The 56439-nt window shown below is 73.2% G+C and carries 48 protein-coding genes, 1 tRNA gene and 4 pseudogenes (2 of these 53 only partly in view); 27 read left to right on the top strand and 26 right to left on the bottom strand.

The genetic code is table 11. The annotated features are described in order from the left end of the window. Window positions 1-384: the 3' portion of a crotonase/enoyl-CoA hydratase family protein gene (locus ABZ919_RS01025; protein WP_361240818.1), read on the top strand. 381 nt of this gene lie to the left of the window's left edge; only the last 384 of its 765 coding nucleotides appear in the window; its start codon lies beyond the left edge, outside the window; it ends in the stop codon at window positions 382-384. Window positions 385-487: 103 nt separating this feature from the next. On the opposite strand, the pseudogene ABZ919_RS01030 reads toward ABZ919_RS01025, so the two are convergent. The 4 genes and pseudogenes from ABZ919_RS01030 to ABZ919_RS01045 all read right to left on the bottom strand — a co-directional run. Next, window positions 488-1441 (bottom strand): annotated as a pseudogene (locus tag ABZ919_RS01030) (FAD-dependent oxidoreductase); the annotation flags it as partial. A 474-nt stretch (window positions 1442-1915) separates the two neighbouring features. Next, window positions 1916-2188: pseudogene (locus ABZ919_RS01035) on the bottom strand (FAD-binding protein); the annotation flags it as partial. 11 nt (window positions 2189-2199) lie between these two features. Further along, window positions 2200-3795 carry an FAD-dependent oxidoreductase gene (locus ABZ919_RS01040; protein WP_361240821.1) on the bottom strand — a complete coding sequence of 532 codons (1596 nt, stop codon included), beginning with the start codon at window positions 3793-3795 and terminating at the stop codon, window positions 2200-2202. Next, window positions 3792-5222 (bottom strand): FGGY family carbohydrate kinase, encoded by a 1431-nt coding sequence (locus ABZ919_RS01045; protein WP_361240824.1) that lies wholly within the window; start codon window positions 5220-5222, stop codon window positions 3792-3794. The genes ABZ919_RS01040 and ABZ919_RS01045 overlap by 4 nt, the downstream gene beginning before the upstream one ends. Before the next feature lie 250 nt (window positions 5223-5472). Between ABZ919_RS01045 and ABZ919_RS01050 the strand changes: the two genes are divergently transcribed. From ABZ919_RS01050 to ABZ919_RS01070, 5 genes are all read left to right on the top strand, one after another. Beyond that, window positions 5473-6459 carry a hypothetical protein gene (locus ABZ919_RS01050; protein ID WP_361240827.1) on the top strand — a complete coding sequence of 329 codons (987 nt, stop codon included), beginning with the start codon at window positions 5473-5475 and terminating at the stop codon, window positions 6457-6459. A gap of 79 nt (window positions 6460-6538) precedes the next feature. After that, window positions 6539-8071 carry an amino acid permease gene (locus ABZ919_RS01055; RefSeq protein ID WP_361240830.1) on the top strand — a complete coding sequence of 511 codons (1533 nt, stop codon included), beginning with the start codon at window positions 6539-6541 and terminating at the stop codon, window positions 8069-8071. Between the two features lie 194 nt (window positions 8072-8265). Further along, window positions 8266-9357, top strand: a complete 1092-nt coding sequence (locus tag ABZ919_RS01060) for a mechanosensitive ion channel family protein (protein WP_361240833.1) — start codon at window positions 8266-8268, stop codon at window positions 9355-9357. 155 nt (window positions 9358-9512) lie between these two features. Next, the gene (locus ABZ919_RS01065; protein WP_361240835.1) at window positions 9513-9740 is read left to right on the top strand and encodes a DUF5133 domain-containing protein; all 228 of its coding nucleotides are present in this window, start codon (window positions 9513-9515) and stop codon (window positions 9738-9740) included. A gap of 104 nt (window positions 9741-9844) precedes the next feature. After that, complete coding sequence (locus tag ABZ919_RS01070; RefSeq protein WP_361241769.1) at window positions 9845-10927, top strand: PP2C family protein-serine/threonine phosphatase; 1083 nt, start codon at window positions 9845-9847, stop codon at window positions 10925-10927. A 130-nt stretch (window positions 10928-11057) separates the two neighbouring features. Here ABZ919_RS01070 and ABZ919_RS01075 read toward each other — a convergent pair whose 3' ends face one another. From ABZ919_RS01075 to ABZ919_RS01085, 3 genes are all read right to left on the bottom strand, one after another. Further along, a complete protein-coding gene (locus ABZ919_RS01075) occupies window positions 11058-11489 on the bottom strand; it encodes a hypothetical protein (protein ID WP_361240838.1) in 432 nt (143 codons plus the stop codon). 30 nt (window positions 11490-11519) lie between these two features. Further along, window positions 11520-12005, bottom strand: a complete 486-nt coding sequence (locus ABZ919_RS01080) for an SHOCT domain-containing protein (protein WP_361240841.1) — start codon at window positions 12003-12005, stop codon at window positions 11520-11522. A 125-nt stretch (window positions 12006-12130) separates the two neighbouring features. Further along, entirely contained in the window at window positions 12131-12775 is a 645-nt protein-coding gene (locus ABZ919_RS01085) for a DUF308 domain-containing protein (RefSeq protein WP_361240844.1), read from the bottom strand. Between the two features lie 285 nt (window positions 12776-13060). Between ABZ919_RS01085 and ABZ919_RS01090 the strand changes: the two genes are divergently transcribed. Further along, complete coding sequence (locus tag ABZ919_RS01090) at window positions 13061-14470, top strand: DUF2252 domain-containing protein (protein WP_361240847.1); 1410 nt, start codon at window positions 13061-13063, stop codon at window positions 14468-14470. A 98-nt stretch (window positions 14471-14568) separates the two neighbouring features. On the opposite strand, the gene ABZ919_RS01095 is transcribed toward ABZ919_RS01090, so the two are convergent. The 6 genes from ABZ919_RS01095 to ABZ919_RS01120 all read right to left on the bottom strand — a co-directional run bounded on the left by ABZ919_RS01095 (window position 14569) and on the right by ABZ919_RS01120 (window position 22655). After that, window positions 14569-14766 (bottom strand): hypothetical protein, encoded by a 198-nt coding sequence (locus ABZ919_RS01095; protein ID WP_361240850.1) that lies wholly within the window; start codon window positions 14764-14766, stop codon window positions 14569-14571. A 101-nt stretch (window positions 14767-14867) separates the two neighbouring features. Next, window positions 14868-15407 carry a hypothetical protein gene (locus ABZ919_RS01100; RefSeq protein ID WP_361240853.1) on the bottom strand — a complete coding sequence of 180 codons (540 nt, stop codon included), beginning with the start codon at window positions 15405-15407 and terminating at the stop codon, window positions 14868-14870. 2 nt (window positions 15408-15409) lie between these two features. Continuing rightward, a complete protein-coding gene (locus ABZ919_RS01105) occupies window positions 15410-17038 on the bottom strand; it encodes an MFS transporter (RefSeq protein ID WP_361241772.1) in 1629 nt (542 codons plus the stop codon). A gap of 144 nt (window positions 17039-17182) precedes the next feature. After that, window positions 17183-19855, bottom strand: coding sequence for a LuxR C-terminal-related transcriptional regulator (locus ABZ919_RS01110; RefSeq protein WP_361240856.1), 2673 nt, complete (start codon window positions 19853-19855; stop codon window positions 17183-17185). 153 nt (window positions 19856-20008) lie between these two features. Next, entirely contained in the window at window positions 20009-21223 is a 1215-nt protein-coding gene (locus tag ABZ919_RS01115) for a hypothetical protein (RefSeq protein ID WP_361240859.1), read from the bottom strand. A 631-nt stretch (window positions 21224-21854) separates the two neighbouring features. Next, window positions 21855-22655 (bottom strand): YhjD/YihY/BrkB family envelope integrity protein, encoded by an 801-nt coding sequence (locus ABZ919_RS01120; RefSeq protein WP_361240862.1) that lies wholly within the window; start codon window positions 22653-22655, stop codon window positions 21855-21857. A gap of 398 nt (window positions 22656-23053) precedes the next feature. Here ABZ919_RS01120 and ABZ919_RS01125 point away from each other — a divergent pair, with 398 nt between their 5' ends. The 3 genes from ABZ919_RS01125 (at window position 23054) to ABZ919_RS01135 (ending at window position 24336) form a co-directional block, all read left to right on the top strand. Continuing rightward, window positions 23054-23494, top strand: a complete 441-nt coding sequence (locus tag ABZ919_RS01125; protein ID WP_361241775.1) for a DUF6325 family protein — start codon at window positions 23054-23056, stop codon at window positions 23492-23494. Between the two features lie 96 nt (window positions 23495-23590). Then, window positions 23591-23899 (top strand): SHOCT domain-containing protein, encoded by a 309-nt coding sequence (locus ABZ919_RS01130; RefSeq protein WP_361240865.1) that lies wholly within the window; start codon window positions 23591-23593, stop codon window positions 23897-23899. Window positions 23900-23931: 32 nt separating this feature from the next. Beyond that, the gene (locus ABZ919_RS01135) at window positions 23932-24336 is read left to right on the top strand and encodes a DUF4186 domain-containing protein (protein WP_361240868.1); all 405 of its coding nucleotides are present in this window, start codon (window positions 23932-23934) and stop codon (window positions 24334-24336) included. On the opposite strand, the pseudogene ABZ919_RS01140 reads toward ABZ919_RS01135, so the two are convergent. Beyond that, window positions 24337-25885, bottom strand: a pseudogene (locus ABZ919_RS01140) (M1 family metallopeptidase). It lies immediately after the preceding gene. Between the two features lie 216 nt (window positions 25886-26101). Between ABZ919_RS01140 and ABZ919_RS01145 the strand changes: the two are divergent. The 3 genes from ABZ919_RS01145 (at window position 26102) to ABZ919_RS01155 (ending at window position 30565) form a co-directional block, all read left to right on the top strand. Further along, window positions 26102-28321, top strand: a complete 2220-nt coding sequence (locus ABZ919_RS01145) for an NADP-dependent isocitrate dehydrogenase (RefSeq protein WP_361240871.1) — start codon at window positions 26102-26104, stop codon at window positions 28319-28321. 76 nt (window positions 28322-28397) lie between these two features. Beyond that, a complete protein-coding gene (locus ABZ919_RS01150) occupies window positions 28398-29189 on the top strand; it encodes an N-formylglutamate amidohydrolase (RefSeq protein ID WP_361241778.1) in 792 nt (263 codons plus the stop codon). Between the two features lie 152 nt (window positions 29190-29341). Continuing rightward, on the top strand, window positions 29342-30565 hold the full coding sequence (locus ABZ919_RS01155; RefSeq protein WP_361240874.1) for a cytochrome P450: 1224 nt from the start codon (window positions 29342-29344) through the stop codon (window positions 30563-30565). A gap of 14 nt (window positions 30566-30579) precedes the next feature. On the opposite strand, the gene ABZ919_RS01160 is transcribed toward ABZ919_RS01155, so the two are convergent. The 3 genes from ABZ919_RS01160 to ABZ919_RS01170 are packed head-to-tail and all read right to left on the bottom strand — an operon-like array spanning window position 30580 to window position 33118. After that, window positions 30580-30999 (bottom strand): hypothetical protein, encoded by a 420-nt coding sequence (locus tag ABZ919_RS01160; protein WP_361241781.1) that lies wholly within the window; start codon window positions 30997-30999, stop codon window positions 30580-30582. 59 nt (window positions 31000-31058) lie between these two features. Then, complete coding sequence (locus tag ABZ919_RS01165) at window positions 31059-31697, bottom strand: sigma-70 family RNA polymerase sigma factor (RefSeq protein WP_361240877.1); 639 nt, start codon at window positions 31695-31697, stop codon at window positions 31059-31061. Next, on the bottom strand, window positions 31694-33118 hold the full coding sequence (locus tag ABZ919_RS01170; protein ID WP_361240880.1) for a S8/S53 family peptidase: 1425 nt from the start codon (window positions 33116-33118) through the stop codon (window positions 31694-31696). The genes ABZ919_RS01165 and ABZ919_RS01170 overlap by 4 nt, the downstream gene beginning before the upstream one ends. Before the next feature lie 76 nt (window positions 33119-33194). Here ABZ919_RS01170 and ABZ919_RS01175 point away from each other — a divergent pair, with 76 nt between their 5' ends. Continuing rightward, window positions 33195-35807, top strand: a complete 2613-nt coding sequence (locus ABZ919_RS01175; RefSeq protein WP_361240883.1) for a CHAT domain-containing protein — start codon at window positions 33195-33197, stop codon at window positions 35805-35807. A 5-nt stretch (window positions 35808-35812) separates the two neighbouring features. Here the strand turns inward: ABZ919_RS01175 and ABZ919_RS01180 are convergent, their stop codons facing one another. Further along, a complete protein-coding gene (locus ABZ919_RS01180; RefSeq protein WP_361240886.1) occupies window positions 35813-37525 on the bottom strand; it encodes a LuxR C-terminal-related transcriptional regulator in 1713 nt (570 codons plus the stop codon). Window positions 37526-37619: 94 nt separating this feature from the next. Between ABZ919_RS01180 and ABZ919_RS01185 the strand changes: the two are divergent. Continuing rightward, window positions 37620-38220: pseudogene (locus tag ABZ919_RS01185) on the top strand (M12 family metallopeptidase); the annotation flags it as partial. A 365-nt stretch (window positions 38221-38585) separates the two neighbouring features. On the opposite strand, the gene ABZ919_RS01190 reads toward ABZ919_RS01185, so the two are convergent. Both ABZ919_RS01190 and ABZ919_RS01195 read right to left on the bottom strand, forming a co-directional pair. Then, complete coding sequence (locus ABZ919_RS01190) at window positions 38586-39473, bottom strand: glutathione S-transferase C-terminal domain-containing protein (protein WP_361240889.1); 888 nt, start codon at window positions 39471-39473, stop codon at window positions 38586-38588. A gap of 75 nt (window positions 39474-39548) precedes the next feature. After that, entirely contained in the window at window positions 39549-39671 is a 123-nt protein-coding gene (locus ABZ919_RS01195; protein WP_361240891.1) for a putative leader peptide, read from the bottom strand. A 236-nt stretch (window positions 39672-39907) separates the two neighbouring features. On the opposite strand from ABZ919_RS01195, the gene ABZ919_RS01200 reads away from it, so the two are divergent. The 7 genes from ABZ919_RS01200 (at window position 39908) to ABZ919_RS01230 (ending at window position 47085) form a co-directional block, all read left to right on the top strand. After that, on the top strand, window positions 39908-41074 hold the full coding sequence (locus ABZ919_RS01200) for an FAD-binding oxidoreductase (RefSeq protein ID WP_361240894.1): 1167 nt from the start codon (window positions 39908-39910) through the stop codon (window positions 41072-41074). Then, window positions 41071-41373 (top strand): (2Fe-2S)-binding protein, encoded by a 303-nt coding sequence (locus ABZ919_RS01205; protein ID WP_361240897.1) that lies wholly within the window; start codon window positions 41071-41073, stop codon window positions 41371-41373. The genes ABZ919_RS01200 and ABZ919_RS01205 overlap by 4 nt, the downstream gene beginning before the upstream one ends. Continuing rightward, window positions 41366-42754, top strand: a complete 1389-nt coding sequence (locus tag ABZ919_RS01210; RefSeq protein WP_361240900.1) for an NAD(P)/FAD-dependent oxidoreductase — start codon at window positions 41366-41368, stop codon at window positions 42752-42754. Before ABZ919_RS01205 ends, ABZ919_RS01210 begins: the two co-directional genes overlap by 8 nt. Before the next feature lie 76 nt (window positions 42755-42830). Next, window positions 42831-43739: a dihydrodipicolinate synthase family protein gene (locus tag ABZ919_RS01215; RefSeq protein ID WP_361240903.1), complete on the top strand. Its 909-nt coding sequence runs from the start codon at window positions 42831-42833 to the stop codon at window positions 43737-43739. 17 nt (window positions 43740-43756) lie between these two features. Continuing rightward, window positions 43757-44758, top strand: a complete 1002-nt coding sequence (locus ABZ919_RS01220; protein ID WP_361240906.1) for a proline racemase family protein — start codon at window positions 43757-43759, stop codon at window positions 44756-44758. A gap of 60 nt (window positions 44759-44818) precedes the next feature. Then, entirely contained in the window at window positions 44819-45493 is a 675-nt protein-coding gene (locus ABZ919_RS01225) for a GntR family transcriptional regulator (RefSeq protein ID WP_361240909.1), read from the top strand. Window positions 45494-45681: 188 nt separating this feature from the next. Beyond that, window positions 45682-47085 (top strand): amino acid permease, encoded by a 1404-nt coding sequence (locus ABZ919_RS01230; RefSeq protein ID WP_361240912.1) that lies wholly within the window; start codon window positions 45682-45684, stop codon window positions 47083-47085. Between the two features lie 30 nt (window positions 47086-47115). On the opposite strand, the gene ABZ919_RS01235 is transcribed toward ABZ919_RS01230, so the two are convergent. Then, complete coding sequence (locus ABZ919_RS01235) at window positions 47116-47805, bottom strand: response regulator (RefSeq protein WP_361240915.1); 690 nt, start codon at window positions 47803-47805, stop codon at window positions 47116-47118. Beyond that, the gene (locus ABZ919_RS01240) at window positions 47805-49469 is read right to left on the bottom strand and encodes a sensor histidine kinase (protein WP_361240918.1); all 1665 of its coding nucleotides are present in this window, start codon (window positions 49467-49469) and stop codon (window positions 47805-47807) included. Before ABZ919_RS01240 ends, ABZ919_RS01235 begins: the two co-directional genes overlap by 1 nt. Before the next feature lie 237 nt (window positions 49470-49706). Here ABZ919_RS01240 and ABZ919_RS01245 point away from each other — a divergent pair, with 237 nt between their 5' ends. Genes ABZ919_RS01245 through ABZ919_RS01255 form a run of 3 tightly spaced genes read left to right on the top strand, consistent with a single transcriptional unit; the run spans window position 49707 to window position 52587 of the window. Beyond that, window positions 49707-50567, top strand: a complete 861-nt coding sequence (locus tag ABZ919_RS01245) for an ABC transporter ATP-binding protein (RefSeq protein WP_361240921.1) — start codon at window positions 49707-49709, stop codon at window positions 50565-50567. Next, window positions 50564-51442 carry an ABC transporter permease gene (locus tag ABZ919_RS01250; RefSeq protein ID WP_361240924.1) on the top strand — a complete coding sequence of 293 codons (879 nt, stop codon included), beginning with the start codon at window positions 50564-50566 and terminating at the stop codon, window positions 51440-51442. Before ABZ919_RS01245 ends, ABZ919_RS01250 begins: the two co-directional genes overlap by 4 nt. A 59-nt stretch (window positions 51443-51501) precedes the next feature. Further along, window positions 51502-52587, top strand: coding sequence for an ABC transporter substrate-binding protein (locus tag ABZ919_RS01255; protein WP_361240927.1), 1086 nt, complete (start codon window positions 51502-51504; stop codon window positions 52585-52587). Between the two features lie 76 nt (window positions 52588-52663). Here the strand turns inward: ABZ919_RS01255 and ABZ919_RS01260 are convergent. Together ABZ919_RS01260 and ABZ919_RS01265 are read right to left on the bottom strand one after the other, a co-directional pair. Then, window positions 52664-52737, bottom strand: a tRNA-Pro gene (locus ABZ919_RS01260). Between the two features lie 45 nt (window positions 52738-52782). Beyond that, complete coding sequence (locus ABZ919_RS01265) at window positions 52783-54210, bottom strand: MFS transporter (RefSeq protein WP_361240930.1); 1428 nt, start codon at window positions 54208-54210, stop codon at window positions 52783-52785. A gap of 189 nt (window positions 54211-54399) precedes the next feature. Between ABZ919_RS01265 and ABZ919_RS01270 the strand changes: the two genes are divergently transcribed. After that, a complete protein-coding gene (locus tag ABZ919_RS01270) occupies window positions 54400-54978 on the top strand; it encodes a helix-turn-helix domain-containing protein (RefSeq protein ID WP_361240932.1) in 579 nt (192 codons plus the stop codon). A gap of 16 nt (window positions 54979-54994) precedes the next feature. Here the strand turns inward: ABZ919_RS01270 and ABZ919_RS01275 are convergent, their stop codons facing one another. Then, window positions 54995-55510: a hypothetical protein gene (locus ABZ919_RS01275; protein WP_361240935.1), complete on the bottom strand. Its 516-nt coding sequence runs from the start codon at window positions 55508-55510 to the stop codon at window positions 54995-54997. A gap of 129 nt (window positions 55511-55639) precedes the next feature. Here ABZ919_RS01275 and ABZ919_RS01280 point away from each other — a divergent pair, with 129 nt between their 5' ends. Beyond that, window positions 55640-55984, top strand: a complete 345-nt coding sequence (locus tag ABZ919_RS01280; RefSeq protein WP_361240938.1) for a cupin domain-containing protein — start codon at window positions 55640-55642, stop codon at window positions 55982-55984. On the opposite strand, the gene ABZ919_RS01285 is transcribed toward ABZ919_RS01280, so the two are convergent. Further along, window positions 55974-56439, bottom strand: partial view of a LacI family DNA-binding transcriptional regulator gene (locus tag ABZ919_RS01285; protein ID WP_361240941.1) — the final stretch only. 551 nt of this gene lie beyond the right edge of the window; only the last 466 of its 1017 coding nucleotides appear in the window; its start codon lies off the right edge, out of view; it ends in the stop codon at window positions 55974-55976. The two genes, ABZ919_RS01280 and ABZ919_RS01285, sit on opposite strands and share 11 nt — an antisense overlap.

Consider the following 56439-nt stretch of genomic DNA (forward strand, 5'->3'; position numbering starts at 1 on the left):
TGCCGCCGCTGGGGAGTGCCGCTGATCGACGGCGGCACGGTACGGCTGCCCCGGCTGATCGGCACCAGCCGGGCCATGGACATGATCCTCACCGGGCGGCCGGTGCCGGCCCCCGAGGCGTACGAGATGGGCCTGGCCAACCGTGTGGTGCCCACCGGACGTGCCCGCGCCGAGGCCGAGGCGCTGGCGGCGGAGATCGCCCGCCACCCGCAGGCCTGCCTGCGCAGCGACCGCGCCTCGGTCCTCGACCAGGAGGGACTGGACGAGGAGTCGGCGTTGCGCGGTGAACTCCGGTACGGCATGGCGGTGCTGCCGCAGAGCACGGAGGGCGCCGCCCGGTTCGCCTCCGGGGCCGGGCGGCACGGGTCGTTCACGGATCTGTGAACCGCCCCCGGCCCATGGCCGTCCGGCGGTCTGCGCGACCTTGGGCGGCTCCCGTCGGCGACGCCGTGCGCGGCACCGGCCAGGGAGCCCGCTCGGCCGAGGGTCAGCCCACGCTCACCCGCACCTCGCCGCCCTTCGGATCGACCCGTTCCGTCCAGCCGGCGCTCAGTGTCATCGTGCGGTTCGGCAGCGCGGTCGCCCGTCCCTGCCGCTCGTGGTGCAGAAGGCGGCCGTCCTGGTGGACGCGGAGGACCGGGCGGGCCAGCGGGGCGCCGGTGCGCAGCACGTATCGGCCGGGCGGATCGGCCGCGGTGAGGCGGTTCGGGGCGATCCAGCGCAGCGGCGCCTCGACGGCGAGCGGCACTCCGGGTTCCGGCCAGGGGGCACCCGCCAGGAAGCCGAGGACGGCACCGGCCGCCCGGGCGCCCTCGCCGGCCGCCGTGCCGGCGCGCTCGACCGCGTGCAGGACGTTCCCGGCGGCGAAGACTCCGGGGCGCGAGGTGTGCAGGGCGCCGTCGACGGCGGGGCCGCGCGTGCCGGGGTCCAGCGCGAGGGCGCCGCGGCGGGCGAGTTCGTGCTCGGGGACGAAGTCTCCGGTGAACACCACGGTGTCGCAGGCCAGGACCGCCGTACGGCCGTCGCGGTGGCGGACGCGGACGCCGGACAGGCGGCCGTGACCGAGGAGTTCGCTCACCGTGGTGTGCGTCAGCAGCGGAATGCCGTGAAGCAGCCGCGCCGACCGGGCGCGGGCCCGGCCGGTCTGGGCCCGCTCGTGTTCCGTGACCAGGGCGACGACCGCGGCGCCGGCGGCGCGCACGGTGGCGGCCGCCGCGTACGAGACGTCCTCGGCGCCGACGACGACCGCGCGCGTGCCGATGCGCTGTCCGAACAGGTGGACCACCTGCTGGAGTTCCCCGGTCGTGTAGACGCCGGCGGGTCGGGTGCCGGGAACCAGCCGGGCGGTGCGCGGACGCTCCCGGGCCCCGGTGGCCAGCACGACGGCCCGCGCCTGGATCACCTCGGGTCCCCCCGGGCCGACGGCGATGAGCACGGGCCCGACCCAGGGCCTCCCGGCATCGGGTCCCGAACCGCCACCGGGGCCGACAGGAACTGCGCTCGCCCACGCACCCAGACCTGACCCCGCCTCGAACACCGGACCGGCACCGGAGTCGGCAGAGCCAGGGCCCGGCAACCCGCCCGCCCCACCTCCGGCACCGAACTCCGGAACACCTCCCCAGCCGGCATCCGCCGGCCCACCCACATCTGACCCCGCCTCGAACACCGGACCGCCACCGGAGTCGTCCAGGCCCGTGCCCGGTGGCCCGGACGGCCCTGTTCGGGGCGGGGTCGGCCGCCCGGGCCGGGCGGTTCCCGTCGGTGCCGGGGGGAAGCTCCCCGCCCCGCCCCGATCCGGAACGTCCGGGCCCGCATCGGACGCCCCTGCCACCAGGGCCGCTCCACCCGTCCCCGCCTCGAAGACTTCCCCGGCCAACGGCCCCGACCCGCACCCGGTCGTCGGCGACCCGGTCCACGCCCAGTCCAGGACCGTCACCCGGGTGCGGATCACCGCGCCCGCCCGTTCGGCGGCCCCGATCAGCAGGTGGGCGTATCCGGGGCCGGTCAGCGGGCGCGGCCACGTGCCGAAGCCGCCGTGTGCGCAGTGCCGCGGGACTCCACCCGCCTCGGCCTCCCGCTCCAGCACCTCCACGCGCCCCGCACCGGCGGCGGCCAGCCGTGCGGCGGCCGCGAGTCCGGCGGGGCCGGCACCGACGACGAGGACGTCGACACGGCGCGGGTTGGCCATGGGCGGGTTCGTCATGGCCGGCCCTTTCCGAAGGGCCCCCGGCGCACCTGGTTCCCGGCACCGCTCTCCGGGCGCACCGCCTCCCCCGCATGCAGCTCTCCTGGCGCCGCCTCGCCCCTGGCCGGCTCCCCTCCAGCCGGCTCCCCAGCACGCGGCTCCCGGCCCGTCCGCTCCCCTGCGGCCGGCCCCCGGGGTGATGATTCGCCCTCCGCAAGGCTTCGTTCGAACAACTCCCGTACCGTCGCCCCGCAGTAGAACCCCTGGCACCGGCCCGCCCTAGCCCGGGTGCGGCGGCGCAGGCCCTCGAGGCTGCGGGGCGGGACGGTACCGGCGAGGGCGTCGCGGATCTCTCCTCGCGAGACGCGCTCGCAGTGGCAGACCAGGGTGCCGTACTCGGGGTCGGCGGCGATGAGTTCGGGCCGCTGGTAGGGGCGCGGGAGGGCCTCACCGAGGTTGGGCATGGTCACCGGCTCCGGCTCCCGCACCGGGCCGAGGTCGAGCCCGGTGCCGGCCAGCAGGCCGGTGACGTGCGCGGCGATGGCCATCGAGGCGGTCAGGCCGGTGGACCGGATGCCGCCGACGGTGACGTACGCCTGCTCGCGGTGGGCGGCGATGCGGTAGTCCTCCTGTCCGGTGGCCGCGCGGAGCCCGGCGTAGACGGCGGTGACCTCCTCGTCGAGGAGGGCGGGCAGGATACGGCCGCCCTTGTCCCTGAGTCCGGCGAGGCCATCGGCGGTGGAGCCGGTGGCCCGCTTGTCGTCCAGGTCCTCGGCGGTGGGCCCGAGCAGCACGTTGCCGTAGACGGTGGGCGCGACCAGGACGCCCTTGCCGAGCGCGGTCGGGACGGGCAGGAGGATGTGCCGGACGAGCGGTCGGGCGAGCTTGTCGTACACGAGGAGCTGGCCGCGGCGCGGGGTGACGGTGAAGTCCTCGTGGCCGAACAGCCGGTCGACGGTGTCGGCGTGCAGTCCGGCCGCGTTGACCAAGTGGCGGGCGCGCAGCGGGCCGCGCGAGGTGAGCAGCCGGTGACCGTCGCCGTGACTCGCCTGCCGCACCGCGGTGTTCAGGTGCAGGTCCACCCCCGCGCGGACCGCCTGGGTGGCGTACGCCAGGGTCGTCGTCCAGGGGCAGACGATGCTCTCGCCGGGCACATGCAGGGCGCCCAGAGCTCCGGGGCCGAGATGGGGCTCGCGGGCGTACAGCTCGGCGGCGCCGAGCAGGCGGGTCTCGTGGTAGCCGTTGCGCCCGGCCTTCTCCGCGAGCCGGGGCAGGGTGGCCCGTTGCTCCTCGTCCCAGGCGACCAGCAGGGCGCCGACGCGCTCGACGGGGATGCCGGACTCGGCCGCGTAGGCGCCGAGGCGCGCGTAGCCCTCGCGGACCAGCCGGGCCTCCAGGGTTCCCGGGGCCGCGTCGAAACCGGTGTGCAGGATCGCGGTGTTGGCCTTCGAGGTGCCCTGGCCGACGTCGTCCTGGGCCTCGACCAGAGCGACGCTCAGCCGGGGCCGGCGGGCGAGTTCGCGGGCGACAGCGCAGCCCACGACGCCGGCACCGACGATCACGACGTCGTACGTCCGGGTGGGCAGCGGGTCCTGGGCGGTGACGGTCATGCGCCGAGCAGGGCGGTCACGGCGGTACGGAAGCGGGCGCGGCGCTCAGCGGCCTGGTCGGCGGTGATGCGGGGTTCGTACACGGCGGCGGGCTTCCCGTCGGGCAGGGCCTGTTCGACGCCCAGGGTACGGTCCGCGCCGAGCCAGGCGAGGGCGGCGGCGCCGAGGGCGGTCGCGTCGGGCAGCGCGGACACCTCGACGGGCCGTTGCAGCAGGTCGGCCTGGGTCTGCATGAGCAGCGCCGAACGGGTCAGACCGCCGTCGACCCGGAGCCGGTCCAGCGGGGCCCCCAGGTCGGCGGCGGCCGCGTCGGCCAGTTCGGCGACCTGGGCGGCGATGCCCTCGCACAGGGCGCGCACCAGGTGGCCGGGGCCGGTGTCGAGGCCGAGTCCGGTGAGCGAGCCGCGCAGGTCGCCGCGCCACCAGGGTGCGGCGAGTCCGGCGAGGGCGGGCACGAAGGTGACGCCGCCGCTGTCGGGGACGGCGCCGCCGACCGGGTCGAGGTCGGCGGCGCAGGAGATGACCCCGAGGTCGCTGAGCCAGCGGACGGCGGAGGCGGCGGTGTAGACCTGCCCGTCCAGGCAGTAGCCGGTGGTTCCGGCGAGCCGCCAGGCCACACAGCTGACCAGGCCCGAGCCGCCGCGCCGGGGGCGGTCGCCGGTGTGCGCGAGCAGGAACGCGCCGGTGCCGTAGGTGCACTTGGCGGCGCCGGGGGCGGTGATGCGGTGGGCGAGCAGGGCGGCCTGCTGGTCGACGATCACTCCGGTGAGGGGGATCTCGCGGCCGAACACCGTGGTGGTGCCGACCGGTGCGGCCGCATCGGTCACCTCGGGGAGGCGTTCGCCGGCGAGGCCGTAGAGTTCGAGCGCGCGCGAGGACCACTCGACGCGGTCCAGGTCGAGGAGCTGGGTGCGGCCGGCGGTGGCGGCGTCGGTGGCGAAGGCGCCGGTGAGGCGGTGGACCAGCCATGCGTCGGAGGTGGTGACGACTCCCTCGTGGGTGAGGTTGCGGCGGATCCAGGCCATTTTGGGCGCGGCGAAGTACGGGTCGAGGGGCAGTCCGGTCAGATGCCGCAACTCCTCGGCGTGGCCGGTGAGTTCGGCGCACACGGTCTCGGCGCGGCGGTCCTGCCACACCAGCGCGTCGGTGAGCGGGCGGCCGTCGGCGGGGTCCCAGGCGAGGACGGTCTCGCCCTGGTTGGCCAGACCGAGGGCCACGACGTCCTCGCCCGCCTCGGCGAGCGCCTGCCGTCCCGCGTCGACCACGGAGCCGTAGATCTCGGCCGGGTCCGCCTCGACCTGCCCGCCGGACAGGTACCGGGGGCGGACCTCGGCGAACCCGGAGCCGAGCACGCCGCGTTCGGGGCACACCACCAGGGCCTTGGTGCCGGACGTGCCCTGGTCGACGGCGAGCACCGGATGCGTCATCGCGTCCTCTCCCGCTCCGCATCGAAGATCACCGCGCCAGCCTGCCGCCGCGACGGGACGGCGTCAAGGGCCGTCCGAGTTCAACTCCCCTGGTAGCTATTTGAGTTGGCAACAATGGCGAGGCGGAACCCACGCCTCTATAGTGACCGCCGACCAGCGCGCACCACCTCGATCGCTGCCCGACAGGAGGGCTGTTGTCACGCCACACCGCGAGCTCGCCCGTGCGCCGGCGGCCCGGGACCGACGGCTGATGGCCAGAGAAGGACCCCGTCCCTCCTACGACCCCGCCGGCCCCGACCTCGCCCTGCGCGGCGCGCTCCAGGATCTGCGTACCGGCCGCTGGATGGCCATGCGCGCGCTGCTCGCCGACACCACCGACGGGTGGCAGTGGACCCGGCGCACCCAGGTCCTCGCGGCGGCCGCCGCCGGAACCGACGTGGTGCGCGCCTGGCTCGCGGAGGAGCCGGACAGCGTGCACGCCGCGGTGATGCGGGCGAGGGTCGCGGTGGAGCGGGCGCTGCGGGCCCGGCGCGAGGGGCACCGCCGTACCCACGAGTTGTGGATCGAGGCGTGGGACGCCGCCCAGTCCGCCACCCGTCTCACCCCGGAGGACCCCGTGCCGTGGGTGTGCCTGCTGGCCCTGGCCCAGCTGGACCCGGAGCAGCGCTGGGAGGAGCACCGGTCGCCCGCGCCCGAGGCGATGCTGCCGCCGGGGCCCTGGGGGCTGCTGGCGGAGGCCGGCAAGCGTGACCCGTACAACCGTGAGGCCCACCACCGGATGCTGCAGTTCCTGTACGCGCGCGGCGGTTCGGGCCGGCTCGCCGAGGCCGCGGGCTATGCCCAGTGGGCGGCCGGGCAGGCCCCGCCCGGCTCCGCTCTGCATGTCCTGCCACTGTACGTGCGGGTCGAACGCTACCGGCGCGAGCGCGGACACGACGCGGCGCTCGACCTGCACTGGGTGGCGGAGGACGCGGCCCGCGAGGCACGGCGCGCCCTGCGCTCCTGGTTCGATCACACCCAGTGCGCCGAACGCTCGCTGCTGGACCTCAACCATCTGGCCCACGCCCTGTGGGGCTCGCTGCAGTTCCCCGACGCGGCACGGGTGTTCGACGCCATCGGCCCGTACTTCACACCCCCGCCCTGGATGTACCGCACCCCCGACCGCGACCGCGCCGTGGAGGTCTTCAGCCAGGCCCGCGAGCGCTCCCGGACGGCCGCGCACGACTCCCGCACCTGACCGTCCCCTGTCCGCCCCCGACCCGCCGGCCCCCGCGCGTCCCTGTCCTCGCCCCTCTTGACCCGGAGGTTCCCCCCGCATGTCCCCCACTCCCGATCCCGCACCCTCGCCCGGACTGCCCCAGCAGGACGAGGAGCAGCGGCTGCGCGAACTCGGCTACCGGCCGGTGCTGGCCCGGCGCATGGGCGGCTTCGGCAACTTCGCGATCAGCTTCTCGGTGATCTCGGTCCTGTCCGGCTGCATGACCCTGTACGGCTTCGGCCTGAGCACCGGCGGCCCCGCCGTGATGCTGTGGGGCTGGGCGGGCGTCGGCCTGTTCGTGCTGTGCGTCGGCCTCGCGCTCGCGGAGGTCACCAGCGCCTACCCCACCTCGGGCGCCCTGTACTACATGGCGGACCGGCTCGGTGGGCGGCGCTGGGGCTGGTACACCGGCTGGCTGAATCTGCTCGGCCTGCTCGGCGCGATCGCCGGCATCGACTACGGCGCGGCCCTGTTCACCGGTGCCTTCGCCAACCTGCAGTGGGGCTTCGAGCCGACGCCCGGCAGGACCATGCTGATCTTCTGCGCCGTCCTGCTGCTCCACGCGGTGCTGAACCTGTTCGGCGTCCGCCTGGTCAGCCTGCTCAACTCGGTCAGCGTGTGGTGGCATCTGGCCGGCGTGGCCCTCATCGTCGGGGCGCTGGCGATCGTCCCGGAGCACCACGAGTCGGCGTCCTTCGTGTTCACCAAGTTCGTCGACGACACCGGCTGGCACAACCCGCTGTACGTGGCGGCGATCGGGCTGCTGCTCGCCCAGTACACGTTCTCCGGCTACGACGCCTCCGCCCATCTGTCCGAGGAGACGTCGCAGGCCTCGGTGTCGGCGGCGCGCGGCATCGTGCGGTCCATCTGGGTGTCCTGGATCGCCGGCTTCGTCCTGCTCGCCGGGCTGACCTTCGCCATCCAGGACTACGACGCCACGCGCACCACCGCCACCGGGGTGCCGCCCGCGCAGATCCTGCTCGACGGCCTCGGCACCGGCGGCGCCGGCGCGCTGCTCCTGGTCGTGATCATCGCGCAGTTGTTCTGCGGCAACGCCGAGGTCGCCGCGGCCAGCCGGATGGTGTTCGCGTTCAGCCGCGACGGGGCGCTGCCCGGTTCGCACCTGTGGCGCAAGGTGAGCGGCCGTACCCAGACACCGGTGGCCGCCGTGTGGCTGGCGGTGGTCGTCGCGGGCCTGCTCGCCCTGCCGTCGCTGTACTCGACGACGGCGTACAACGCGGTGACCGCCATCAATGTCATCGGCATCACCCCCGCGTACGCCATCCCCGTGCTGCTGCGGCTGCGCGCGGGCGACCGTTTCCGGCCGGGGCCGTGGCATCTGGGCCGCTGGAGCCGGCCGATCGGCTGGATCGCGGTGGTCTGGGTGGCCTGTGTGACCGTGCTCTTCTGCCTCCCGCAGGCCTCGCCGGTCACCGTCGACACGATGAACTACGCCTCGGTGGCGCTCGCCGCCGTGCTCGTCCTCGCGACCATCTGGTGGTACATCGCCCGCCGCTCGTACGGCACGCCCAGCGCCGCGGCGTACGGCAGCGACCGCGACCAGGCCGAACTGGCGGAGGGCATCGTCTGAGCATCTCGCCCCGGGCGCCGGCTCGGGGCCCCGGTCCGGGTGCGAACTGGCGTTCCGGATACGGCAGGATGAACGATCGCGCCGGTCACCGGAGTTCCTCCGGCCGGCGCGATCGCACTTCCCGCACATCGAGCAGGTGACAACGTGACGAGACTTCGCAACTCCGCAGCAGGCGCGTGCTCCGGAGGTGACCGGTGAACCGGGCACTGACCCTGGACGACCTCGTGCTCGCCGGCATCTCCCTCGCCGCGGGCCTGCTGCTCGCCTTCTTCTCGCGCACCCTGCTGCGCTGGCTCGCCAAGCACGCCAAGCGGACCCGCTGGAGCGGCGACGACGTCATCGTGGACGCGCTGCGCTCGGTCGTCCCCTGGGCGGCGATCGCGGGCGGTGCATCGGCGGGGGCGGCGGTGCTGCCGCTGACCCGGACCGTCCAGCACCACGTCGACCAGGCCCTCGAGGTGTGGCTGATCTTCGTGGTGACGCTGTCCGCGGCCCGGGTGATCGCCGGCCTCGTCCGCACGGTGACCCAGTCCCGCTCGGGCGTGGCGGGCTCGGCGACCATCTTCGTCAACATCACCCGCGTCCTGGTCCTGGCCATCGGCTTCCTGGTGGTCCTGCAGACCCTCGGCATCTCCATCGCGCCCCTGCTGACCGCCCTGGGCGTCGGCGGTCTGGCGGTCGCCCTCGCCCTCCAGGACACCCTCGCCAACCTCTTCGCGGGCATCCACATCCTCGCCTCCAAGACGGTCCAGCCGGGCGACTACATCCGCCTCAGCAGCGGGGAGGAGGGCTACGTCGTCGACATCAACTGGCGTCAGACGACGGTCCGCCAACTGTCCAACAACCTGGTGGTCATCCCCAACGGCCAGCTCGCCAAGGCCAACATGACCAACTACACGCACCCCGAGCAACGGCTGACGGTGCTGGTGCAGGCCGCCGTCGGCTACGACTGCGACCTGGAGCACGTGGAGCGGGTGACGGCGCAGGTCGTGACGGAGGTCATGCAGGAGGTCGAGGGCGCCCTCCCGGACCACGAGCCCGCCGTCCGCTTCCACACCTTCGGCGACTCCCGCATCGGCTTCACGGTGATCCTCGGGGTCGGCGAGTTCAGCGACCAGTACCGCATCAAGCACGAGTTCATCAAACGCCTCCACCGCCGCTACCGCGCGGAGGGCATCAGCATCCCGGCCCCCACCCGCACGGTGACGCTGCAGCAGGGATCGGTGGTCATTCCGCAGCAGCGCAGCGGGGACGAGTGGGCGCCGGGGGCCTCCCGGGGTGACTAGTGCTGTGACCGGAAAGGTTTGCCGGTGAACCTTTCCGGTCACGGCACCGGCGCCGCCGTGGGCGCGTGGGCCGACCGGGGGGAATGGTCTGGGGACGACGGGGCACATGGGCCGGTGTACAACGCATGTGAACGGTGACCACAAGGAGGCCTGTGATGCTCATGGCACACCCCGCCGTGCTGAAGAACCTGATCGAGCAGTACGAGACGCTGCGGGTCCTGCACGCGGACGAGGGTCATGAGGAGGTGCGCCAGCGCATGGACGACATCGCCTACACGCTGTGCGTGGCGACCGGTACCGCCGATGTCGACGCCGCCCTCATCGCGGCCCGGCACCGCCTGCCCGGTGCCCGCGTGGAGGACGACTCCCTCCTGGCCACCTGACCGCTCCCCCGGCCGGTCACCGACATGAAGTGGAGCAGGCGTGCCATAAGTCACTTTGCCCGGCATATGCCGTTATGCTGTCTTTCGTGCCCCGGACTGGGTGGATGTGGCCTCGTCGTCCGCTCCGCAGGCGGTGGAATGTCGCCCTGCTCTCGCCACTGATTCTGACTGTGGTCATCACGAGCCTGGCGTTCTCCACTCCTAGAAATTTCGCTTTCAGCCGTCTTCTGACCGCTGTGCCCGCTCTCGCGGCGTCCGTCTGGCCTGTGCTGCCGACGGTCCTGCTGGGTGTGGCATGCGTGGCGATCATGGTCGGACTGAGCCTTGTCTACCCCGATCTGGGCACCTGGTTCACGGTGGGCGCCATCGGCGCGGTCACGGTGGCGGCCGCGTACGCGTGTCAGGTCCGCATCCAGCGGGAGCAGGCGTTCTTCCAGCTCCGCCTCGTCGCCGACGCGGCACAGAAAGTGCTCCTGCGGCCCCTGCCTCGCCGGGTCGGCCGCATCGAGATCGAGTCGATGTACCTCGCGGCCGCCGCGCAGGCCCGCATCGGCGGGGACTTCTACGAAGCCGTCGTCACGCCCTTCGGCGTGCGCCTGATCATCGGCGATGTCCGTGGCAAGGGACTACCCGCCGTGGGAGCGGCCGCGGCAGTGGTCAACTGCTTCCGGGAGGCGGCGTACGACGAGCCGACGCTGGAGGAGATCGTCACCCGCCTGGAGGCCAGCAGCACCCGGCACAGCTGTACGCTCGCGGCCGAGGACCTGCTGGAGCAGTTCACCACCGTGGTGCTCGCCGAGTTCCCGCACCAAGGCGACTGCATCAGGGTCCTGAACTGCGGGCATCCTCCCCCACTGCTCCTGCATCAGGGCAAGCTCCACGTCGTGGAGCCCACATCCGCCTCGCCGATGCTCAACCTCGCGGCACTCATCGGCACCCGCTACACCATCGACACGATCGACTGCGCCCCCGGTGACCAGCTGCTTTTCTACACCGACGGGGTCATCGAGAGCCGCAACAGCGAGGGAGAGTTCTTTCCCCTGCAGGACTGGATGAGCCGCCAGACGACCTCAGCCGGGCCCGGGGCGCTGCTCGACACGCTCCACCGGGACCTCCTCCACCACAGCGGCGGCGGCCTCAACGACGACGTCGCAGCCCTCGCCGTCCGCGTCCGCGACAGCTCATAGGGGCCGGGCCCCGAGGGCACCGGATGCGGGACGCCCGCCGTGGTCGTCGACGGGTGTCCCGCTGCGAGGCGGCAGTGCCCACCGCGTTCTCCGTGTCCCCACCGCGTTCCCCGTGTCCGCCTGGACCGCCCTAGGGGTTCTTCATGGGTTCGTTCCCCTGGACGACGCACAGGGCCCAGATGATGAACCCGGACAGCGCGATCATCACCACGGACCACACCGGGTAGTACGGCAGGGAGAGGAAGTTGGCGATGATCACCAGCCCGGCGATGGCCACGCCGGCGACGCGGGCCCACATCGACGGCGTGAACAGGCCGAAGCTGACGATCACGGCGATCGCCCCCAGGATCAGGTGGATCCAGCCCCACCCGGTGAGGTTGAACTTGAAGACGTAGTTGGGCGTCGTCACGAAGACGTTGTCCTGGGCGATCGCCATGATGCCGCGGAACACGCCGAGCAGACCGGCGATCATCAGCATGACGCCGGCGAAGGAGGTCAGGCCGCCCGCCCATGCCTGCCTGGTGCTGCGGGTCTGGGCGTGAGTGGAGGGCGTCGTGGACATAGGTGGCCTCGATTCGTCTCGTGGGCGCGCTCAGCGCCCGGTGGAGGTGGGCACGGTGCCGGAACGCCGGGTGTCCGCCGCGCTCCTGGCCTGCCCGGTCTCGCTGAGGACCAGCTCCTTCGCCCTGCGGAACTCGTCGTCGGTGATCTCACCGCGCGAGCGCATGGCGGAGAGCTTGGCGAGCTCGTCGGCGCTGCTGGTGCCGGTCGTGCCCTGCGCGGTCTGCCGGACGTAGGAGTCGAAGGCCTCCTGCTGGGCGCGCGCCTGGTCCATCTCGCGCTGTCCCATGCCCTTGCCGCGGGCGATCAGGTAGACGAAGACGCCCAGGAAGGGCAGCACGACCACGAAGACCGTCCAGCCGGCCTTGCCCCAGCCGCTCAGGCCGTCGTCGCGGAAGATGTCGACGATGACCCGGAACAGCAGGACGAACCACATGATCCACAGGAAGAACACCAGCATGCTCCAGAAGACACCCAGCACCGGGTAGTCGTACGCGAGGTAGGTCTGCGCGCTCATGTCTCTCCTCCGTCCGCGGCGCCGGCCCCGCCGGGGTGACCGAGCCGGTCTTGGCCGTTCTCACCATGCACACGGTGAGCCAGGAGCGTCCTCACCCGAGACGGGTGATCGTGTGCCCGCCGCGATCAGTCCGTGGGGCCGGGTGCGCCCGGCACCGTGCCGCTCCGGCGCAGCGCGGCCCGCCAGGTGAAGGCGGCCGCCAGCTCGGCCAGACCCAGCAGCACGAGCCACAGCCCGAGCAGCCGGGTCAGCGCCAGCGCCGATTGCGCGGGCAGCACCAGCACCACGATCCCGGCGACGACGCCGAGCAGCGCGGCGCCCACGAGGACACCGCGATGCGGCAGGTCCCGGGCGGCGATCGCCGTGAACAGAGTGAGGACGCCGGACACCAGCCAGACGAGCCCGACGACCAGCGACAGCGCGGTGATGGTCTGCAGCGGATGGCGCAGGCAGAGCACGCCGGCCAGGATGTACAGCACCGCGATCAGCACGTCGGCGAGCCGTTCGCCGTGGTCCCGGGCGAATGCCGTCACGAACCGGATCGCGCCGGTGACCAGCAGGTAGAGGCCGATGACGACGGCCAGGACGTGCAGCGTCTCGTCCGGCCAGACGAGGATCAGGACGCCCGCCACGAGCGTCACGATCGCCGAACCCAGGATCCAGGTCCAGGAACGGGCCAGCGCCGTCATGGCGTCTGCGGGGCCCGTGGCCACCCCGCCGGGCGCATACGACGCTCCGGTCCGCGGCGCCTGTCCACGCGGTTCGGTCATGGCTCCTCCTCGCGTGATCGGAACAGGCCGCTCACCGGGCCCCCGGCGGGGCGGCCCGCGACCCCTCGCGTCCACAGCCTCCCCGGACAGCCACCGGGCCGGATCACCCGCCGCGGGTGATCCCTCCGCCCGGGCCGGACGGTGGGCTGGGGGGACCGGTGGACGGCCCGTGCTCCCCGGCCCCGCAGCTGCCCCGGCCCCGCAGCTCCCCGGCCCGCTGCTCGCGGCCCCTGACAGCGCCGGACCGGGCGGCGCGGGCGGGCCGCAGGACCAGGAAGGTGGATCATGAGCGCACCGCGTGCCGTCACCGTCACTTCGTCCCTGGCCGACCGCGCGGCCCACGGCCGGAACGCCCGTCGTCGCGCTCCCCGCTCGGGCCACGGCGAGTTCGCGGCCGGACCGGACCGGCCCGACGTGGTCGATGTGCTGGAGCGTCAGTCGGCCGGCCGCCTGCCGGAGTTGGTCCCGATCCGCTACGGCCGCATGCTGGGATCCCCCTTCCGCTTCTACCGTGGCGCGGCGGCGGTCATGGCGACGGACCTGGGGGCGCTGCCCGAGACCGGACTGCGGGTCCAGTTGTGCGGGGACGCCCATCTGCTGAACTTCGGGCTGCTGGGTTCGCCGGAACGGCATCTGGTCTTCGACATCAACGACTTCGACGAGACGTTCCCGGGCCCGTTCGAATGGGACGTCAAGCGGCTGGCGGCCAGCTTCGCCGTCGCGGGACGTGCCAACGGCTTCACGGAGAAGGAGCAGAACGACGCGGTGCGCACCTGCGTGCGGGCCTACCGGGAGCGGATGCGGCAGTTCGCCGGCATGCGCACCCTCGACATCTGGTACGCCCGGGAGGGCGCCGACCGGATGCGCGAACTGCTGGCCTCCGCGACGAACCGGGAGGCCGGGCGCCGTACCGCGAAGGCGGCCACGCGCGCCCGGGCCCGGACGCACATGCGGGCCTTCGCCGAGCTCACCCGGCTCACGCCCGAGGGCCGGCGGATCGCGGCGGATCCGCCGCTGATCACCCCGCTGCGGGACCTGCGCGGCGGGCCCGCCCGCGAGGAGGAGGACAAGGAGCTCCCCACGCTGCTGGAGGCCTACGCGCGCACCCTGTCCGCGGACCGCCGGCACCTGCTGCGCCGCTTCCGGCTGGTGGACGTCGCCCGGAAGGTGGTCGGGATCGGCAGCGTCGGCACCCGGTGCTGGATCCTGCTCCTGCTCGGCCGGGACGACGACGATCCGCTGCTGCTGCAGGCCAAGGAGGCGCGGGAGTCGGTGCTCGCACCGCACACGGGCGGTGAACGGTACGACAACCAGGGCCGCAGGGTGGTGGCCGGGCAGCGGCTCATGCAGGCGGCCGGCGACATCTTCCTGGGGTGGACGCACCTCGTGGGCCTCGACGGGCGCGGACGGGACTTCTACGTACGGCAGTTGTGGGACTGGAAGGGCACCGTCCGGCCGGAGACCTGGGACCCGGATCTGCTGCGGCTGTCCGGCCAGGTGTGCGGGACGTCCCTGGCGCGGGCCCACGCCCGCTCCGGCGATCCCGTCGCCATCTCCGCCTACCTCGGGGGCGGGGACCGCTTCGACCGGGCGCTGACCCGGTTCGCGCAGGCCTACGCCGACCGCAACGAGCGGGACTTCGAGGCGCTGGGCGAGGCCGCGCGCTCGGGCCGGATCGTGGCGGCCGGTCTGTGAGTGAGGTGCTGTGCGGACTGCGGGTGCCACCCCGCCCGCCGGTGCCGTGCGTTGGATGCCGTGGCTGCCGGTGCCGCACCCTCAGGCTTCCGCTCCGGTCACTCCGGCAGCTGCCGCATCTCCACGACTCGCAGGCCCAGCGACTGGCAGCGGTGCAGCAGCCCGTACAGGTGCGCCTCGTCGATGACACGGCCGAACAGCACCGTCTGACCGGACATCCTGACGTGATCCAGCTCCGGGAAGGCCTTCGTGAGGGTCTCCGACATGTGTCCATCGACGCGGATCTCATAGCGCATGGGCCGTCTCCCGGCGCGGGCCTGCTGCGGTCTTCCCTGCGATCCTGCTCCACCCGTCCGCCCGGGGCCTCACCCGGCACAGGTGAACCGGTGGCCGCCGCTCAGTGGGCCAGGGCGATCTTGAAGGAGATGATCGCCAGGCCGAGCAGCAGATTGACCGCCGCCGTGCCCGCCACCAGCCGCCGCGACGCCCCGGCCTGCCGGGCTCCGGCCGCGGACCAGCCCACCTGGCCGGCCACGGCGACGGCGACGGCGACCGCGAGCCAGATCGCGCCGCCGACGTCCAGGCCGAGCAACGGGCTGACGGCGACGGCGAGGGCCGGCGGGACGGCCGCCTCGACGATCGGCCACTCCTCGCGGCACAGCCGCAGCACGGTCGGCCGGTCCGGGGCCCGCTGCGCGAGACGGGCTCCGAACAGCTGGGCGTGGACGTGCCCGACCCAGAAGACGAGGCCGGTGAGCACGAGCAGCAGCACCAGTTCCAGCCGGGGGAACTCCCCCAGGCCGCCGGCGCCGATCACCACCGACGCCGCCAGCATCGATCCGTACACGGCCCCCGTGTAGTCGGCGTGGGCGCGGCGCTCGGCACGGCGTTCGCGTGCAGGGGCGCCGCCGGCCGAGAACACGGACACGGCCTTCACGCTCACTCCAGGGCGCCGGCCATGCCGGCCGGTGTGCCGCCCTGCGACGGTTGCGGGCGGCGGGCCGGCGCGGTCGGCAGGTGCCGGGTGACGAGGAGGCTCGCAAGGGTGATGCCGCCGGTGGCGAGGATCGCCGCCTTCAGGCCGTCGAGCTGTGCCGAGGCGTACGAGTCCGTGAGGGCGTCGGCCTCGGACGGCGGCAGCCCGGCCTGCTGGGCGGCCGTACGCACCTGATCGGTGGGCACGAAGCTGACCCCCGCCTGCAGCCGGACGCTGGTCTGCTGCCGGGCCCGGTCCGACAGCTGGGGGTGGCTCTCGACGTCCGCGGTGAAGGCGTGTACCAGTGCGCCGATGAGGATCGAGCCGATGAGCGCCGTGCCCAGCGCCGAGCCGAGGTTCTGCGCCGTGAACTGCAGGCCGCCGACCTCACTGCGTTCCGCCTCGCCGACGCTGGACTGGACGACGTTGCCCAGCTGGGAGGCGAGCAGCCCCATGCCGATGCCGAGCACCGCCATGGCGCCGGCGAACTGGGCATCGTCGATCCGCGGCTCGATGGTGGCGAGCAGCCACACGATGGCCGCGGCCAGCGTCAGCAGGCCCAGCCGGACGACCCGGCGCGGCCCCAGGGTGCGGCCGAGCCGGGTGGCACCGAGGGAGGTGACGAGCATCGTGACGGACACCGGCAGCAGCCGCAGCCCCGTCTGGAAGGCGTCGAAGCCCTGTACCACCTGCAGGTACAGCGGAATGGTGAAGAACAGTCCCAGCAAGATCAGGTTCTGGCTCAGCAGGGTGAGCAGACCGCAGCGCAGCGGCGGCAGGCCGAACAGGGAGAGGTGCACCAGGGGGTCGGCGCCGGCTTCCTCACGCCTGCGGTCCCAGCGCACGAAGAGGGCCAACACGGCGATCCCCGCGCCGATGACGAAGAGGGTGGGTGCGAAGCCGAAGACGGTGAAGGGCGGATTGCGCGGTTGTACCCAGCCCCAGGTGCTGCTCTGCAGCACGCCGAGCACGCCCAGACCCAGTCCGGCCGCCGACAGGACCGCACCGACCACGTCCAGCCGGGGCGGCGGTCCGGTCCGCGCGGCCTCCTTGACCACCCGGTGGCACAGCAGGATGACGACGACGACCACGACCTCGCCCGCGAAGACGAGCCGCCAGGTCAGATAGGTCGTCACCCAGCCGCCCAGGAGCGGGCCCACCGCGATGCCGGCCCCCGCGAGCCCGCCGATCACGCCGTAGGCGACGGCCCGTTCCCTGCCGTGGTAGGACTCGGCGACCAGGGCCGCCATGGCGGGCAGCACCATCGCGGCACCGAGCCCCTCGATCACCGACCAGCCCAGGGCGAGCACCCACAGGGTGGGCGCCAGGGCGGTGAGGGCCGAACCGGTGCCGTAGACGATCAGTCCGAGCAGGAACAGACGGCGGCGGCCGTGGATGTCGCCGAGCCTGCCACCGATGATCATGAATGCGGCCATGACCAGCGCATACAGCGTGATGACCGCCTGGATGGCGGTGACCTCGGTGTGGAAGTCCTCGACCAGTCGGCTGATGGAGACGTTCATGACCGACGTGTCCAGGACCATCAGGAACTGGGCCGTCCCGAGCACCATCAGAGTGCGCCAGTGTCCCACGGTGTCCACCACCCAGCCGAGTCTTCCCGGGCGCTCGCGCCGCCCCGTGGGCGGCGGCCGCGCTCCGGCCGCCGCCACCCTCATCGGAGCGCCGGGCGCCAGGTGCGCGCCTCACCCGTCATGGGCGAACCGCCCGGCGGGGTGTCAGATCAGCCCGTGCTCGCGGGCCCTGCGCACCGCCTGCGCACGGCCGTTCACACCGAGTTTGCGGTAGGCGCTCTTGAGGTGGGTCTTCACCGTGTTGACGGAAACGTACAGGTCGGTGGCGATCTCCTCGGTGGACATCATCTCGGCCAGCTTGCCCACGATCTCGCGCTCGCGTGCACTGAGCTCGTCGACGACCAGGGACGGGGGGACGTCGGCCGCGTCCGGGGCGCCGTTCGAGACGCCGCCGCCCGGCCTGAGCCAGCCCGCGGCCAGACCCTGCAGGGGCGGTGTCTCCAGCAGGCGCCGGATACGCGGTCCGGCTTCGAGGAACGGCCGCCTGAGCCGCTCCCGCCGGGCCTCCAGCAGGGCGCGGGCGAGCAGCTTGCGAGCGGCGGCGACGTCGGTCTCCTGGGCGGCCGCGGCGCGCACCAGGGCGGCTCTGACGGTCGCCCGCGGGCCGCTGCGGCCCCCGTTCGGCATGTGGTCGAGCAGGTCGATCGCCGCTTCCCGGTTCCCGGCGGCGAACCGGGCCCAGGCCGTCTCCGCCGCGCACGCGGGCTCACCGTCGCACGGGACGTCGTCCAGCACCTTCAGGGCGCTGTCGGCGCGGCCCTCGGCCAGATGGGCCGCGGAGACGACGAGCGCCGTCTGGGTCTCGGCCCACGGAGAGGACACGAGGGCCGGTACGTCTAGGCCGGCCGCCGCCTCGGCGGCGGCTCGTGGCTCACCCCGTGACAGCAGCAGTCCCGCCGTGGCGAGGGAGCGTCCGGCCGCCGTCACCGGATCGCGTACGGCTCCCAGGCCGGCCGCCCCGTCCAACAGGGCCTCGGCCTCCCGGAGTTCGCCGCGGTCGACCGCGACGGCCGCCAGCACCAGCTGCCCGAGGACCGAGCCGCAGGAGCGGGGACCGCCCAGGCCGAACCTCTCCGTCTCCCGCAGGGCCGCCAGCGCCTTGCGTTCCGCCCGGCAGAGCCAGCCGTTCAGGTAGTCGATCAGCGCCAGCTGTCCGAGCGAGTCCTCCCGGGGCAGCGCCGTCGCGACCTCGCTCGGATATCCCGCCACCTCGTTCAGGGCGGCGCGCGCGTCGTCGAAGCGCCCGGCCCAGAGCCGGGCCGAGCCCAGGTGGGTCAGCAGCAGGGCGGTGAACTCGGGGTGCCTGGCCAGCAGGTTGGCGGGGACCTCGCCACGCACTTCCTCCGCCGTCGCCATGGCCTGCTCGGCCATGGCGGGCGAACCGGTCAGCCTGGCCGCCAGGGATTCCAGCAGCACACAGCTCAGCCGGCCCGCGGGGTCGGGCTCCTGGGAGGCCAGGCGGTCCTCGGCCCGGCGCAGATGGGCCAGGCCGCCCGAGACGTCGTACTCGGACAGGTCACGCGCGGCGCGCACCAGGTCCGCCGCCGCGTTGGTGGCCTCGGGCCCCATCCGGGAGAACAGCTCGGCGAGGTCGCTCGCGCGCAGCCCGGTGAAGAGCTGGCCGATCGCCAGGTCGTCCACGAGGGCCCCGCTGGTGAAATTCCAGTCGCCCGCGGCGGCGCCGTGCGCCATCGCCTCGGGCAGGGCGCCGGAGGCGTGCAGCCAGTGCGCGGCGCGCCGGTGCAGTTCGGTCTCCAGGCCCGGCTTGTACACCCGCAGGTGGGCCCGCAGGATCTCGCCGAACAGAGGGTGCAGCCGGTACCACGAGTGCCCGAGGTCCTCCACGAACGCGTTCTGCGTGTGCAGCGCGGCGAGGATGGGTTCGGCATCGCCGCGGCCGGTCAGCTCCGCGACCAGGCCGGGAGAGAAGCGTTCCATGACGCTGACGCGCAGCAGGAGGTCCTGCGCCCGGGCCGGCTGCCGCTTCAGCACCTCCGCGAGCAGGAAGTCGGCGATGGTGCTCCGGCCCGCCTCGAACTCCTTCAGGTACGCCTCCGGGTCCGGGGTCTGCCGGGCGGCCAGGGCGCACAGGCGCAGCCCGGCGGCCCAGCCCTGGGTGCGCTCCACCAGGGCGCGGGTGGCTCCGAGGGGCAGCTCGAGTCCGTGGAGTTCCAGGAGCGCGGTGGCTTCGTCGACGGTGAAGGCGAGCTCGGCGTCCCGGATCTCGGTCAGGTCCCCGGCCGCCCGGTAGCGGTGCAGCGGCAGCAGCGGCTCGGTGCGGGTGACGAGGATCAGGCGCAGCCCCCGGCCGGCGTGGCGCAGGACGAATTCCAGCTGTTCCGCGATCCGTGCGGAGGTCACTTGGTCGAACTCGTCGAGCACGAGGAGCACGGGCCGCTCGCGCTCGCTCAGTTCGTCGGCGAGCCGGGCCAGCAGCTTGCGGTCCACGTGGCTCGCGTCACCCGGGCAGCCCATCTCCTCCGACAGCGGTGCGCCGGCGGCGCTCAGGGCCTGCAGCACGTACGCCCAGAACATTCCGCTGCCCTGGTACCCGGCCTCGTTGGTGAGCCAGGCGACCGGCCCGCCGAGCCGGGCGGCCCAGTCGGCGACCAGCAGCGTCTTGCCCGCCCCGGCCGAGCCGTTGACCATCGTCAGCGGTGTCTCGAAGGCCTGGTCGAGGTGGTCGGCGAGCCTCGGGCGGCGTAGGAAGGTCGCCGGCCTGGCCGGCAGGGCGAACCGGGTCTGCAGGAACGGCTCTCCCAGGGGATCGCCGTGCCGGGCCCCCGATCGCCTCGGGTTCTCGGGCCGCGGGTTCACAAGGATCACCCCCCTGTCATCGGGCTTGGGGAGCAGACTCCACTCGCTCAGGATCCCAGTGTTCCGGCCGCGGCGCGCTTCGGGCCGGTCCGGGGCCGGCAGGGGCCGTGCGTGCGGGGAGCGGTCCGTCGGCCGGCCGCCCGGATGCCGCGTTCAGCGCTCGTCCGGGCGCCGGACGGGCGCTCCGCGTGCCGCGCCGAGCTGCACGCGACCGGCCGCCGCCAGCAGGGCGAGCACCGCCAGGACGGCGAGCAGCACGAGGACCAGCAGCAGCACGGTGAGCACCGTCGGGTGGTTCCAGAGCGCGAAGACGAGCGCGATGACCAGCAGGACGAAGAGCATGACGGCCCGGCGATAGGCCAGCGCCCACGCACCGGCGCGCCCGGCGCTGATCCGGTGGGCGGCCGCCCAGCGCGCCGCAGAGTCCGCCGTGTGGTCGGAGTAGCCGCGGACGGCCACGGGCAGCCGTCCCGGTCCGACGAAATACGCTCCGAGCGCGATCACCACACCGAGGACGACGGCCGTGCGCAGGCTGACCCGCAGGAAGCGGAGCAGGGTGTCGAAGACGGCCCCGGCGGCGGCCTTGGACTGCACCTGCGGCGGCAGGTGGTCGAGGTAGTAGCCGCGGGCGACGATCAGGCCGATGGCCACGACCAGGCAGGCGAAGGCGGCGCCCAGCGCGGTGCGCGCGAGGGCCCGGCGCCGGTGGTGCGCCAGGAACACCCCGGCGGCGCCGAGGAGGACGACGAGCACCGGGAACCAGTTCCCGACGACGTCGAGGAGGCGGGCGCCCTTGCGGAACTTGGCGAGCTGGTCGGAGTGGAACAGCACCAGCTGCTTGTTCACCTGCGGGATCCTGCTCGCGGGTTTCAGGCCGGCGTCGACCAGCTCCTGCTTGACCCGGTCGACGGCCTTGCCCACGTCCAGGGTGACCGTGCCGTCGCTGACCCCGACCGCACCGCGTCCCTTGCCGGTCAGGGCGTGGACGACGGCATTGTGCGCGGCACGGTTGGCGCCGCGCCACACCGTCGCGAAGGCGTCGCTCCTGACGACGCGGGTGGCGATCCTGGTGACGGCCTGGTCCACGGCGGAGTCGATCTGCGGTCCGAGCCGGCTGATCCCGTCGGCGGCGACCGGGGGCAGACCCTGGGACTGCAGCCAGGAGGCGATGTCCCCGGCCACCTCCTTGCCGTTCACGTGGGCGCCCACGGCCTCGGTGATCCGGTGGACCGCCGCGTCCTGGACGGCGGGGTCGGTGGCCAGCGGCGCGACCGTTGCCACATAGCGGTCGGTGTCGAGCGCGATGTCGTGCACCCAGGTGGCCAGGAGCGCGACGGGAACGAGGATGCAGGTCAGCACGATGAGCACGGCCGAGGCGATGGTGCGGGCGATACGCCCCGCGGACCCACCCGGGGCCCGGCCGCCGGGCGGCGCCGGACGCCCGCCACCGGCACCGGGCGGCTGACCGGCCGCATCGACCGGACCCTCGCCCGACCGGCGCGCGCCCTCATCCGACGCGGAAGGCCGCCGGCCGGACCGGTCCGAGTCCTGTCCGGCCGAGGGGGTCTCTGAGCCGGGCCGGTCCGCGCCCGCATCCGACGCAGAGGACTCCCGGCCGGCTCCGTCCGCGCCCGGCCCGGTCGATGGGGGCTCTGGAGCGGTTTGGTCCGCGCCCGCGTCCGACGCAGAGGACTCCCGACCGGACCGGTCCGCGCCCGCATCGGAAGCAGAGAACCCCCGACCAGCCCCGCCCGCCCCCGCATCCGACGCAGAGAACCCCCGCCCGGACCCGTCCACGACCGCGCCCGGCACAGACAAGTCCCGCCCGGGCCCGTGCGAGGCCGGGTTCGGTGGTTGCCAGTCGGGTGGCTCGGTCAAGGGGGCCTCCGGCGCGGTGGCTGTCTGGACACACCCATTCCGTCAGGACCGCGGGCTCCGCGCGCGCTGGATGGCCCGGACGGGCGAGGGCGCTACTCCTTCCGCGGGGGCTCACCGGTGCTCACCGGTCCTGCGCGAGTCGGTCGCGCAGCGGAGGAGGGCTGCCGAGCCGGCGCGCGAGGAAGGGTTCCTGCGCCAGCACGGCGCCCGCGCTGACGCTGACGGACGCCGCGACGCACACCACGATCAGCCAGGACAGCAGCACGAACACGGACCCGACGGGGCCGTAGTCGGCGAGCGCGTTGTTGAGGGCCCGCGGCATGTACAGACGCGCGGTCACCGCCAGCGCGGTGAGGACGACCGCCGTCACCAGGGCGCCCGGCAGCAGCGGCTTCCAGCCGACCCTGCCGCCGAGCAGCAGATGCTGGGTCCACCACCACAGGACCACCTCGCTGACGAACACCAGGGGGACGCCCAGCCAGGCACCCGCCCCGAAACCCTGGTGCAACGGGCCCTGGAGCAGCAGGGCGGCAAGCCACAGGACCAGCCAGGCCAGCCACCGCCAGGGCGCGATCCGGGTGCCCGACCTCGGGATCTCCCAGGCGCGTCTGCACAGGCGCTGCAGCGCCCTGCTGACCGCGGTGGCCGACAGCAGCACCATCAGGCCGCCCACCACACCGGTGGTCTGCTGCAGTTCGCCGGACGTCGGCCGGAACACCTGCTCCAGCTCCGAACGCGCCGGTCCCGTCAGCCCGAACACCGTCGTCACGGAATCGATCAGCTGATGGCGCACCGCTGGCGGGGCATAGGCCGCGAAGACGAACAGCAACGGCACCGCGGTCAGGAAGCACTGCGCCGCGAGCCGGGTGCCGGAATCGAAGACGTTCACGGAGACGATGCGGTCCGCGAAATGCGTGAGCACCGGCAAGCGGCGCTCCGCCCGCTCATGCGCGGCTTTCGCCCTGCCGATCAGCCTGCTGGCGCGCCCTGCCGGATCCATTCAGGATCCCGGACGGACACGTCGCGGGCACACCCGGCGCCCGCGCGTCGACGGCGCCCCGCAGGTCGGCATGACATCGCTCCTCTCTCTGCGTCCAGGGTGGGGCGCCCCGCGGTCGCGGGCACCCCGGGAGCCGGCCGGCGGCGCCCAGGTGCCCGCTCCACTGCATATGCGGGCCCGCGCGCCGCGTGGTGGACTGGAGGGGCTGCGGGGGTTGACGATCGTCGGCCGTGAGGCCTCGCCGGGGAGGTGGACGGGCGGGCGGGGGGTGCCGACTCGCATGCGTCTCGTGAGGAGAAATCATGGACGATGTCGAAGACATGGGGCCGGTCGACTACCTGGTCATCGAGTTCCCCGGCAACCGTATGACGGGTCAGGCGTTCCCCTTGCTGGTCGATCTCGTCGAGCGCGGAATCGTGCGGATCATCGACCTCGCCTTCGTCCGCAAGGAGACCGACGGCTCGGTCGTGGGGCTGGAACTGAAGGACCTCGGCGAGGAGACCGACCTGACGGTCTTCGAGGGCGCCTCGGCCGGCGTGCTGGACCAGAGCGATCTCGAAGAGGCGGCCAATGCCCTGGAGCCGGGCAACTCGGCCGCGGTGCTGGTGTACGAGAACCTGTGGGCCGCCCCCCTGGCCGGCGCGCTCAGGCGCAGCGGGGCCCAGCTCGTCGCGAGCGGCCGCATACCGGTGCAGGCTCTGCTGGCGGCGCTGGACGCCACGGAGGAGACGGTGCCGCCCGGCGGCTCCGCGGCTGCCTGACCCGGGGCGTCCCGCCCCCGGCCCCACGCCGGTCCGTGAACGGGCACACGCGTTCACGGCCACGGCACCGCATCGACCCAGGGGAGATGACCGAACATGCCCGGACTGCTTCGCGGCGTCGCGCGCACGGCCGTCGTCGCCGGAACCGCCACCGCCGTGTCCAACCGCGTCTCACGGCGGCAGGCCGGCCGGTGGGCACAGCAGGACTACGAGCGGCAGCACCAGTACGAGGAGCCGTACGCGCAGCCGCAGGAGGCGGCGCCGGCCGCTCCCGCCGTACCGCCGAGCACCGCCGACGACATGACCGCGAAGATCGACCAGCTCAAGCAGCTGGCCGATCTCAAGGCGCAGGGGATCCTGACGGAGGAGGAGTTCCAGAGCCAGAAGAGCCAGCTCCTGGCCTGAGCCACGGCGGCGGCGCCTATGCTCGGACCGGTATGACCGCCTCGCCCGAACCCGATTCCCTGGACCGGCGCCTGGACGCCCTCGCGCTCCAGCCGTTCCGGGCGCGGTTCCACCTGCGCGGCCGGGACCGGGCGACCGCCGAGCTGAAGGGCCCGGCGACGATCCGGTGGCACGCGTACGACCTGATCGCCAAGCGGCTGGCGCCGGCCGAGCCGTACAAGGACGGCAAGCAGACGCCGTACCGCGGGCACCCGGTCTTCGTCGCGCAGCACGCGACCGCCACCTGCTGCCGGGGCTGTCTGCAGCGGTGGCACGGCATTCCCAAGGGGCGGGAGCTGAGCCGCGCGGAGCACGTGTACGTGGTGGATGTGATCTGCCGCTGGATCGAGCGGGAGATGACGGGCGGGGCCGGGCACGGCCCCGCCCGACGGCGGTGATCAGAGCGTCGCGGAGTTCTCGTGCCAGTGGCCGCCGCGCCTGCTGTGCGGGGCCATGAGGGACGAGGCGACCGGGGTCACCGTCCAGTCGGGGTGACCCGGCATGCGCGGGGTCTTCGTGCCGTAGAGCCAGTCGTTCAGGAAGCCGGACTGGTCCTGGCCGGAGATTTCCGAGGCGACGGCGATGTAGTCGGCGGTCGTCGCCGAGGCACCCCGGAAACGGTCCAGGAAGGCCCGCTCGACGGCGTGGAAGACGTCCTCGCCGACCAGCTGCCGGAAGGCGTACAGGACGAGGACGCCACCCAGGTAGCGCTGGCTGTCGAAGAGATTCGCGGCGTCGGGTGCGGCCACCGGGCCGGAGTCGTGGCGCCACTGGTCGCCGCGGGCGTAGGTGTCCTTCATGCGGGCCTCCATGGTGGTGAGGCCCAGGGAGTCGGCCCAGCCGCGCTCGTAGCGGTAGAGCAGGCCGTAGAAGTCGGCGTGGCCCTCGTTCAGCCACAGGTCGGCCCAGGTGGCGGGGCTGACCAGGTTGCCGAACCAGGAGTGGACCAGCTCGTGCATCATGTGCGAGCCGATCGCCTTCTCCGGCTGGAGCAGGAAGTTCGGCTTGTACAGGGTGAGGGTCTGGGTCTCCAGGCCGGTGAAGTCGAAGGCGTTCGGGGCGTCGGAGTTGCACGGCAGCAGGCCGTACGTCTCGAACGGGAAGGCCCCGAGGCGCTGCTCCAGCCAGTCCACGAGGCCGGGGGTGAGGGCGAGGGCCGGTTCCAGGGCGGCGGCGCGGGCCGACGGGACGACGTCGCGCAGGGGCAGGCCGTGCGGGCCCGGCCGCTCCTTGATCACATAGTCCCCGACGGTGATCTGGACGAGTTCGGTCGCCATCGGCGACAGCGAACGGTACGAGTACGCCGTACGGCCGTCCGCGAGCGTCTCGGTGCCGGTGAGGACGCCGTTCGCGACCGCGCGCAGCCCGGCCGGGGCGGTGAGGCGGAAGCTGAAGGCCGCCTTGTCCGACGGGTGGTCGTTGCACGGGAAGACGGTGTGCGCGGAGTTCGGCTGCGGGCAGATCGCGAAGCCGTCCGGGGTGGGCACCCAGGCGGTGTGCGGGAGGGTGCGGCGCGGGTCCGCGGAGTTAGGTGACGCAGACGGTCGCCGCCGTGTCCGCCGCGAGCGGCCGGGGCGGGGTGATCCGAAGCTTCTCGTCCGCCTGCTCCCAGCCGGCCGCCCGGCCGCAGACGGACACGGTGTGTATGTCCAGGCCGAGCGCGTCGAGGGAGAACCGGGTCAGCGCCGCGGTGGTGCGGATGCGCAAGGTGGCGGTGGCGTCCACCTGCTTGGTCGTGGGGTCGTAGGCGAGTTCGAGGTGGTACGACGACACGTGGTAGCCGTCGTTGCCGAGGGACGGGAAGACGGGGTCGCCGAGGGTCTCCGGGCCCGGCTCCCCCGTACGCCTGCCGGTGCCGGCCGCCCGGGCCGGGGATCCGGCCGTCAGCGCCGTGGCCGTACCGATGAGGGCGGCCGCCGGGGCCGTCACTCTGCTGCGATATCTCATGGTCCGCCTTTGCTCGGGCGGCCGGGTGGTCGGTCCGGCCGCCGGTCGGTGGGCGATCACCCTTGGTCGGCGGGTGATCGCTTGTCATGACCACCGAAGACGGCTTCCGGTTGCACCCGCGCGGCGCGTTTTCCGGCCGGGACCCCTGTCGAGCGGACCCTCGTCACGAGATATCTTGATGTCGAGCAATGTTGCAGACGTGGAGCGGAGCACCCGGTGACTGACTCGACCATCATCTACACCTACACAGACGAGGCCCCGGCCCTGGCGACGCATTCGTTCCTGCCGGTGATCCAGGCGTACGCCTCGCAGGCCGGTGTGCCCGTGACCACCCGGGACATCTCGCTGGCCGGGCGCATCATCGCCGTCTTCCCGGAGTACCTGAACGAGGACCAGCGCATCCCCGACGCGCTGTCCGAGCTGGGCGAGCTGGCCAAGACCCCCGCGGCCAACATCATCAAGCTGCCGAACATCTCGGCGTCCATCCCGCAGCTGAAGGCCGCCGTCGCAGAGCTGCAGGGCAAGGGCTACGCGCTGCCGGACTACCCGGACGACCCGAAGACCGACGAGGAGCGCGAGATCCGCGCCCGTTACGACAAGGTCAAGGGCTCCGCCGTCAACCCGGTGCTGCGCGAGGGCAACTCCGACCGCCGTGCCCCGGCCTCGGTGAAGAACTACGCCAAGACGCACCCGCACCGCATGGGCGCCTGGACCGCCGAGTCCAAGACCAATGTGGCGACCATGGGCGAGAACGACTTCCGGTCCACCGAGAAGTCGGTCGTCATCGCCGAGGACGGCGCGCTGAAGATCGAGCTGGTCGGCGAGGACGGCACCACCACCGTCCTGAAGGAGTCCGTACCGGTCCTCAAGGACGAGGTCGTCGACGCCTCCGTCATGCACGTCGCCCAGCTGGAGCAGTTCCTCGCCGCGCAGGTCGCGCGCGCCAAGGAGGAGGGCGTCCTGTTCTCCGTGCACCTGAAGGCCACGATGATGAAGGTCTCCGACCCGATCATCTTCGGTCATGTGGTGCGCGCGTTCTTCCCGAAGACGTTCGCGAAGTACGGCGAGACCCTCAAGGCCGCCGGCCTCACCCCGAACGACGGCCTCGGCGGCATCCTCAAGGGCCTGGAGAACCTGCCCGAGGGCGCCGAGATCAAGGCCTCCTTCGACGCCGAGATCGCCGAGGGGCCCGCCCTGGCGATGGTCGACTCCGACAAGGGCATCACCAACCTGCACGTCCCGTCGGACGTCATCGTGGACGCCTCCATGCCGGCCATGATCCGCACCTCCGGCCACATGTGGGGCCCGGACGGCCAGGAGCACGACGCCCTCGCCGTCATCCCCGACTCCTCCTACGCCGGTGTCTACCAGGCCGTCATCGAGGACTGCCGGGCCAACGGCGCCTACGACCCGTCCACCATGGGCTCGGTGCCGAACGTCGGCCTGATGGCGCAGAAGGCCGAGGAGTACGGCTCCCACGACAAGACCTTCGAGGTCCCGGCCGCCGGCACCGTCCGTCTGGTCGACCAGGCCGGCACCGTCCTGATCGAGCAGCCGGTCGCGCAGGGCGACATCTTCCGCGCCTGCCAGACCAAGGACGACCCGATCCGCGACTGGGTCAAGCTGGCCGTCACCCGCGCCCGCGCCACCGGCGACCCCGCCGTCTTCTGGCTGGACGAGGACCGCGCCCACGACGCCAACCTGATCGCCAAGGTCGAGCAGTACCTGCCGGAGCACGACACCGAGGGCCTGGACATCAGGGTCCTGTCCCCGGTCGAGGCCGCCAAGCTGTCGGTGGAGCGCATCCGCCGCGGCGAGAACACCATCTCGGTGACCGGCAACGTGCTGCGGGACTACCTGACCGACCTCTTCCCCATCCTGGAGCTGGGCACCAGCGCCAAGATGCTGTCGGTCGTCCCGCTGATGGCGGGCGGCGGCCTGTTCGAGACGGGCGCCGGCGGCTCCGCGCCGAAGCACGTCCAGCAGCTGGTCAAGGAGAACTACCTGCGCTGGGACTCCCTCGGTGAGTTCTTCGCCCTGGTCCCGTCCTTCGAGCAGTACGCCACGGCCACCGGCAACGCCCGCGCCAAGGTCCTCGCCGACACCCTCGACCGCGCCACGGCGACCTTCCTCAACGAGGACAAGTCCCCGACCCGTCGCGTCGGCGGCATCGACAACCGCGGCAGCCACTTCTACCTGTCCCTGTACTGGGCGCAGGAGCTGGCCCGGCAGACCGACGACACCGATCTGGCGAAGGCGTTCGCGCCGCTCGCCGAGACGCTCGCCGCGAACGAGCAGAAGATCGTGGAGGAGTTGGTCGCGGTCCAGGGCAAGCCGGCCGACATCGGCGGCTACTACCAGGTCGACAAGGCCAAGGCGGACGCGGTCATGCGCCCGTCGGCCACCTGGAACGAGGTGCTGGCGTCCCTGAGCTGACGCCCGCCCGCTGACGCCGCCCCGGCCGGTGACCTCCGGCCGGGGCGGAGCCATGACCACGCCCCTGGAGCAGCCCGTGAGCCCGTCCGGTCCCTCGTACGAACTTCTCCCCGGTGCCCCCGAGTCGCCCGTGCTGCTGCACGTGCCGCATGCGGCGCGGGCGGTCCCCGCGGACGTGCGCCGCGGGATCGTGCTGGACGACCTGGCGCTGGAGCGGGAGCTCGACCACATCACGGACGCGCACACCGCCGAGCTCGCCGCGCTGGCCGCCTCTCTGGCCGCCGTCCCGCCCTGGCGGTTCGTGAACCGGCTGTCCCGGCTGGTCGTCGATCCGGAGCGGTTCCCGGACGAGCGCGAGGAGATGACGGCCGTCGGCATGGGCGCCGTCTACACGAGCACCACGCACCGGGGCGAGCTGCGGCCGGCGGACACCGACCCGGAGCCGCTGCTGGCGCGGTACTTCCGGCCGTACGCGCGGGCCGTCACCGAGGCGGTCGCGGACCGGCTGGCGGCGACCGGGCGGGCCGTGGTGATCGACGTGCACTCCTATCCCACCGAGCCGCTGCCCTACGAACTGCACGGCGGTGGACCGCGTCCGCCGGTGTGCCTGGGCACGGACGCCTTCCACACCCCGCCGGGGCTGACCCGCGCGGCCCGCAAGGCGTTCGCGGTGTGCGGGGGAACAGGGCTGGACAGCCCCTTCGCCGGGACGTACGTGCCGCTGGAGTTCTACGGCCGCGAGGCCCGGGTCAGCGCCCTGATGGTGGAGATCCGCCGGGACACCTACATGACCGAACCGGGCGGCCCGGCGGGCCTCGGGCTGGGCCGGCTGGCAGCGTCCCTGGCCGACCTCGTCGACGGGGCCTGAAATCCCGAAGGTGCGCGGTGAACCGGCGCGCCCGCCCACCACAGAGCCGCGGCCGTCCGACGCCGCGCTCCGGCACCCCATCAGGCGCCCCGTCCCACCACTCGGAGCACCACCGCAGGACAGCCGGAGGCACCCGTACCAGGGTGGTGCGCATGACCGAGGAGACCACGCTCACCGGCCAGGCCCCGCCGCCCGTACGGGACTGGCCCACCCCCGACCTGGACGGGACGGACTTCGACCCGGTCCTCGCCGGCCTCATGCGGGAGGGTCCGCTGACCCGGATCCGGCTGCCGTTCGGCGAGGGCTGGGCATGGCTCGCGACCCGCCACGACGACGTCAAACTGATCACCAACGACCCGCGGTTCAGCCGCGCCGAGGTCACCCGCCGTCAGGTGACGCGGATGGCGCCGAACTTCGCGCCCCGGCCCGGCTCGCTCGCCTGGGCCGACCAGCCCGACCACAACCGGCTGCGCAGACCGGTCGCCGCTGCCTTCACGGTGAGCGCCATGAAGCGGCTGCGGCCCCGCGCGCAGGCGATCCTGGACGACCTGGTGGACGGTGTCGTCCGGGACGGGCCACCGGCCGATCTGGTGGAGCGGGTGCTGGAGCCGTTCCCGATCACCGTCGTCAGCGAGGTGATGGGCGTGGCCGCCGCCGACCGGCAGCAGGTGCACGCCTGGACCCGGGAGATCATCTCCACCAACGGGGTGGAGGCGGCCGGCCGCGCCAAGGACTGCCTGTACGGCTGGATCACCGACACCGTCCGGGCGCGGGCCGACAGCCCGGGCGAGGACGTCTACTCGATGCTCGGCGGGGCCGTGGCCCGCGGGGAGATCAGCGAGGAGGAGGCCGTCGGGCTGGCCGGCCCGTTGCAGATCGGCGGCGAGGCCGTCACGCACAACTGCGGTCAGATGCTGTACCTGATGCTCACGCGGCCCGAGCTGATGGAGCGGATGCGGGCGCGTCCCGAGGCGCGGGGCCCGGTGCTGGACGAGCTGTTCCGGTGGATCCCGCACCGCAGTTCGGTCGGGCTCGCCCGGATCGCGCGCGAGGACGTGGAGATCGCCGGCCACCGGATCGCCGCGGGCGAGCCGGTCTATGTCTCCTACCTGGCCGCCAACCGCGACCCGGCCGTCTTCCCCGACCCGGACCGCATCGACCCCGACCGCGATCCGAACCCGCACGTGGCGTTCGGCAACGGCCCGCACTTCTGCACCGGCACGCTGCTGGCCCGGCTGCAGACCGAGCTGCTGGTGGACACCCTGCTGGACCGGCTGCCCGGGCTGCGGCTCGCGGTGCCGGCCGAGAAGGTGCGGTGGCGGCACCGGACGATGATCCGCGGACCGCAGACCCTGCCGGTGACCTGGTCCGCATGACGTGCTGACCGGGTTCAGGCCCGCAGCCACTCCGTGACCATCACCTCCGCGCCGGCCCGCAGCCTGAGGGCGAACGGGCCGGCCGGTGGTGTGTCGCTGGTGAACCGGCCGAGGGTGTCGACGGCGACGGGGTGGACGGTCTGCGGGCCGCCCAGCACCTCGATGCGCGCCGGCTGCGGCGGCAGCACCTGGCCGGTCAGCCCGTCCTCGGTGACCTCGACGTCGACCGTGACCTCGCCCGCCCGGAACGTCAGCATCCGCGGTGCGTCCGGCACGCCCCTGACCGGCACCGCGTCCATGAGCGAGTCGAAGGTCAGCTCGGCGATCCGCGCGTCCAGGTCGTGCAGGGCGTAGGCGTCCAGCGCCAGTTGACGCAACGCTTCCGGGACCGGGTCCAGGACCGCGGCCGCCTGGCGCAGTTCCTCCTCCAGCAGGGCGTCCGCCGTCTCCTCCGCGTCCGGGTCCTGTCGCGGGAGCTGATTCTCGTCGTCGTTCACGCCGCACCCCGTGGATCCATCCGGGCCCGCAGCCGGCGCAGACAGCGCTGGCGCAGGGGTCCGATGCTGCCGACCGCGATACCGAGCGCGGCCGAGATCTCCCCGTAGCTGGGCGGTGGGGAGGCCACCAGCACGCGCAGCAGCTGCCGGCAGCGCTCCCCCATGCCCTCCAGCTCCTGCCACAGGCGGCGTACCCGCTCGGCCCGGTCCGCCGCGTCCTCCGAATCGATCAGCGACTCCTCCGGTGTCCGGTCCTCGCTGGCCCGGTCCAGTACCCGCGGGTCGTCCGTCGGGGTCAGCCGGGTCAGGTTCCTGAGCACCTTCAGGCACTCGTGGCGGGCCGTGCTGGCCAGCCAGGAACCGGTCTTGTCGGGTTCCCTGATGCGGCCCAGGTGCTGGGCGAAGCGGAACCAGACGGTCTGGTAGACCTCGTGTCCGTCGGCGTCGGAGAGCCGGTGTGCGCGCACGACCGACCACACCAGCGGACTCATTCCTTCCACCAGCGCCTTCCAGGCCGCGGCGTCCCCGTCGACGGCGGACTGGACGAGCGCGCCGACCTGTGTCCGGTCCACGGCTCCACCCCTCGTGTACGGCACGTCATGGTACGCCGTGGAGTGGAGGGTTCCGGACCTCATGCGGGTACGGCGGGCACGGTGACCGGCATGGGGCGCCAGGTGGGCGGCCGGAGCGCCGGGACGTGCGCCCCGCGCACCTCCGCGGTGTCCGCACTGTCCGCGAGCAACCCGGCGAGGGCCGCGCGCGGGTCGCGCACCTGGTGCGCCGTCATGTGGGCGGCGACGAGACCCGCGGCGACCGGGGTGGCGAAGGAGGTGCCGCTCCACTGCGCGAGGCCGTCGAACATCACCTGGTCCGGCTTGGCCCCGGTGTTCTCCCGGCCCTCGCTCAGCACGCCGGTGTGGCGCGGGAGCCGGCAGGTGCAGGGGTAGTCGTACCCGAACCGGCAGGCGTCGTAGGTGGAGTGCTGGTAGACGTACGGCACGGGCGTGTCGAAACCGGTGAGGGCGCTGGTGAGACGCTCGCCCGGGGCGTAGACCCGAACCCAGGGGCCGTGGTTGCTGAAGCAGGCCTCACCGTCTCCGTCCGCGCGCAGCGCGCCGACCGACAGCACGCTGTCCGCGTACTCGGGCAGGGCGGCGTAGGCGGCCGGCCAGAACGGCGTGTCACTGGCGTTGTTGCCGGCGGCGGCCACCAGCACGGTGCGCTGCGCGCGCAGTTCGCGCATGAACGCCTCCAGGCCGATCGGGCCGTCCCCGTCCTCGGTGGGGGTGCCCGCGGACAGGCTGATGATGTCGGGCCAGCCGCCCTCGTCGACCGCCGCGAAGAGGCGGGCACCGAACTCGGACTCCAGGACGGCGCCCGCGTCTTTCAGGGTGCCCCGGACGGTCACCCGGGTGCTGGGCGCCACGGCCGCGAGGATCCCGGCGATGAACGTGCCGTGACCGGCGTACTGGCGGAGCACCCCGTCGCCGTCGGTCTCCGCCGCCTCGGCGTCACCCGTGGTGTGGGCGAGCAGCGGGCAGAGGCGGTGGTCGTGCATCAGGCCGGTGTCGACCACGAGGACGCCGACCGCGCCGTCCGGGTCGTAAGTCCCGGCCGATGCGCCCGGGTTGGCGGGCTGCGTGCGGGCGACCGGCACGGGCTCGTCGCCCGGGCAGGCATTGACGGCGATGTGCAGCACGTGGTTGCGGCCCACCAGCCGGCGTCCCCGGCGGGCCTCGGCCGCGCGCAGGGCGCGCAGTGCGTGCGGGACGGTGTCGTCGCCGGAGCCGGGGGCGCCGGTGCGGATGCGGGTGACACCGGTGCGGTTGGTCTCCGGGCCGTCCCGCCGGACGTGGTCGGGGACGAGTCCGGGGGTGGCGGTGAAGTGGGCGCGCACGGCGTCCTCGACGACGCGGGCCTCCTCGCCGTCCCGGGCCAGGACGACTCCCTTCTCGTAGAGGAAATGGGCGTCCCGGTCCGGGCCCAGGGCCAGGGCCGTGCCCGGCATGGAGCGCTGGATGTGCTCGAACTGCTCGTGGAACCGCTGTGGTGCCATGACCTGTCCTCCCCCTGAAGACGGTGTTCGACAGTGAGAGCCGTGGGGCCACCGTCTGATACAGCGGGCCACTACCATGCGAGACGTGACAGCGGGAAGCGAGCCGGTCCTCGAACTGCTGCCCCTGGTGTTCGCCGATCCGGGCGAGGCCCGGGCACGCGCGGAACAGGTGCTGGGGGCCGCTCCGACGCCGTTGCACGCCAGCGTCGCCCACCAGGTGCTCGGCATCTGGCAGCGGGACTTCGGCGATCTGCGGATCGCCCTGCGGCATCTGCGCCGGGCCCGCGACCTGGCCGCGCGCGCCGAGTCGGCCGACCGCGAGGCGGATGTGCTCGCGACGCTCGGGGTCGCACTGGTGCACGCGGGGCGCACACGACAGGGACTCACTTCCTTCGAGCGCGGGGTCGCCCGGGGCAGCGGACACACCCGGGCCCGGGTGCTGTACCGGCGGGCGTACGTGTGGTGGGTGCTGGGGCATCACCGGGAGGCGCTGGAGGACGTACGGCGGGCACTGCCCGTGCTGCGGCAGGTCGCCGACGACATCTGGACCGCGCGGGCGCTGACCCTGCGGGCCACCGTCCACCTGGCACTCGGCGCGGTGGACCGGGCGATCGCGGACTTCACGGCGGCGGAACGGCTGTGGGACACCACCGGCCAGGAGCACGACAAGGCCGACGCGGTGGAGAGCCGGGGCCTGGCCGCGTTCCGGTCCGGGGACGTCCCTGCGGCGCTGCGCCTGCTGGACGAGGCCGAGGAGCGGTACGCCAAGCTCGGCACGCCGACGTACATGCTGTCCCTGCGGCGCTGCGAAGTGCTGATGGCGGCGGGACTCGCGCCCGAGGCGCTCGCCGAGGCGGACGCGACGATCGCCCTCTTGGAACGGATCGGCGGGCAGTCCACCCGCAAGGCCGAGCTGCTGCTGACCGCAGCCCGGGCCGCCCGCTCGGCGGGGGACCCGCACACCGCGATCGCCCGCGCCGCCGTCGCCGTACGGCTGTTCGCGGCGCAGCGCCGGATGTGGTGGGAGACCCATGCACGGCTGGTGCTGATCGAGGCCCGGGTGACGGCCGGGGTCCGCTCGGGGCGGCTGGTCGCGGACGCGGCGGCGGTGGCCGAGAAGCTGGCCTCCTTCGGCTCGCCCGCCGCGCCGGAGGCCTCGCTGCTCGCCGGCCGGATCGCGCTCGCGCTGGGCTGGACGCCCGACGCGGAGCGGCACTTGGCGGTCGCCGCGCGCAGCCGGCACGCCGGGCCGCCACCGGCCCGGGTGACGGGCTGGGCGGCACAGGCGCTCCGGGCGCGGGCGGCGGGCTCGGGGCGGGGCGTGCTGGAGGCCTGCCGGCGTGGCCTGGACGTGCTGGACGACCACCGGATGACCCTCGGTGCCTCGGAGCTGCGGGCCCATGCGACCGCGCAGGGCGCCGAACTGGCCGCGCTGGCCCAGGAGGTGAGCCTCTCCCAGGGCACCCCGCGCCGGCTGCTGCAGTGGAGCGAGCGCTGGCGCGCCACCGTGCTGTCCGCGCCGCCCACCCGGCCGCCCGCCGACCCGGCGCTGCTGAGCGGCCTGACCGCCTACCGGGAGATCGCGGCCCGGGCCGAGGAGGCCCGTATGGAGGGCCGCCCGGTGCCTGCCCTGGAGCGCGAACAGCGGCGTCTGGAACGGGAGATCCGCTCCCGCACCCGCCACATACGCGGCTCCGCCCCCGACGAGGGCGACCGCTTCGACGCGGGCCGGCTGCTGGACCGGCTCGGCGACGCGTGGCTGGTGGAGCTCGCCGTGGTCGGCGGGCGGGTGCACGTCCTGCTGTGCGGGCAGGGCCGGGTACGGCGGTTCACCGGCGGGCCGTCGGCCGAGGCGGTGACCGAGGCCGCATTCGTCCAGGCGGGGCTGCGCCGGCTGGCCCACCCCGGCGCCGAGGCCCGGCTGCCGCTGGTGGAGGCCGCCGGCCTGCGGTTGCAGGAGCTGCTGCTGGGCGAGGCGGCGGCACACCTCGGTCCGGGCCCGGTGGTGGTCGTGCCGCCGGGGGCGCTGCACCGGGTGCCGTGGGCGCTGCTGCCCGCGCTGCGCGAGCGGGTGCTCAGCGTGTCACCGTCGGCGGGCAGCTGGCTGCGCGCCCGGGAGACCGAGCCGCCACCGGGCGGCCGGCATGTGCTGGTGCGCGGGCCCGGCCTCGCGACCGGCGGGGCGGAAGTGCCGGAACTGGCCGGCCGCCACGGCACGGCGACGGTCCTGGAGGGCGAAGACGCCCGGGTCCCATGCGTCTTGGACCACCTCGACGGCGCGGCGCTCGCGCACCTCGCGGCCCACGGTACGTTCCGGGCGGACAGTCCGCTGTTCTCGGCCCTCCGGATGGCCGACGGCCCGCTGATCGTGCACGATTTCGAGCGGCTCGCCCGCAGCCCGTACCGGATCATCCTCTCCAGCTGTGACACTGCGCGCCTCGCCTCCGTCGGCGCCGACGAACTCCTCGGCCTGGTCACCGCGTTGCTGCCGCTGGGGACGGCCGGGGTGGTGGCCAGCAGTGCGCCGGTCAACGACGCTGCGGTGGTGCCCCTCATGCTGGCCCTCCACAAGGGCCTCGACACCGGCATGTCGCTGGCCGAGGCCCTGCGCGACGCCCGGGCCACCCTGCCCGGCGACCCGGTCCACCAGGCGACGGGCTGGGCGTTCGCGGCGTTCGGGGCGGCGTGAGGTTCCTACGCGGACTCGCACAGCCACGGCAACGCCCCCCGGTCCCCCGTCCCGAGCCGTGTGTAGGCGCTGTACAGGTGATTGCCCACCGTCCGTACGGACAGGGTCAACCGCTCGGCGATCTCCCGATTGCTGAGCCCCGCCGCCGCGAGCGTGACGACCTGCCGCTGCCGGGCCGTCAGTTCGCTGAGGACCAGCCCGGCCAGGGCGGGTGTCCGCGCCCCCTGGCAGCGCCGCGCGAGCGCCACCGCCCGGGTGCGGGACACCCGCGCGGCACGTGGATCCCGGTGCGCCCGCACGGCCTGGGCGCGCGCCTCCGCGGCGAACAGCACGAAGCCGCGCTCCTGAAGGGCCTCGGCGGCCCCGTCCAGGCCGTCCGCGTCCCCGCGTGCCAGCGCGTCGGCGTGCCGCGCGAACACACTGCCCGCGGGCAGCCGCCCGGCGACGCGCCCGGGAGCTCCGAGGCGTACGGCGTCGTAGCGCGAGTACACGTCGTCGCCGAGGGACTGCTCCCCCGACTCACCTTCGGCAAGCACGAGTTCCGCCCGGCATCCGGCGTGCTCCGGCACGCCCCGCAACCCCTCCCGGGCCCAGGCGGCGGCGTCCCGCACCTCACCGCGCAGCCGCGCGAAGCGGGCGCGGACGGCGGCGTACCCGGCAGGCAGCACCGCGCCCTGGGCGACCAGCCACTCCCCCACGGGCGTCGCCACCGGCCGCACGTCCAGCTGCCCGATCCGCCGCCTCAGTGCCCGCTCCTCGGCCGCCAGAGCGGAGCCGTGGTCCACGGGGGCACCCGCGAGCCGGCGGGCCCGCAGCCGCCCTGCCGTGGCGCGCAGGGCCGGTCCGTGCAGCGGGTGGGCGAGGGCGACAGAGCCGGCCCGGTCGTCGAGGTGGATCAGCCCGTCCGTCTCCAGCCGCTCCAGGACGTCCAGATCGAAGTCGTCCAGCGGCAACGGCAGCGGCTCGGCGAACGCGAGGCGCTCGAGCACCTCCCGCTCGCCGGGTCCAGACCTTTCCAGCACCGGGGCGAGGCACTCGCGCACGGCCGGCGTGAGCGGCAGTGCGCCCCGCCAGGCCCGCTGGTCCGTACCGGGTACGGGAACCAGCCGGCCGGCCGGACCGAGGGCGGCGACCAGGTCGCGCAGCAGCCGCAGATCGCCCCGGCACACGTGGTGCAGGCGGCGCACGGTCAGCGGTTCCAGTCCGGCCGGGGCGAGCAACCGGGCGACGTCCTCGCGGTGCAGCGGTTCGAGGGCCAGCCGGGGCAGCAGGTCCCCGGTCCACAGCCGGGACACCGCTCCGGGCGCGGTCTCGCCGTCCACCGCCGTCACGACCAGCCGGGTGCGGCCGTGCGCGGCCAGCTGGTGGAGGAGGGCGGCGGACGCCTCGTCCAGCAGATGGGCGTCGTCCACGACGAGGAGCCGTACGCCGGACAGGGTCCGCACGGCGCGGTGCAGTGAGACGGTGTCCGGCAGCAGGTGCGCGAACGCCGCGAAGGGCAGCCCCCGGGCCTGAGGCGTGCCGGTCACCCGGGCGTGCTCGGTGCCCCGGACCGCCTCCGCGAGCAGCCGGGTCTTGCCGTGACCGGCCGGTCCGGTCACCACGACGCCGGGCCGGCCGGCCGCCGAAGCCGCGCGCACCAGTTCCAGTTCGTCCTCCCGGCCGGTGAACGGCCAGGACGGCCGGAGCGTCTTCGCGTCCTGCTCGTGAGTCCTCACCTCATGCAGAGCGCGGGTACCCAGGTTTGATACAGGGCGACTTGAGTAGCCCCCGACTCAGGCGCCCGGCGCCGGCGGGCGGCACGCTGGCCGCATGACCCGACGCCTGTGCTCGCTCCCGCGGCAGCCGGCCCCGTGCTTCGCCCCGGGGCTGACCGCCGAGCGGCAGGGCGCGCTGCTCGCCGGGCGGCGGATGTGGGTCAACGGCACGGTGCTGCACCACTCCTTCTTCGACGACGGCGCGGGGTCCTCCGTGATCCCGGTCCCCGGCACCGGTGAGCTGCGCCGGGTGCCCTGGGCGGGCGGCGAGGAGCAGCGGGAGGTGGTGCGCGACTGCTTCCGCGAGTGGCAGCACCTCGGCATCGGCCTCACGTTCACCGAGTCGCACGACCCGCGGGAGGCGGAGCTGCGGATCGGGTTCCAGACCGGCGGGGGTTCCTGGTCGGCGATCGGCCGGGACGCGTCGGCGGTGGGCCGGAGCGAACGCACCATGAACCTGGGCCGGGACGTGACCGGGCCCGGGGAGCGCCGGACCGTCCTGCACGAGATCGGGCACGCGCTCGGCATGGTGCACGAGCCAGAGCCCGTACGCCGGGCTGCACTGGGACGACGAGGCCGTGTACGCCGAGCCTGCGGGCCCGCCGAACTTCTGGACCCGCATAACGACGTACACCAGCGTCCTGCGTGCGCTGGACGCCGCCGAGGCGAGCTGCCCCGTGTGGGGGGAGCGGTCGCGGTCGTCACCCTCGGGGGAGGTGACGACCGCGGCCACACCGGTGCCTTGAGGGGACGGCCGTGACGGGATCCGGTCGGTCCATCAGATCGCGGGCGAGGGGCTCTGGGTTCTGCCGGATGCGGGGCGTGCGGCGGCAGTACGCGTGCCACTCTGTCGCCGCTGACGTTCCTCCCGGCCGCAAGGCCCGTCGCCTTCACCGTCACAGGCGGCAAGACCAACGACTGCACCCAGTTCATCCGCTCTCGCCCGACGTGACGGCCCGGTCATGACCCACAATGCGCGGCGACCCTCGGTTGTTCCCGCGGCCGCGGACCGTTGCCGCTCTCACCTGCGAGAGGCGTCGCCGGGATCCACGGCGTGACTCGCCCAGTCCAGGATCTGGACGGCGGCTCCGGCCGCCTCCAGGCCGTGACAACGGCCGTGGTGGCGGCGGGAGATGCCGTCCAGGTCGAGGTGGCGGCCGAACGCGGGGTGGGCGGCCAGACGACGGGCGTAGGCCCACAGGGCCCGGTGGCCGACGATGCGGTGCACGGCGGAGGCGTCCAGGTGGCAGCGGTGGACCGTGTCCAACTGCACCAGGGCGACCCAGAGTTCGACATCGGCGGCGGTGAGCCGGTCGTCGACCAGATACTCCTCTCCGGTCAGCCGGCTGTCGACCCTGCTCAGGGTGTCCAGGAGCACGTCGAGCGCCGCGGCCCGCTCGGCCGGCCCGGCGCCGGCCCGCCCGGCCTGCTGAGCGGCCTCCTCGATCCCCTCGGCGCACATGCGCTCGACGGCCTCGATCACGGACTCGAGGCCGCACGGATACAGGGCGGCACCGCCCTCGCGCGGGAAGCGGTCGAGGTCACGCAGGATGTCGCGGGCATGGGTGCTGACGATGCGTCCGGACCAGTCGTCGCTGAGGACGGGCGCGAGGGCCGGGCCGGTGTAGTGGTGGGCGCTCGCCTCGTACAGCGGGCGCAGCGCGGAGTGACCGCCGTCGGGACGGTCCGGTACGGCGGGCAGGAAGGTGACCGGACAGCAGGCGCCCAGGCCGAGGAGGCTGTGCCCGACGGCCAGGCGCAGCCCGTCGGGGCAGGCGGTCGACAGCTGGAGCCGGTAGCGGTGGGGCACGGCGTAGTGGCCGCTGCGGGGATCCCGGCCGATGCGGCCCCGGAAGGCGGGGGTGGCACGGTCGAGGGACGGGACGGCGGCGAGCGGAGTGATGGACATGCGTCTCCCCGGGTGGTGGGCGCGCGCAGGTGCGCGCCGGTGGGCGGCGTCGGCGGTGGGGCAAGGGCCCTCGACTCAGCGGCAGCGGCTGATCGCGCTGCAGACGCGCAGCAGGTCGATGTGCCGGCGGGAGGTGAGCAGGGGGGCGCGGAACGGCGTACGGCCCGCTGGGCCGGTGACCGCTTCCAGGCGCCTCATGATTCCCTATCCGTTCACTAGGATTCCCACTCCGGAGTGTCGATCCGACCGGCGGCGGCGTCAAGGGGGCGTCCACGCTGTGGCTCCGGGCGACGGGCGGGCACCGTCGCTGCGACCCGGCGGCCTTCCCCGCCACGGGGCGGCGGAAGGACTCCGGACCCTCCTCGGGACCCGAAAACGGACACCCGGGACCCGAACCCTCCTCAGCCGCAGAAACATGTGACATAGTACTGCGTGTGGCGAAGCGGCTGACCTGTGATGTCGTGGTCGTCGGAGCCGGCATGGTGGGTGCGGCCTGTGCGCTGTACGCCGCACGCGCCGGCCTCGACGTGCGGGTGGTGGACCGGGGCCCGGTGGCCGGCGGCACCACCGGCGCCGGGGAGGGCAACCTGCTCGTCTCCGACAAGGAACCGGGCCCCGAACTCGAGCTCGCCCTGCTGTCGGCCCGGCTCTGGGCACGGCTGGGCGACGAGCTGGGCCCGCAGGCCGAGTACGAGCCCAAGGGCGGCCTGGTGGTCGCCTCCGCCCCCGAAACCCTCACCGCGCTGCAGGCGTTCGCCGACGCACAGCGAACCGCCGGAGTCGCGGCCGACCCGGTCACCGCGGACCGACTCCGGGAGCTGGAGCCCCACTTGGCCACCGGCATGGCGGGCGGTGTGCACTATCCGCAGGACGCCCAGGTCATGCCCGCCCTTGCCGCCGCCCACCTGCTGCGCGCCTCCGGTGCCCGCCTGCTCACCGGATGGACCGTGACGGGGATCCTGCGTACGGCAGCCGGCGGGGTGGCCGGCGTCCGCACCGACCGGGGCGACGTACACGCACCGGCGGTGGTGAACGCGGCCGGCACCTGGGGCGGCGGCATCGCCGCGCTCGCGGGTGTGCGGCTGCCGGTGCTCCCGCGCCGCGGCTTCGTCCTGGTCACCGAGCCGCTGCCGCGCATGATCCGGCACAAGGTGTACGCCGCGGACTACGTGGCCGACGTCGCGAGCGACTCGGCCTCCCTGCGCACCTCGCCGGTGGTGGAGGGCACGGCCGCCGGGCCGGTGCTGATCGGCGCGAGCCGGGAACGGGTGGGTTTCGACCGTTCGCTGTCCCTGCCGGCCGTACGGGCGCTCGCGGCGGGAGCGATCGGACTGTTCCCGTTCCTGGAGCGGGTCCGCGCGCTGCGGACGTACGCGGGTTTCCGCCCGTACCTGCCCGACCACCTTCCGGCGATCGGCCCCGACCCGCGCGTGCCGGGGCTGTTCCACGCCTGCGGCCACGAGGGCGCGGGCATCGGACTGGCCACCGGCACCGGGCAGTTGATCGCGCGGGTACTCGCCGGCAGGACACCGGAGCTGGACCTCACACCGTTCCGGCCGGAGCGGTTCGAGCAGGCCGACACCGACGGAGGCGACACGTGAATCCCCTGGAGCTGACCCGTGCCCGGCCGGGCGATGCCTTCACCGTCACCTTCGACGGCCGGCCCCTGGCAGTCCTTCCCGGGCAGACGGTCGCGGCGGCGCTGTGGGCGGCGGGCGTGACGTCCTGGCGCAGCACCCGCGGTGCCCACCAACCCCGCGGGGTGTTCTGTGGGATCGGGGTGTGCTTCGACTGCCTGGTGACCGTCAACGGCCGTGTCAGTCAACGGGCTTGCCTGGTGCCGGTGCACCCGGGCGATGTGATCCGCACTCAGGAGGGGACGGGACGGGTGGATGACTGAGCGAGCGCGCCTCGCCGTCGTCGGGGCGGGCCCGGCGGGGCTCGCCGGAGCACTGGCGGCGGCCGCCCGGGGCGTACGGGTGACCCTCCTCGACGCGGCCGATCAGGCCGGCGGCCAGTTCTACCGGCAACCCGCACGCGCTCTGGGCGCCCGCAGCCCCGAGGCCCTGCACCACCGGTGGCGCACCTGGGAACGACTGCGTGACGGCGTCGCACGGCACATCGCCGCCGGACGGATCACTCACCTGACGGATCATCATGTGTGGTGCGTCGAACGGAAGCGGGACTCCTTCTCGGTGCACGCCCTGTGCGGCGCGGCGCAGGAGGAGGGGGTCACCGTCCGCGCCGACGCCCTCCTGCTCGCCACCGGCGGCTACGAACACGTCCTGCCCTTCCCCGGCTGGACCCTCCCCGGAGTCGTCACGGCAGGTGGCGCACAGGCCATGCTCAAGGGCGGCCTGGTGCTGCCCGGCCGCACGGTCGTGGTGGCGGGCACGGGACCGCTGCTGCTGCCCGTGGCCACGGGACTGGCCGCGGCCGGAGCGCGGGTGTCCGCGCTGGTGGAGTCCACCGGCCCGGCGGCCCTGCTGCGCCGGGCCCCGGCGCTCGGTGCGGATCCCGGCAAGCTCGCGGAAGGGGCTTGGTACGCGGGGCAGTTGGCGCGTCACGGGGTACGCGTGCTCCTCCGGCGCACCGTGCTGGAGGCGCACGGCACCGACCGGCTGGAGGCGGTCACCGTCGGCGCGCTGGAACAGGACGGGCGGATCCGGCCCGGCAGCGCGCGCCGCCTCCCCTGTGACACCCTCGCCGTCGGCCACGGCATGCTGCCGCACACCGACCTCGCCGAGACCCTGGGCTGCACCCTGTCCGGCACCGCCGTACACGCCGACGACGAACAGCGCACCGACGTGCCCGGGGTGTGGGCCGCCGGGGAGACCACCGGCATCGGCGGAGCGGCCCTCGCGCTCGCCGAGGGACACATCGCCGGCCGCTCGATCGTCGCCCGCCTGCACGGCACCGCCCCCGACCCGCACTCCTGGGCGGCGGCCGCGCGGGCCAGGAACCGGCAGCGGACGTTCTTCACGGCGCTCACGGCGGTGTACGCGCCGCCCGCGGGCTGGGCGGACCGGATCACCGACGCGACCGTGGTGTGCCGCTGCGAGGAGGTCACCGCCGGGCAGGTCCGAACGGCCGCCGGTCCGCTCGGCGCCGGCGATCTGCGCACCGTGAAGCTGCTCACGCGGGCCGGGATGGGCTGGTGCCAGGGCCGGATGTGCGCGCCCGCGGTGGCCGGCCTGAGCGGATGCCCCCTCACGCCCGGACGCCGCCCCTTCGCACGACCGGTACCGCTCGGCGTCCTCGCCGGGCTGCCGGACGACTGACGAGCCGTGGCAGAGCCTGTCCACACGGCGACCCGCTCAGTACCATGTCACACACTATTGAATGGGGAACGACAGCATGAGCCCACACCTGGACCACCTCCCCGCCCGCCCGTGGCGCGGCGTCCTCGTGGCCACCGCCCTCCCGCTGCGCGACGACCTGTCGATCGACTACGACCGCTACGCCGAGCACTGCTCGTGGCTGGTCGAGAACGGCTGCGACGGGGTCGTACCGAACGGTTCGCTCGGCGAGTACCAGGTGCTCACCCCCGAGGAACGCACGCGGGTGGTGAAGACGGCCGTGGCGGCGATCGGCGGCGAGCGGGTGATGCCGGGCGTCGCCGCGTACGGCTCGGCCGAGGCCCGGCACTGGGCCGAGCAGGCGGGCGAGGCCGGCTGCGCGTCGGTGATGCTGCTGCCGCCCAACGCCTACCGCGCCGACGAGCGTTCCGTCCTCGCCCACTACGCCGAGGTCGCCCGCGCGGGACTGCCCGTGGTGGCGTACAACAACCCGGTCGACACCAAGGTCGACCTGGTGCCCGAACTTCTCGCCCGGCTGCACGGCGACGGCCACATCCACGGCGTCAAGGAGTTCTCCGGCGACGTCCGCCGCGCCTACCGCATCGCCGAACTCGCCCCCGAACTCGATCTGTTGATCGGCGCCGACGACGTCCTGCTGGAGCTGGCGGTGGCCGGCGCCAAGGGCTGGGTGGCCGGTTACCCGAACGCGCTCCCGCGGGTCTCGGCGGAGCTGTACCGCGCCGCGACGGCCGAGGACCTCACCACCGCACTCCCCCTGTACCGGCAGCTGCACCCCCTGCTGCGCTGGGACTCGCGGGTGGAGTTCGTCCAGGCGATCAAGCTGTCCATGGACGTCGTCGGCCGGTACGGCGGACCGGTGCGCCCGCCGCGGGTTCCGCTGCCGCCCGGGCAGGCGGCCGAGGTGCGTGCGGCCACCGAGAAGGCCGTCGCCGCCGGGCTCGTCTGACAAGGAGGCCGAACAGCGTGCGCAGCACACTCGTCCTGCACGCCGTCGACTCGCACACCGAGGGCATGCCGACCCGGGTGATCACCGGCGGGATCGGCACCCTACCGGGTGCGACGATGAACGACCGACGGCTGTACTTCCGCGAACACCGCGACCACATCAAGCGGTTGCTGATGAACGAACCGCGCGGGCACTCCGCGATGAGCGGCGCGGTCCTGCAGCCGCCGAGCCGCCCCGACTGCGACTGGGGGGTGATCTACATCGAGGTCTCCGGCTATCTGCCGATGTGCGGGCACGGCACCATCGGGGTCGCGACCGTGCTGGTCGAGACCGGCATGGTGGAGGTCGTGGAGCCGGTGACCACCATCCGGCTCGACACCCCGGCGGGGCCGGTGGTCGCCGAGGTGACCGTGGAGAACGGCGCCGCACGGGACGTGACGCTGAGGAACGTGCCGTCGTTCGCCGTCGCCCTCGACCGCAGGATCACCCTGCCCGACGGCCGCACGGTCACCTACGACCTCGCCTACGGGGGCAACTTCTACGCGATCCTGCCGCTCGACGCCTTCGGGCTGCCCTTCGACCGCTCCCGCAAGGACGACATCCTGGCGGCGGGCCTGGCGCTGATGGACGCGATCAACGCCGAGGCGGAACCGGTGCACCCGGAGGACCCCTCCATCCGGGGCTGTCATCACGTCCACCTCTACGCGCCCGGTGCCACCGCACGCCACTCGCAGCACGCGATGGCCATCCACCCGGGCTGGTTCGACCGGTCACCGTGCGGCACGGGCACGAGCGCGCGCATGGCGCAGCTGCACGCGCGCGGCGAGCTGCCGCTGCACACCGAGTTCGTGAACGAGTCCTTCATCGGCACGCGCTTCACCGGACGGCTGCTGGGTACGACACAGGTCGCGGGGCGCCCGGCGGTCCTGCCGAGTTTCACCGGCCGCGCGTGGATCACCGGGACCGCGCAGTACCTCCTCGATCCCACCGATCCCTTCCCGGAGGGCTTCGTCCTGTAGCGCATCCTCTAGACTCAGCCGGTGATGCGTGACATGGCACCAACCGAGCGAGGCACGGAGATGCCCGCACTCCCCCGGCTCGGCGGCCGGCGCAGCAGCTACCGCGAGCGGGTCGCCGACGCGCTGCGCGCCGCGCTGATAGCCGGCGAGCTGCGGCCGGGCGAGGTCTACTCCGCGCCGTCGCTCGCCGCCCGCTTCGGCGTCTCGGCCACGCCGGTGCGGGAGGCGATGCTGGACCTGGCCAAGGAGGGCTTGGTCGACACCGTGCCGAACAAGGGTTTCCGGGTCACCGCCGTCTCCGACAAGCAGCTGGACGAGTACACGCAGATCCGCGCCCTCGTCGAGATCCCCACCGTGGCAGGACTGGCCCGCACCGCCGACCGGGTCTCCCTGGAGGCACTGCGCCCGGCGGCCCGCGAGATCGTCACGGCGGCGGTGGCGGGCGACCTGATCGCCTACGTCGAGGCCGACACCCGCTTCCACCTCGGGCTGCTGGCTCTCGCGGGCAACGCCCACCTGGTCGAGGTCGTCGCCGACCTGCGCAAGCGCTCCCGCCTCTACGGCCTTACCGCCCTCGTGGAAGCCGGCCGGCTGCTCGCCTCCGCCCAGGAGCACCTGGAGCTCCTCGACGCCCTGCTGGAACGGGACGAGGAGGCCACCCACGCGATCATGACCAGACATCTGGGGCATGTGCGCAGCCTGTGGGCGAACGGCGAGGCCGAGCGGGAGCCCTAGGCGGGGACCCGGGCGGAGCGCTGGCCGAACATTTCACTGCGCAAAGGTCCCTCAGGTGCACTTTTTACGTGGCCGGCGTGGGGCGGTCCACACAAAAAGCGGCGATTTTGCGACGCATGGGGTCTTCCCGGACCATGGGCCCGTCCCGGCGATCCTGGGACATCTGTTCGACGAGAGGTCCACCCCCCATGCACGTCACCGGAACCGTCCCCCCGTCGGCTCCGGCCTCCTCGGAGACCCACCAGGTTCCCACCGGGGGCACCCACGACCCCACCGACAAGCACACCCGCCGCTTCGGGCTGCCGGTCGCGACCGCGCTGGTGATGGGCAACATCATCGGCGGCGGCATCTTCCTGCTCCCCGCCTCCATCGCCTCCTACGGCACGGTCAGCCTGGTGGCCTTCGGTGTGCTGACCGTGGGCGCCATGGCCCTCGCCCTGGTCTTCGGCCGGCTCGCCGCGCGCGACCCCCGTACCGGCGGGCCCTATGTCTACGCCCGCGAGGCCTTCGGCGACTTCGCCGGGTTCCTCGCCGCGTGGGCGTACTGGATCACCACCTGGGTGTCGAACGCGGCGCTCGCCGTCGCCGCCGTCGGCTATCTGGACGTGCTGATCCCGGTCGGCGGTCACAAGTGGAGCGCGTGTCTGGCCGCCCTGGTCCTGCAGTGGCTGCCGGCCCTGGCCAACTTCGCCGGCACCCGGTACGTGGGCGCCGTCCAACTGGTGTCGACGGTGCTGAAGTTCGTACCGCTGCTGCTCGTCGCCGTCGGCGGTCTGTTCTTCTTCGACCCGTCCCGGCTCGGGCCGTTCAACGCGAGCGGGCACAGTGCGATCGGAGCCGTCTCCGCCTCCGCCGCCCTGCTGCTCTTCTCCTACCTCGGGGTGGAGTCCGCCGCCGTGAGCGCCGGCGAGGTCAGGAACGCCCGCCGCAACGTGGGGCGGGCGACCGTGATCGGCACCGCGGGCGCCGCGCTCGTCTACCTGCTGGGCACGCTGTCCGTCTTCGGCACCGTCGCGCACAACCGGCTGGTGACCTCCACGGCCCCCTTCTCCGACGCCGTGAACTCGATGTTCGGCGGCAGCTGGGGCGGTACGGCGGTGGCGCTGGCGGCGCTGGTGTCGATGACCGGCTGCCTCAACGGCTGGACCCTGCTGAGCGCCCAGACCCCGTACGCCGCGGCCGAGGACGGCCTGTTCCCGGCCGCCTTCGCGCGCCGCCGCCGGGGTGTGCCGACGGTCGGCGTGGGCGTCACCGTCGTCCTGTCCTCCCTGCTCACGGCGTACAACTACCTGTCGGGCTCGGGGAAGGTCTTCGACGTCCTGGTCCTCGTCACCACCTTCACCGCGACCGTGCCGTACCTGCTGGCGACGGCGGCGCAGCTGTTCCACCTGATCTCCGGCAGGTCGGTGGACCGGGGCCGTCTGCTCCGGGACTCGGTGATCACCGCCATCGCGGCCGCCTTCTCCCTCTGGCTGATGGCCGGAGCCGGCTACGCGGCGGTCTACCAGGGCGTGCTGTTCCTGTTCGCCGGAGTCCTCGTCCACGCGGTGATGGCGGCGCGCCGGCAGCGCAAGCCGGCGGGAACCGGCTGATCGACCGGGCGGGCCGTGGGGCCCGCCGCTTCAGGTGACGATGCGATAGCGGTGCTCCGGACGCCCGGTCGCGCCGTATCGCAGCTCCAGGCGGACCATGCCCTCCTTGACGAGGTAGGACAGATAGCGCTGGGCCGTGGCGCGGGAGACGCCGGTGAGTTCGGCAGCCTCGGCCGCCGACACCGGGCCGCGCGCGGTGCGCAGCGCCTGGTGGACCAGGGTCAGGGTGGGCGCCGAGTGGCCCTTGGCCGGCACCCGCGGCACGGCAGGCGGCCGGGCGGCGCTGAACAGGGCGTCCACATCGGCCTGATCGGTCTCGGCGGCCGGGCCGAGCACCTCCACGCGCTGCTGGAGCTCCCGGTAGGCGGTGAGCCGTTCGCACAGGTCGGGGGAGCCGAACGGCTTGACCAGGTAGCCCACGGCACCGAGCTTCATGGCGGTGCGCACCGACTCGATGTCCCGGTCCGCCGTGATCATCAGGGCGTCGGGGCGGGCGCCGCCCTCGTCCCCCGTGAGCCGGCGCAGCACGTCGAGCCCGCTGCCGTCGGGCAGGAAGATGTCGAGCAGCAGCAGGTCGGGGCGCAGTGCCCGGACCGCCTCCAGGGCCTCGGCGACGCTCGCCGCCTCGCCGACCACGTGGAAGTCCGGGACGCGGCTCACGTACTCGCTGTGGATGTGACTCACCCGGAAGTCGTCGTCCACGACCAGGGTCCGGATCATCAGCGCTCCCCTCCCACCGGCAACGCCTTGGTGAACAGTGCTCCCTGCGGCGCGAGGGCCTTGTCCGGCAGGGGCAGTGCGACCGTGAAGACGGCGCCGGGACCCTCGCTGACCGTGATGGTGCCGCCGTGCCGTTGCACCAGCCGGTGCACCAGGGCCAGGCCGAGGCCACGCCGGGCGGTGCCCCGTTCCGGCCGGGTCGAGTAGCCGTCCTCGAAGATCGACTCGGTGGCGTCCGGCGGTATCCCCGGACCGGTGTCCGCGACCCGGACCCGCACCTCGTGAGGGCTCTCGGTCAGGGTGAGCCGTACCTCGCGGCCGTCCGCCGGGCGCGGTCCCTCGCCGGCCGCGTCGACCGCGTTGTCCAGCAGGTTGCCCACGATGGTCAGCAGCCGGTGCAGGTGCGGCGGGTCCTGGCCGAGGGCCGAGTCCTCGGTCAGCACGACCCGTACCCCGCGTTCGGCGGCGACCGTGGTCTTGGCCACGATCAGACCGACCATGAGCGAGTTCCCGATCCGCTTGCGCACCGACTCGCTGAGCGCCTGGCCGGTGCCGGCCGCGCCGACGGCGAACTCGTAGGCGTCGTCGTACTCCCCGATGTCGAGCAGGCCGGCCAGGGTGTGCATACGGTTGGTGAACTCGTGCTGCTGGGCCCGCAGCGCGTCGGTCAGGCCCCGCACGGAGTCCAGTTCGCGCAGCAGCCCGACCATTTCGGTGCGGTCCCGTACGGTGACCACGGCGCCGAGTTCCCGGCCGTGCAGGGTGACCGGCATGCGGTTGACGACGAGGCAGTGCTCGTCGGTCAGGACGCTGACGTCGGTGCCGGTCAGGGTGCCGTCCAGGACGCGGCGCAGCCTGCCGTCGGGCAGCACCTCCTCGACGGTCCTGCCGAGTGCGGTGCCGAGTCCGAGCAGCCGGCGGGCCTCGTCGTTCACGACGGTGATCCGGCCGTCGGGGGCGAAGGCGACCACGCCCTCGCGGATGCCGTGCAGCATCGCCTCGCGGTCCTGCAGCAGTCCGGCGATCTCCTCCAGTTCCAGCCCGAACGTGGTCCGCTTCAGCCGCCTGGCCAGCAGATACGCGGCCGTGGCACCGAGCGTGGTGGCGATCGCGGCGTACAGGCCGAAGGTGGGCAGCTCGCGCCACAGCTCGCTGAGCACATGCCGCTCGGGGATGCCCACCGACACCTCGCCGACCAGCCGGTAGGTCGGCCCGTACAGCGGGGCCTTGCCGTTGGCGGACCGTCCGGTCGCGCCCTGGTCGGTGCCGACGTGCGGCCGGCCGTCCAGCGCCACGAGCGGCTCGGCCACCCGCGAGCCGACCAGCTGCGGCATGGGGTGCGAGTGGCGGACCCCGTGCAGGTCGATCACCACCACGTACGACGCCCCCGACGCCCGCCGGATCCGCTCGGCGGCGGTCTGCACCACGTCACCGTGGTCGCCGTACTCCATGGCCCGCCGGATCTGCGGGTCCGCGGCCGCGGTCTGGGCGATGGCCACGGCCCGCTCCTCGTAGGTGTCATCGAGCGCGGAACGCTGCGCGAAGGCGAACAGGACGAATCCGATGGCGCCGGTGAGCGCCAGGATGACGAGCTGGCTGGCGAGGATCCGCGCGGAGAGTCTCCCCCTCCCGCCGCGCCCGATCCGCACTCGGATGGGTGTCACAGGTGCCTCTTCGCCTCTGTCCCGCTTGGTGCCGGGCCGGCCCGACGCCGGACCCGTGGTGGCGTGATTGTGCCTGATGGCCGAAATTCTGCCCACCCCCGTTTCACTGAGCAGAACGAGCAGAACCCCGGTTAACGCGGCTTTCGCGAGATACCTGGGAAACAGCGACGTAACACCGGGTGACCTCTAGCGTCTGCCTTCCTCGACCCCACGAGGTGTGGAAGGAGACGGCCTCACATGGCTTCGCGAAACGATGTCGCGACGAGCCCGATCGCCGGTGCAGCAGAGCGCGGGGACGCGCGCATCGAGATCTCCGGGCTCACCAAGCGATTCCTGACCCCTGCCGGTGAGGTGTTCACGGCGCTGCAAGGCGTGTCGTTCACCGTGGAGCCGGGTCAGTTCTGTGCGGTGGTCGGCCCCACCGGCTGCGGCAAGTCGACCACGCTGAGCATGGTGTCCGGCCTGGACCGGCCCAGCGAGGGCTCGGTGAAGGTGGGCGGCCGTGAGGTGGACGGCATCACCGACGGTGTCAGCTTCATGTTCCAGGCGGACGCGCTGCTGCCCTGGAAGACGGTTCTGGGCAATGTGCTGATGGGCCCCGTCTTCCGCGGCGTGCCCAAGCAGCAGGCGCAGGCCTCGGCGCGGGACTGGCTGCGCCGGGTGGGCCTCGCCGGTTTCGAGGACCGCTACCCGCACCAGCTCTCCGGCGGTATGCGCAAGCGCGTGGCGATGGCCGCGGCGCTGATCAACGAGCCCAAGATACTGATCATGGACGAGCCGTTCGGCGCCCTGGACGTGCAGACCAAGGCGATCATGTCGACCGAACTGCTGGACCTGTGGGAGCAGATCCGGCCCTCCGTCATCTTCATCACGCACGACCTGGACGAGGCCGTGGCGCTCGCCGACCGGGTCGTCGTCATGACGTCCAGCCCCGGGTCGGTCAAGGCCGTCTTCGACATCGACCTGCCCCGTCCGCGCGGCTCGGTCCAGGAGATCCGCTACCAGCCCCGCTTCATCGAACTCCAGCACCAGATCTGGGACACGCTGCGCGAAGAGGTGGAGCGCGCCTACGCACGCACCGCAGGAGGAAAGGCATGAGCACGACGTCCACCGCTTCCGCCGTCCCGGTCGCCGACGGCGGGCACGCCTCGGCCTCGGCCGCCGCCAAACGGGCCGCTCGACGACGGGTCGCCCTGGTCTGGGCGGGCCGCCTCGGCCTCGCGGCCTTCGTGATCGGCGGCTGGCAGGCCTTCACCACCTGGGGCATCGTCGACCCGTTCTTCTTCGGGCAGCCGTCCGGGATCTGGCAGCGGCTGATCGACCTCTTCCAGAACGGCACCGAGTTCGGCTCCTTCTACGCCAACATCTGGACGACCATCCAGGAGGCGCTCATCGGCTTCGCCCTCGGCGCGGGCACCGGAATCGTCGTCGGCGTCGCGCTGGGCCAGAGCCGCTATCTGTCCGACGTCCTCGGTCCCTACATCAAGATGGTGAACGCGATCCCGCGCATCGTGCTCGGCTCGATCTTCATCGTCGCCTTCGGCATCGGCGTCACCCCGAAGATCCTGCTCGCCGCCGTGCTGGTGTTCTTCATCGTCTTCTTCAACGCCTTCCAGGGCGTCCGCGAGGTCGACCGCAACATCCTCGCCAACGCCCGGGTGCTGGGCGCCTCCCAGCTGCAGATCATCCGGCACGTCATCGTGCCGTCCGCGCTCACCTGGATCATCGCCAGCCTGCACAGCGCGTTCGGCTTCGCCATCGTCGGCGCGCTCGTCGGCGAGGTGCTCGGCGCGCAGAGCGGCCTCGGCCTCGTCATCAAGACCGCGCAGAACAACTTCGACCCCAACGGTGTGTTCGCCACGATGCTCGTGATCGCGGTGATCGTGCTCGGCGCGGAGTGGCTGATCGGCAAGCTCGAGCACCGGCTGCTGTCCTGGCGCCCGCCGGCCCCCACCGAGGCCAACAGCCTCTGATCCTCCCCTCTTCCCCTTCCCCTTCCCCACCGCCCGTTCCTCAGAACGAAAGAGCCGCCATGTCCAAGAGAATCCTCACCGCGTCCCTCGTCACCGTCCTCGCCCTCGGCGCGGCCACCGCGTGTTCCAGCAGCTCCTCCGGTTCCGGTTCCAGCGGCTCCGGCGGCACCCCGACCGTCAGGATCATGGTCGGCGGCATCGACAAGCAGATCTACCTGCCGTACCAGCTCGCCCAGAACCTCGGCTTCTACAAGAAGTACGGCGTCAACGTCGTGCTGAGCACCGAGCAGGACGGCGGCACCGGCGCCGAGGACGCCATGGCCTCGGGGCAGGTGGACATGGCGGGCGCCTGGTACAACCACACGATCGACTTCCAGGTGAAGGGCAAGGCGGTGGAGGACGTCGTCCAGCTGTCCGGCGCGCCGGGCGAGCGGGAGATGTGCGCCACCAAGAGCGGGGTGCACTCGGCGGCGGACTTCAAGGGCAAGACGCTGGGCGTGACCGACCTGGGCTCGGGCACCGACACGCTCACCCAGTTCCTGGCCGCCAAGAAGGGCATCAAGACGAGCGGCTTCCACCGGATCGGGGTCGGCGCGGGCTCCACCGCCATCGCCGCGCTGCAGAACGGCAAGGTGGCCTGTGTGATGACGACGCAGCCGACGGTCGCCGCGATCGAGAAGAAGGGCGTCGGCTACTCGGCGGTCGACGTGGCCACCACCGAGGGTGCCAAGGCCGCGACCGGCGGCGCCTGGCCGGCCGCGGGTGTCATCGCCCGTACCGACTGGGTGAACTCGCACAAGGACGCGGTGCAGAAGGTCGTCGACGCGCTCGTGGCCACCATGCACTGGATCGACAAGCACAGCGCGGCGGACATCGCCGACAAGCTGCCGCAGTCGTTCGTGCAGAACCAGCTGGTCACCAAGGCCGACTACGTCTCGGCCCTGACCCAGGACAAGGGGCAGTTCCTCCCGGACGGCATCATGCCGGCCGGCGGTCCCAAGAACGTCCTGGCCACGGAGGAGCTGGTGGGCCACGCGACCTCGAAGGTGAACCTCGGTACGACGTTCACCAATGACTTCGCCCTCGCGGCCAACAAGAAGGAGGGCTTCACCACCACGACGGCGCCGGCGGGGACGTCCGGCTGAGCATCCGTCACACCGCAATGACCGGTGGCCGTGCCGGATGGACTCCGACACGGCCACCGATCCGCGTTTCCGCACGTCGGGACGACAGGATTTGAACCTGCGACCCCTTGACCCCCAGTCAAGTGCGCTACCAAGCTGCGCCACGTCCCGTTGCGGTCTCACCCGGGGTCTCCCGTGTGATCACGCAGGTCAACCCTACCGCACCTGGACCGGTGTCCGTGCCGACGCCGTCGTGGCGGGGGTCGTCGTGCGGTCCGGGCGGCGGGCCGGGACGAGGAGGGCGGCGCCGGCCGCGGCGAGGCAGAGGAGGGCGAGCAGGGCCCAGGCGTGGGTGTAGCCGGAGGCGTAGGGCAGGCCGGAGGGCTGGAGGCGGCCGGTGACCAGGACGGCGGTGAGCGCGGCGCCGATGGAGCCGCCGATGGTGCGGATGTTGGCGTTCATGCCGGTCGCGGCGCCGGTCTGCTCGGGTGGGACGCTGCCGACGACGAGGTTGGCCATGGAGGCGAAGGCCAGTCCGATGCCCAGGCCGAACAGCCCGGCCACGACGGCGATCTGCCACTGGGCGTCGTGCCAGAGGGTGAGGAAGCCGCAGGCCAGCGCGCCGAGGGTGGCACCCGTGGTGAGGAGCGCCTTGGCGCCGACACGGGGCTCCAGACGGCCCGAGAGGACACCGGAGAGGAACATCGCCAGCAGCATCGGGAGCATGAGGAGGCCGGAGGCGGTCACGCTCGCCCCGAAGCCGTAGCCGGCCGCGGACGGCGTCTGGACGAAGCCCGGCAGGAAGGACCAGATCGCATACATGCCGGCGCCGAAGAACAGGGCCGCCGCGTTGGTGGTCCACACCGCGGGCAGCCGCATCACGCGCAGGTCGATCAGCGGAGTGCGGGAGCGGGCCTCGGCCGTGACCCACACGGCGAACAGCACGACGGCGGCGGCGAACAGGCCGAGCACCTTCGGCGAGCCCCAGCCCCACTGCCCGGCCTGGCTCAGCGGCAGCAGCAGGGCCACCAGCCAGGCGGAGAGCAGCACGGCGCCGTACCAACTGACCTTCCCCTCGGCGCGCTTGGGCGACTCGGGGACGTAGGCCACGGCGATCAGGACGGTCGCGGCGACGATCGCCACGGGGATCCAGAAGAGCCAGCGGTAGTCGAGCGCGGAGACGATCGGCCCGGCGGCCACCATGCCGACCCCGCCGCCCGCGGCGATGACCGCGGACAGGTTGCTGATGCTGCCGCTCACCTCGGCGGGTGCGAACTCGTCGCGGATGATGCCGAAGGACAGCGGGAACAGCGCGCCGCCGGCGCCCTGGACGACGCGGGCGACGATGAGCACCCCGATGGTCGGGGCGAGCGCGGCGACGAGACAGCCGGCGAGGACGGCGAGCAGGACGGCGACGAGCGTGCGTTTCCTGCCGGCGAGATCACCGACGCGGCCGAGGATGGGGGTGAAGACGGAGGCGGACAGCAGATAGGCCGTCATCACCCAGGTCGCGGTCGACTGGGAGGCGTGCAGGGCGTGCTGGACGGTCGGCAGGGCCGGCGCGATCAGGGACTGCAGCATGGAGAACACGCCCGCACCGGTCGCGAGGACCGCGAAGGTGAGGCGGGTGGACTTGCGGGGCATGGGAGAGCCTCTCCGAGAGGGAGCGCTGTGATGGGCGAAAGGGGCGTGCTGCCGGGCACGTCTGCCCACGGCGGAGCCGCCCCGCACTGCTAAAGTGGAGGTGTTCCTCCACTCTAGCGGAGGCGCACCTCCGGTTCAAACCGAAGCGGATGCATTCCTCCGGTTCATCGATTCCTCTGGGAGGCACCAGTGACGGCCACGCCGTTCCCCGTCGGCGAGCTCGTGGCGGCCCGCCGCCCGCACCGCAAGGACGCCGCCCGCAACTACGACGCCCTGCTCACTGCCGCCCGCGAGGCGTTCGCCGAGCACGGCTCCGACGCCTCCCTGGAGGACGTCGCCCGCCGCGCGGGCGTCGGCATCGGCACGCTCTACCGGAACTTCCCCACCCGCCGCGACCTCTTCGAGACCGTCTACGCCGACGAGGTCGACGCCCTGTGCCGGGCGGCCGTGGAGGTCGCCGGCCTGGAGCCGTGGGAGGCGCTGACCGCCTGGCTGGACCGGTTCGCCGGGTACATGGTCACCAAGCGCGCGGTGCGCGAGGCGCTGAACGACGAGTCGGAGATCTTCCAGACCTGCCGGGACTCGATGTACGCCGCCGGGGGCCCGCTGCTGCAACGCGCCCAGCGGGCGGGCGCGGCCCGCACGGACATGGACTTCACCGACCTGTTGCGGATGGTCGCCGGCATCACGGCCACGGCCTTCGACGACGACGCCCAGCGCGACCGGGTCCTCGCGATCGCCCTGGACGGCGTACGCACGGCCCGCTGAGACCAGGGGCCATCACCTATTTGATGAGCGCGTTCGCCACCACCACGATCACCCCGAGCAATGCGTCCCCGGCGCCCATGAGGACCGCCATGGGCCAACTCCGGGCGGACCAGCGGGCGGTGATCAGGCCGAGGACGAAGAGAATCACGATGTTGAGGGCGAACGCCGGGTACTGGACGCCGTTCGGCGACCACCAGCCCCAGCCCGCGCCCGCGAGGAGGAAGACCGTGGGCAGCACGGCCGTGACGAGCGGCCACTCGTCCCGCAGCGCGCGCAGCACGTCCCAGCGGCGGTGCGGGGCGCGCTCGGCGATGTAGTGGGCGTAGCCGTGCGCGAGGGCGGAGGCGAAGGCGGTCACCAGGAGCCACACGGCGTCGTAGCGGCGGCCGGCGGCGGTCGTACGGCCGTACTGGGTGAGCGCCGCCACCATCGAGCTGGCCAGGACGGCGCCGTACACACCGCCGAACAGGACGGCCTCACGTGTGTCGTGCCGCCGGGGCGGTGCCGTGCCGACCGCCGTGGAGTCAGCCATGTCTCCCACGATCACCCGCTGCGCATCCGGCCGCCAGTCCGCGCGCAGCGACGAAGTGTCCTCCCACCAGCCCCGATGCCCCACACACTGTCGGCTTCGGCGGTGCCCGGCGATGGCTAGGCTCGCCGCATGACGCACAGCTTCGCGCTCCACATCCCCGACGCCGATCTCGCACCCGAGCCCCTCGACCCGGGGCAGATCGTCTCCGGGAACCCGGAGGTCACCGGCAAGGTGGTCTGGGAATCGCCGGACGGCCGGCAGATCCGCGGGATCTGGCAGATCACGCCGGGCGTGGTCACCGACACGGAGGCGGACGAGGTGTTCGTGGTGGTCAGCGGCTCGGCCACGATCGAGGTCGAGGGCGGACCGACGCTCACCGTGGGGCCGGGCGACATGACGGTGCTGCGCGCGGGCGACCGTACGACGTGGACCGTGCACGAGACGCTGCGCAAGGCGTACGCGATCAACCTGTGAGGCCGCGCTCTCCCGGAGCAGGTGGTGCGGTCGTCCCCCGGATCTCCAGCGTCGGCGCGGCGAGGTGGACGCTGCCCTCGCCGCCCGTTCGGCCGGACCGGTCGAGCAGGCAGCGGGCGGCGCGCCGGCCGATCTCGTACGGGGAGGTGTCCACGGTGGTCAGCCAGACGTGCCGCAGCCGGGCGATGCTGGTGTTGTCGTAGCCGACGACCGAGAGGTCGCGCGGCACCTCGAGGCCCAGCTCCCCGGCAGCCGAGAGGGCACCCACCGAGGCCATGTCGTTGACGGCGAAGAGCGCCGTCGGCCGCTCCGGGCGGCTCAGCAGGCGTACGGTCCCCCGGTAGCCGCCCTCCTCCGTGAGATCGCCCGGCTCGACGACCGGTGCGGCGCCGTGTGCCCGCATCGCGGCCTCGTACCCGCGCCGGCGCAGCGCGCCGACCGCGCCGTGTCCCGCG

It is taken from the genome of Streptomyces sp. NPDC046759, assembly GCF_040645475.1.
Classification (GTDB): Bacteria; Actinomycetota; Actinomycetes; order Streptomycetales; family Streptomycetaceae; genus Streptomyces.

Coding starts and splice junctions, on each gene's coding strand:
- ABZ919_RS01040 (WP_361240821.1), bottom strand. CDS start 3,795: ATGACCGTCACCGCCCAGGACCCGCTGCCCACCCGGACGTACGACGTC.
- ABZ919_RS01045 (WP_361240824.1), bottom strand. CDS start 5,222: ATGACGCATCCGGTGCTCGCCGTCGACCAGGGCACGTCCGGCACCAAG.
- ABZ919_RS01050 (WP_361240827.1), top strand. CDS start 5,473: ATGGCCAGAGAAGGACCCCGTCCCTCCTACGACCCCGCCGGCCCCGAC.
- ABZ919_RS01055 (WP_361240830.1), top strand. CDS start 6,539: ATGTCCCCCACTCCCGATCCCGCACCCTCGCCCGGACTGCCCCAGCAG.
- ABZ919_RS01065 (WP_361240835.1), top strand. CDS start 9,513: ATGCTCATGGCACACCCCGCCGTGCTGAAGAACCTGATCGAGCAGTAC.
- ABZ919_RS01070 (WP_361241769.1), top strand. CDS start 9,845: ATGTGGCCTCGTCGTCCGCTCCGCAGGCGGTGGAATGTCGCCCTGCTC.
- ABZ919_RS01075 (WP_361240838.1), bottom strand. CDS start 11,489: ATGTCCACGACGCCCTCCACTCACGCCCAGACCCGCAGCACCAGGCAG.
- ABZ919_RS01080 (WP_361240841.1), bottom strand. CDS start 12,005: ATGAGCGCGCAGACCTACCTCGCGTACGACTACCCGGTGCTGGGTGTC.
- ABZ919_RS01085 (WP_361240844.1), bottom strand. CDS start 12,775: ATGACCGAACCGCGTGGACAGGCGCCGCGGACCGGAGCGTCGTATGCG.
- ABZ919_RS01090 (WP_361240847.1), top strand. CDS start 13,061: ATGAGCGCACCGCGTGCCGTCACCGTCACTTCGTCCCTGGCCGACCGC.
- ABZ919_RS01095 (WP_361240850.1), bottom strand. CDS start 14,766: ATGCGCTATGAGATCCGCGTCGATGGACACATGTCGGAGACCCTCACG.
- ABZ919_RS01125 (WP_361241775.1), top strand. CDS start 23,054: ATGGGGCCGGTCGACTACCTGGTCATCGAGTTCCCCGGCAACCGTATG.
- ABZ919_RS01130 (WP_361240865.1), top strand. CDS start 23,591: ATGCCCGGACTGCTTCGCGGCGTCGCGCGCACGGCCGTCGTCGCCGGA.
- ABZ919_RS01135 (WP_361240868.1), top strand. CDS start 23,932: ATGACCGCCTCGCCCGAACCCGATTCCCTGGACCGGCGCCTGGACGCC.
- ABZ919_RS01155 (WP_361240874.1), top strand. CDS start 29,342: ATGACCGAGGAGACCACGCTCACCGGCCAGGCCCCGCCGCCCGTACGG.
- ABZ919_RS01165 (WP_361240877.1), bottom strand. CDS start 31,697: ATGAGGTCCGGAACCCTCCACTCCACGGCGTACCATGACGTGCCGTAC.
- ABZ919_RS01170 (WP_361240880.1), bottom strand. CDS start 33,118: ATGGCACCACAGCGGTTCCACGAGCAGTTCGAGCACATCCAGCGCTCC.
- ABZ919_RS01175 (WP_361240883.1), top strand. CDS start 33,195: ATGCGAGACGTGACAGCGGGAAGCGAGCCGGTCCTCGAACTGCTGCCC.
- ABZ919_RS01190 (WP_361240889.1), bottom strand. CDS start 39,473: ATGTCCATCACTCCGCTCGCCGCCGTCCCGTCCCTCGACCGTGCCACC.
- ABZ919_RS01195 (WP_361240891.1), bottom strand. CDS start 39,671: ATGAGGCGCCTGGAAGCGGTCACCGGCCCAGCGGGCCGTACGCCGTTC.
- ABZ919_RS01210 (WP_361240900.1), top strand. CDS start 41,366: ATGACTGAGCGAGCGCGCCTCGCCGTCGTCGGGGCGGGCCCGGCGGGG.
- ABZ919_RS01215 (WP_361240903.1), top strand. CDS start 42,831: ATGAGCCCACACCTGGACCACCTCCCCGCCCGCCCGTGGCGCGGCGTC.
- ABZ919_RS01225 (WP_361240909.1), top strand. CDS start 44,819: ATGCCCGCACTCCCCCGGCTCGGCGGCCGGCGCAGCAGCTACCGCGAG.
- ABZ919_RS01230 (WP_361240912.1), top strand. CDS start 45,682: ATGCACGTCACCGGAACCGTCCCCCCGTCGGCTCCGGCCTCCTCGGAG.
- ABZ919_RS01235 (WP_361240915.1), bottom strand. CDS start 47,805: ATGATCCGGACCCTGGTCGTGGACGACGACTTCCGGGTGAGTCACATC.
- ABZ919_RS01245 (WP_361240921.1), top strand. CDS start 49,707: ATGGCTTCGCGAAACGATGTCGCGACGAGCCCGATCGCCGGTGCAGCA.
- ABZ919_RS01250 (WP_361240924.1), top strand. CDS start 50,564: ATGAGCACGACGTCCACCGCTTCCGCCGTCCCGGTCGCCGACGGCGGG.
- ABZ919_RS01255 (WP_361240927.1), top strand. CDS start 51,502: ATGTCCAAGAGAATCCTCACCGCGTCCCTCGTCACCGTCCTCGCCCTC.
- ABZ919_RS01265 (WP_361240930.1), bottom strand. CDS start 54,210: ATGCCCCGCAAGTCCACCCGCCTCACCTTCGCGGTCCTCGCGACCGGT.
- ABZ919_RS01275 (WP_361240935.1), bottom strand. CDS start 55,510: ATGGCTGACTCCACGGCGGTCGGCACGGCACCGCCCCGGCGGCACGAC.
- ABZ919_RS01280 (WP_361240938.1), top strand. CDS start 55,640: ATGACGCACAGCTTCGCGCTCCACATCCCCGACGCCGATCTCGCACCC.